Consider the following 55,421-nt stretch of genomic DNA (forward strand, 5'->3'; position numbering starts at 1 on the left):
GTCCACCCACCCGGCCGCGTCCCCGCCCGACCTCTCGGACGTCCCGAACCGCGCACGGCCGGAGCTGCCCCCGCGCAAGGCGGACTGAGGCCCGACCCAGTCCGGCGTCGACCGCCCCTCCGCGGGGCTGCCGGAGGCCCGCCCCGCAGCCGAGCCGCCCTGGGCGGGGGCTGCCCGGGACCCACCCCGTGGCCGAGCCGCCCTGCGCGGGGGCTGCCCGAGACCCGCCCCGCGACCCGCCCGCTCACGCCTCTCACCACCGCGCCCGGCCCGCCGCCGGGCGGACGCGCCGAAAGGGTGCCCTCCTCGCGGAGGGCACCCTTTTTCCGGCCAAGGCCGGGCGCAGCGATCAGGCGTCGTAGTCCTGGTCGAGGCGGTCCCGCGCGTCGCGCTGGGCGTGCTCGGCGCCCTGCTGGGCCCGCTCACGCTCCTGCGGGGAGCGCTCGCTCGCCTCGTCCTGCCGCTCGCCGAACTTCCTCTTCGCCTGCTGCTGCAGCTGCTCGGCCTTGTCCTGGAACTGGTCCTTCATGCCCATGGAATTCACTCCCGTTGTGGGTGAGGGGATCGGGGCTCGACCAGAGTTGCACGGGCGGACACGCCGCGCATGTCGACCGGTCACTCACCGTGAGGACCACGGACCGCTCACGGCGAAGTGCGGTGCCGTTCTCCCTCGTCGGCCGCCCCGCCCGCTCCCACCAGGCCCTTGGAGACACCGTTCAGCCGCGGCTCGAAGCGCCGCATCTCCCGCTGCCCCACGGTCCCGATGAGCGCCGGGAGATACCCGCGGATGCCCTGCATGCCCCGCAGCCACCACTGCGCGTACACATGGCTCGACCGCCGCTCGATGCCGGCGACGATCCGGTCGACCGCCGGACCCAGCGGGTAGGTCTTGTTCGACGGCCACGGCAGCCGCTTGCGCAACTCCCGCATCACGTCGTCCTGGTCGGCGCCCCGCACCATGTCCGTGTCGGTCCAGGAGAGGTAACCCACGCCGACGCGTACGCCCTTGTAGCCCACCTCGGCGCGCAGGCTGTGCGCGTACGCCTCCACGCCCGACTTCGACGCGCAGTACGCGGACATCATGGGCGCGGGCGTGATCGCGGCCAGCGACGCTATCTGGAGCAGGTAGCCGCGGCTCTCCATCAGCACCGGCAGGAAGGCCCGCGCCGTCACCGCCGAGCCGATCAGGTTGACCTCGATGACACGCCGCCAGGCGACGGGGTCGGAGTCCACGAACGGACCGCCGTTGGCGACACCGGCGTTGGCGACGACGATGTCGACCTTGCCGAAGCGCTGCTTGACCTCCTCGGCGACCCTCGCCATGGCCTCGTGGTCGGTGACGTCCGCGTACCAGTGGTCGCTCTCGCCGTGCAGCCGCTCCGAGACCTGCTTGAGCGCGTCCGCCTCCAGACCGACGAGTGCGATCTTCGCGCCGCGTGCGGAGAGCTTGCGCGCGAGGAGTTCCCCGACGCCCCGCGCGGCCCCCGTGACGACCGCGACCTGTCCCTCCAGGCTCACCCTGCTCATGCGCCCGCCTCCTTCAACTCGTCCTGATCACGCGACTGTTCCTGCTGCTGCGGCTGTACGTAGGTGGTGACGAGCTCCCGGATCCGGGCGGTCACCAGCTCGGGCGCCTCGATGGGCGTCATGTGCCCGAGCCCCGGCAGCTCCGTGACGCCGACGCACTCGGGCAGGGCCGCCACCAGGGCCCGTGCGTGCACGGCCGGCGTCAGCCGGTCCGCCGTACCGACCAGCACCTCGGTCGGTACCCGCAGCTCCCGCACACCGTGGTCGAGATCGAGCAGGTCGAGCACCTGCGACCAGGAGTACCGCACCCGGCGCGGACACGCGTGCACGATCCGCGCGCAGGCCTCGACCATCACCGGTGACGAACCGGGCCCCATGGTCCCGTACTTGAGGATCCGCCGGGCGATCGGCGAGACCGGCCCGAGCGGCGCCCGCGAGCCGAGCACCGACTTGGTGAGCCGGGTCCGCAGCCGCCCCGCACGCAACGGGATCACCAGTGACTCCGCCACCAGCCGCGAACTGCCCGTGCTGCACAGCAGCGCGGCGGCCGCGTGCTCCCGGAACGCGGCCCGCGCGGACGCGGCCATGAGCGTCATCCCGCCCATGGAGTGACCCACGAACACGGCCTTCTCGCCGGGTGCGAGCGTCGCCCGGATCACCGCCTCCAGGTCGTCGGCGAGCCCGTCGGTGCTGCACGCCGGGCTCGCCGGGCTGCGCCCGTGCCCGCGCTGGTCGTACGCGACGACCCGGTGGTCGACCGCGAGGTCGCGGATCTGCGCCGCCCAGAAGGCGGTCGAGCAGGTCCACCCGTGCGCGAGGACGACGGCCGGCGCCCCCTCGGGCCCGTGCACCTCGACGTGCAGCCGGGCACCGTCGGCGGAGTCCACGGTCAGCACCCGCTCGGGGACGGGAGGGGCGTAGGGGCCACTGGCCACGTGCATGATCCGGCTCACGCCTGCACCTCGGCCTTCCGCTCGTCGCGGGACGCGCCCGCGGCCCTCGGGGCCCGCAGCACCTCGTACTCGGCGAGGTCCACACGCCGGGTCGCGCCGCGGAACTCCGCGGTCGTGCCGGGCCAGATGGTGGTGTTGCGGCCGTTGGCGTCCAGGTACCAGCTGTTGCATCCGCCGGTGTTCCAGACGGTGCGCTTCATCCGCTCCTGGACCCGGTGGTTCCAGGCGTCGACCGCTGCGGGGCGGGCGTCGAGCGCCGCCCGGCCGCCGAGGACGTCCAACTGCCGTACGTAGTCGGCGAGGTAGTTCAGCTGCGACTCGATCATCAGGATCATGCTGGAATTCCCGAGGCCCGTGTTGGGACCGATGATCGTCATCCAGTTGGGGAAGCCGGCCGCGGTGGCGCCGCGCAGCGACTGCATGCCGTCCTTCCAGGTCTCGGCGAGCGTCCGGCCGTCCGCACCCACGACCCGCTCGGCGATCGGCATGTCCGTGACGTGGAAGCCGGTGCCGAACACGATCGCGTCGGCCTCGGTCTCGGTGCCGTCGGCCGCCACCAGGGTGGAGCCGTCGATGCGGGCCAGCCCGGAGGCCACCACGTCCACGTTGGGCCGGGCGAGCGCCGGATAGTAGGTGTTGGAGAGCAGGATGCGCTTGCAGCCGATGCGGTAGTCCGGAGTCAGCTTGGCGCGCAGCTCCGGGTCCTTGACGGCCCGGGCGATGTTCCGCTTGGCCAGCTTCTCGACCAGGCCCAGCTCCTCGGGCCGCTTGGTGAAGGCCTGGACCTGCAACTCCCTGATGCCCCAGAGCAGTCCGCGCCGGGCCTTCGTCGTGAACGGCAGCCGCCGGTGCAGCCAGCGCTCGGCTCCGCTGATGGCCCGGTCCATGCGGGGCATCACCCACGGCGGGGTGCGCTGGAAGAGGGTCAGCCGCTCCACCTCGGGCTGGATGGACGGCACGATCTGGATGGCGGAGGCGCCCGTGCCGATCATGGCGACCCGCTTGCCGCGCAGGTCGAAGTCGTGGTCCCAGCGGGCCGAGTGGAAGACCTTGCCGGGGAAGGTGCCGATGCCGGGCACGTCCGGGATCTTCGGGTCGGAGAGGGGCCCGGTGGCGGAGACGACGAGGTCGGCGGTGAGGGTGCCGCTCGCCGTCCGTATCTCCCAGTGCAGCTTCTCGTCGTCCCAGCGCATCAGCTCGACCTCGCTGTCGAAGCGCAGGTGCGGGCGCAGACCGAAGAGGTCGGTGACGTGCTCCAGGTAGGCGCGTATGTGCTCCTGGCCGGAGAAGGTGCGCGGCCAGTCGGGGTTGGGCGCGAAGGAGAACGAGTAGAGGTGGGACGGCACGTCGCAGGCGCACCCGGGATAGCTGTTGTCCCGCCAGGTGCCGCCCACGCTGCCCGACCGCTCCAGGACGACGAAGTCGGTCACGCCCTCACGGCGCAGCCGCACGGCGGCTCCGAGCCCTCCGAACCCGGAGCCGACCACCGCCACCCGTACATGCTCGTGCTCGGTCATCCCGACGCCTCCCTGCTCCGCACGACTCTGCCAGTGAACACTGGCGCAATGGGGAGCGTAGAGGAGCTTCGTACTCATGGGTAGGGGTCGGGACCGGGAAAGTTACCCCGGGTACGACGTAGGGTGCCGACGTGGCTGACGGAACAGGAGAACGCGACGCCGAGGCGGCGGCACGGGCCGGCGCGCCCGAGCCGGGCAGGCGCGAGTACCGCATGGAGGAACTGGCCAAGGAGGCCGGCATCACCGTGCGCACCCTGCGTTTCTACCGCGAGCGCAAACTGATCCCGCCCCCGCGCCGCGAGGGCCGCATCGCCTGGTACGACGACGGCCACCTGGCCCGGCTGCGGACGATCTCGGCACTGCTGGAACGCGGCCACACGCTGAACGGCATCGCGGAGCTGGCCGAGGCCTTCGACCACGGCAGGGACGTCGGCGAGCTGCTGGGCCTCGGCGAGCCCAGCGAGGAGACCCCGGTCCGCCTCTCCCCCGAGGAACTGGCCGACGTCTTCGAGGGCCAGGCCACCCCGGAGAACCTCGCCGCCGCACTCGACCTCGGCTATCTCGGCACCGACGGGACCGAGATCGTGCACATCAGCCGGCGGCTCCTCGACGTGTCCGCGGCCCTGGTCCGCGAGGGCATCCCGCTCGCGGACGTCCTCGGCGCCGCCCGCCGCGTACGCGAGCACACCGAAGCACTGGCCGCGCTCTTCACCGATCTCGTCCTCACCCGGGACCGCACACCGGAGGACCTCCAGCGCCTGCGCCCGCTGGCGAAGAGCGTGGTGGAGGCGGAACTGTCGATGGCCCTGGACCGCCGGCTGCGCCGCACGCCCTGAGGCGGCGCGCCCGGCCGGCGGGGCCTACAGGTCGTAGACGACCGTCACGGGCGCGTGGTCCGACCAGCGCTCCTCGTGCGTCGCCGCCCGCTCCACGAAGCCCTTCACGGCCTTGCCGGCGAGCCCCGGCGTGGACATCTGGTAGTCGATCCGCCAGCCGGTGTCGTTGTCGAAGGCCCGCCCCCGGTAGGACCACCACGTGTACGGACCCTCGACGTCGGGGTGCAGCGCACGGACGACGTCGACGTATCCGGCGCCTTCACCGAGGACCTGGCCGAGCCACTCCCGCTCCTCCGGCAGGAACCCGGAGTTCTTGCGGTTGCCGCGCCAGTTCTTGAGGTCAGCCTCCTGGTGGGCGATGTTCCAGTCGCCGCAGACGACGACCTCGCGCCCGTCGGCGGCGGCCCGCTCGCGCAGCACCTTCAGGTGGCCGAGGAACTCCCCCATGAACCGGATCTTCTCGTCCTGCCGCTCGGTCCCCACCTCACCCGAGGGCAGATAGAGGCTGGCGACGGTGACGCCGGGCAGATCGGCCTCGACGTACCGTCCGCTGGAGTCGAACTCCGCGGACCCGAACCCGATCCGGACCCGGTCGGGCTCACGGCGTGTGTAGAGGGACACACCGGCCCGCCCCTTCGCCGCGGCGGGCGCGTGCACCACGTGCCACCCCTCAGGCGCCCGCACGGCGTCCGGGAGCTGCGCCGGCTCGGCCCGCACCTCCTGCAGGCACAGGACGTCCGCGGAGGTCTCCGTCAGCCACTCCACGAAGCCCTTCCTGGCGGCGGCCCGGAGCCCGTTCACATTCACAGAGGTAACAGTCAGCACCCGCGCACGATACTTAATCCGGGGACCCGTTCCGGCGCATAGATGTACGATGCATCGCATGAATATCCGTCCGGTCCCCTACGACCACCCCGACGCCGTCAAGCTCAACGACCAGGTGCAGCTCGAATACGCCGAGCGCTACGGGGACGAGGGAGACGTCACACCGCTCGATCCGTCGATGTTCCAGCCGCCGTCGGGTCTGTACCTCGTCGCGTACGACGACCGGGAGCGGCCGGTGGCCACGGGCGGCTGGCGCACCCAGGACGAGAACCCCGAGGGCTACGCGGACGGCGACGCCGAGCTCAAGCGGATGTATGTGACCCCGGAGGCCCGCGGCCTCGGTCTGGCCCGGCGCATCCTGTCGGCCCTGGAGGACGACGCCCGCGCGGCAGGACGCTCCCGCATGGTCCTGGAGACCGGCACGAAGCAGCCGGAGGCCATCGCGCTGTACACCTCCAGCGGCTACGAGCCCTGCGCCAAGTTCGGCCTGTACCGCCACGAGCCCCTGAGCCGCTGCTTCGCGAAGCCGCTCTGACGCCCGGACACGCAAGAACCCCGCCGGACGAATCCGACGGGGTTCTGAATTGCAGTGGACCTGAGGGGATTTGAACCCCTGGCCCCCTCGATGCGAACGAGGTGCGCTACCGGACTGCGCCACAGGCCCTTGCAACGAGTGAAACTCTAGCATCCCCGTCCGGGTGCTTGGAAATCCGTTCCTGGCAGGTCACCAGGGCCCCGGACGGCCACCGCCCGTCACTCGTTGGCCGCCCGCGGCCGGTCGCCGTCCTCGTACTGGTCGAAGAGCGGGGTGCGCCCCCGCTCACGGGCCCGGCGGGCGGACGCGGCCCGGCGGGCGTCGCAGCGGTCGTCGCCGTCGGCGGCCTCGGGCCGCTCCTCGGCGACGGGCTCCGCCTCCGGCGCGCTCGGCTCCGCGGCACTGGAGCGTGCCGAGCTCCACGCGTCCGGCGCGCCGAGATCCACACTGGGCGTGGCCCGCGGGGCGACCGGAGCGGTGACGTACGTCGGCAGCGGGACGGGCACCGGGTCCCAGCTGTCCCCGTGACCGGGCCGCCGCTGCCGCTCGCGCTGCTGGTCGACCCACTCCGCGTGGTCGGTCTGCTCGACCAGGGCCCGGCGGTCGGCGGCGAGCGCGGACAGGCCGGAGTCGGCCTCGGGTTCGGGTGAGTCGTCGGGCTCGTCCGCGCCCGGGTCCACGGGCGGCCGCCGCCGGGGCTGCCGCTCACGCAGCCGCTGCGCCGCCGCCTCGGCCCGCTGCCGGTCCATCACGTAGGTGAAGCGCCGCCGCTCCTGGGCCCGCAGATAGGCGATGTACCCGCTCAGCAGGACCGCGGGCACGCCGGGCGCCCACAGGAAGGCCAGCCCGCCGACCGCCGCGACGATCGCGCCGAGCGTGAAGGCGATGAAGAGCATGACGGTCGTACGCCGTCGGCGCGCGAGCACCTTCGAGCGCCGGGCACGCGCTGCGGCCTCGGCCGAGGAGGCACGACGCGCGGCCGGTACGGAGTGCGCCGTCGGCTCCGCCGAAGCGGACGCCGCGGCGGCGGAGTTGGCGGACTGCGCGGAGTGGCCGACCCTGGCGGACGGGCCGGACTGCCGCGGCAGGGGTCTGTCGGCGGTCCGGGACGCGGGCCTGTCGGCCGCGCGGGGCGCCGGTCTGTCGCCGGACGGGGCCGGCGCCTCGCGCCGGTCCGCGGGCTCCGCCGGAACCTGTGCCTGTGCCTGGGGACGCTGTTGCGCCTGGGCGTGCGTCCGGGACCGCGGCTGCGCCGGAGCCTGCGGCTCGGTCGGCGGCATGGCGAAGGCCCGGACGTCCACCGAGTCGGTGACGCCGTCCGGATCGGCGCTGGGCTCCTCCTCGTCGGCGGAGCGCGCCTGCAGGTCCTTGGCGTACCGGCGCTCCATTCCCGCCCGTCCGGACAGCAGCCGGATGGCGGTGCTGAAGCGTTCCGTCGGACGGGCTTCGTTCAGCTCGTCCTGCCTACGGAGCCACATCGGCACCAAGTAGGCGGCCCAGGCCCCGACAATGACTGCGTAGATGAGGCCGCTGCTGCTCACGCCTCACACGGTAGAGGGGTTTGCGTGAGGCCATCTGCCAATTGCGCCGGTGTGTCGCACGATCTGGCTGATATTTCGAGCTTTTTTTGTGACCGATGCGATCAGCAGCCCGCCGACAGCGCCAAATTAACGCCCTCAGGTGATCGCCAGTCGATCAATTTCGAACATTTATTTCATTTCCCGGGTCGGTCGGGCTGTGAACCGGCCAACCGCGCATTCACAGCGTCACAGGGTGTTCCGCGGCGCGTTCGGGGACTGGTCCCCCGGGCTGTTCTCGCGGGAGTGGCGGGCGCGTCTGCGCTGCCAGCGGGCCAGCAGCCCCTCGGCCGCCTCCTCCGCGGTCAGTGCGAAGACGAGATGGTCGCGCCAGGCCCCGTCGATGTGGAGATAACGCGGGCGAAGCCCTTCCTCACGGAATCCGAGTTTCTCCACGACCCGGCGGCTCGGCCCGTTCTCGGGGCGAATACAGACTTCGATGCGGTGCAGTCCGACCGTGCGGAAGCAGTGGTCGGCCGCCAGTGCGACGGCCGTCGGCATCACGCCGCGCCCCGCGACCGCTTCGTCCACCCAGTAGCCCACATGCCCGGAGCACATCGATCCCCAGGTGATTCCGGCGACCGTCAGCTGCCCGACGAGCCGGCCCTGGTACTCGATCACGAAGGGCAGCATCCGGCCCGCGTTGGCCTCGGCGCGCAGGTGGCGGACCATCTGCCGGTACGTCGGCCGATGCGCTATGGGCCCGCTCGGCGTGGGCGGCGGGATCGTCGCCTCCCAGGGCCGCAGCCAGTCGCGGTTGCGCCGGTTCACCTCGCGCCAGGCCCGCTGGTCGCGCACCTTTATCGGCCGCAGGACGACGTCGCCCTCCCGCAGCTCGACGGGCCAGGATGGGCTGTTCAGCTCGCACCCCCACTGCCGCTCGGTCTCGGGTGGTCGCCGCCCCGGATCTGGTCGACGGCGTGGGTCAGCAGGGGCTCCAGCACGGCCAGGCCGTCCCGGACCCCGCCGGTGGAACCCGGCAGGTTGACGATCAGCGTCCGTCCCGCGACACCCGCGAGCCCCCGGGACAGCGCCGCCGTCGGCACCTTCTCCCTGCCGAACGCCCTGATGGCCTCCGGAATGCCCGGGACCTCGTGGTCGAGGACCCGCCGGGTGGCCTCGGGCGTCCGGTCGGTGGGCGAGATGCCGGTGCCGCCGGTGGTGACGATGACGTCGTACCCGGCTTCGACGCCGGTGCGCAGGGCGGCCTCCACGGGGTCCCCATCCGGGACGACCCTCGGGCCGTCCACCTGGAAGCCGTACGCGGCGAGCGCCTCGGCGATCAGCGGTCCGCCCCGGTCCTCGTAGACCCCCGCGGCGGCGCGGTTGGAGGCGGTGACGACGAGCGCACGGTAGGACGGAACGGTCATGCCCGGCTCCAGTCGCCCGACTTGCCGCCCGTCTTCGCCTCGACCCGCACGTCCGTGATGACCGCTCCCTTGTCGACCGCCTTGACCATGTCGATCACGGTGAGCGCCGCCACGCTGACCGCGGTCAGGGCCTCCATCTCGACCCCCGTGCGGTCCGTGGTCTTCACGGTGGCGAGGATCTCGACGGCGTCGTCCGCGACCGACAGATCCAGTTTCACACCCGACACCGACAACGGGTGGCAGAGCGGAATCAGGTCCGGGGTGCGTTTGGCACCCATGATGCCCGCGATGCGCGCGGTCGCGAGGGCGTCGCCCTTGGGGACCCCCTCGCCGCGCAGCAGCTCGACCACCCGGGGCGAGACCAGGACGCGGCCGCTGGCGCGGGCGGTGCGCGCGGTCACGTCCTTCCCGGATACGTCGACCATGCGGGCCGCGCCCGCCTCGTCGATGTGCGTCAGTCGGTCCTGCGTACTCATCTGCTGTGGCGCTCCCGGTCAGGGCCCCTCGCGGTGCGGCGCGTGGCCTGTTGTGCGCGACACGGTACCGCCAACTCGGGGTGCCGAGCGGAACAGGCCCCTCCCCGGCCCGCCGCCCGCGCGGACGGAACCGCTCCGGCCCGCCGCTCAGCCCAGCAGGACGACCTCGACGTCGGCACCGGGCTCGACCGAGGTGGCCTCCTCGGGGACCACGATCAGCGCGTCCGCATGCGCCAGGGCGGCGACCAGGTGGGATCCGGCGCCGCCGACGGGCTTCACCCTGCCGTCCGCGTACGTGCCGCGCAGGAACTGCCGGCGGCCCTCGGGGGAGGTCAGTGCCTTGTCCGTGTCCAGGGTTGCCCTGGTGGTCGGCCGGTGGACGTCCTCCAGGCCCATCAGGGTGCGGATCGCGGGGCGGGCGAACAGCTCGAAGGAGACGTACGACGACACGGGGTTGCCGGGGAGCGCGAGCAGCGGGGTGTGCTCGGGGCCGATGGAGCCGAATCCCTGGGGCTTGCCCGGCTGCATGGCGAGCTTGCGGAAGTCGATGCCGCCGCCCTCCTCGTCCTCGTCGCCGACGGAGGACAGGGCTTCCTTGACGACGTCGTACGCACCGACGCTGACGCCGCCCGTCGTGACGACGAGGTCCGCCCGGATGAGCTGGTCCTCGATCGTGGAGCGGAGCGTCTCGGCGTCGTCGGCGACCGCGCCCACGCGGTAGGCGATGGCCCCGGCGTCCCGCGCGGCGGCGCACAGGGCGAAGCTGTTGGAGTCGTAGATCTGGCCGTTGCCCAGCTGCTCGTCGGGCTGGACCAGTTCGCTGCCGGTGGACAGCACGACGACGCGCGGGCGCGGGCGCACCCGCACGGTGCCGCGCCCGATCGCGGCGAGCAGGGCGATCTGCGGCGGGCCCAGGATCGTGCCGGCCTCCAGCGCGCGGTCGCCGGCCTTCACGTCGCTGCCCTTGGCACGCACGTGGGCGCGCGCCGGGGCCGGGCGGTGCACGTGCACCCGGCCGGAGGCCCCCTCGGGGGCCGAACTGTGGGCGCGCATCCCGGAGACGGCTCCCTCGCCGAGGCCGCCGTCGGTCCACTCGACGGGGACGACCGTCTCGGCGCCGGGCGGCAGCGGGGCGCCGGTCATGATGCGGGCGGCCTCACCGGGACCCACGTACGGCTGGTCGGCCTGGCCCGCGGCCACGTCGCCGACCACCGTCAGCGCGGCCGGGAACTCCTCGCTCGCGCCCGCGACATCGGCGACCCTGACCGCGTACCCGTCCATCGAGCTGTTGTCGAACGGCGGCAGCGAGACCGGCACCGTGACGTCCTCGACCAGGACGCAGCCCTGGGCGTCGAGGAGTTGCAGCTCGATGGGTTCCAGGGGGCGGACGGTCGCGAGGATGTCCTCCAGGTGCTCGGTCACCGACCAGAGGTGGTCCTGGCCGGTGGCGCGGGTCGCGGCGCTGCTCACGTGTTACATCTCCTCGGCTACGTAACTGCGAAGCCAGGCCCGGAAGTCCGGTCCCAGGTCTTCACGTTCGCACGCGAGTCTGACAATGGCACGCAGATAGTCGCCTCGGTCGCCGGTGTCATAGCGGCGGCCCTCGAAGACCACGCCGTGCACCGGGCCGCCGACCTTCTCGTCCGTGGCGAGCTGCTGGAGGGCGTCGGTGAGCTGGATCTCGCCGCCGCGGCCCGGCTCGGTCTTGCGCAGTATGCCGAAGATGCTCGGGTCGAGTACGTAGCGGCCGATGATGGCGTAGTTGCTGGGGGCGTCCGCCGCGTCGGGCTTCTCGACCAGGCCCGTCACCTTGACGAGGTCGCCCTCGCCGGTGGCCTCGACGGCGGCGCAGCCGTAGAGGTGGATCTGCTCGGGCGCCACCTCCATGAGGGCGACGACGCTGCCGCCGTGCTGCTCCTGGACCTCGACCATGCGGGCGAGGAGCGGGTCGCGCGGGTCGATCAGGTCGTCGCCGAGCAGGACGGCGAAGGGTTCGTGGCCGACGTGCGGTGCCGCGCACAGGACGGCGTGGCCGAGCCCCTTGGGGTCGCCCTGACGCACGTAGTGCATCGTTGCGAGGTCGCTGGACTCCTGGACCTTGGCGAGCCGTCCGGCGTCGCCCTTCTTCTGGAGGGCCGACTCCAGTTCGTAGTTGCGGTCGAAGTGGTCCTCGAGGGGGCGTTTGTTGCGGCCCGTGATCATGAGGACGTCGTCCAGCCCCGCCGACACGGCCTCTTCGACCACGTACTGGATCGCCGGCTTGTCGACGACCGGCAGCATCTCCTTGGGAGTGGCCTTGGTGGCCGGCAGGAACCGGGTGCCGAGACCTGCTGCGGGGATGACAGCCTTGGTGATCCTGGGGTGCGACTCAGTCATGCCCGCAACCATATCCGGTGGCTATGTGCGGATTCTGTGGCTCCGGTTAATTCGTTCTCATATGAGCACATTACGAAGGATACGGAAGCCGCCTGTGAGTCACCTGGGACACGAAGCCGAGCCTGCCAAACGAACGTTGCGGCGAGAGCTCCTCGCGGTGAGAAGCCGGTTGACGGCGGATGACGTGCAGGAAACGGCCGAGGCCCTCGCGGTGCGGGCCCTGGAGCTGCCGGAGCTGGCGCACGCCGGCACGGTGGCGGCGTACGTCTCGGTGGGGAGTGAGCCGGGCACGCTCGCGCTCCTCGACGCGCTCCTCGCACGCCGGGTGCGGGTGCTCCTGCCGGTCCTGCTGCCGGACAACGACCTCGACTGGGGGGCGTACACCGGGGCGGACTCGCTCGTACGCGTCCAACACGGCGGGCGGATGGCCCTCTTGGAGCCGGCGGGCGAGCGCCTCGGACCGGCGGCCGTCCAGGAGGCGGAGGCCGTCCTGCTGCCCGGTCTGGCGGTGGACGGGCGCGGGATGCGCCTGGGCCGCGGCGGTGGCTCGTACGACCGCGTACTGGCCCGTCTGGAGCGCGCGGGGGCCGATCCCGCCCTGGTGGTGCTGCTCTACGACACGGAGGTCGTCGAGCGGGTCCCCGAGGAGCCCCACGACCGGCCGGTGCACGCCGTGGTCACGCCGTCGGCGGTACGGCGCTTCCGCTGACGTCCTGCGGCCCGGCGCCTGCCCGGAAAAAGCGGAACGGCCCTCCACGCGTGCGTGGAGGGCCGTTCCGCGATCCGCCGGCGTCAGGGCTTCAGCAGCAGTGTGTCGCTGGTGCTCCGGTCGACCGCCTTGTCCGAGAAGGACCAGGGCAGCAGCTCACCCTTGGCCCACTTGTCCGTCTGGTCGGTGTAGTGGGCGCTGTAGGCGTGCCCCGAGGCACCGGACAGGTTGATCCACTTGGACTTGTCCAGGTCGCCGAGGTTGACCACCATCCGCATCGACGGCACCCAGACGACGCCGTAGCCGCCGGCCGCGTTCCACCCGGTCGCGTTGACCGTCGCCTCGCCGCCGCTGAGCTTCCAGGGGCCGCGGTTGAGCATGTACTGCACGACGCGGGGCCCCTCGGTGCCGAGCGTCTGGTTCTTCAGGAACAGGCGGTGCAGCCGGCCCCAGCTCCAGGTGTCGATGTCCTTGCCGAGCTTGGCGGTCAGCTCCCACCGGGCGTCCTTCATGGCCCGCGCGAACAGCGCGTCCCGGGTGCTGCTCGCCTTGTCGAGGCGCGTCTTGGGCGCCTTCCACCAGTCGTTGTCCTCGTCGTCGATGATCTTGCGGACCACCTCGAACCAGCGGTCGCCGCCGTCCGGCTGCGCCTGGTCCGCGTCGCGCTGGCCGCACTCGCGCACCTTCTGGTCCTCGTCCGCGGGCCCGGTCGTGTCGACCCGGTCGACGTTCAGGCACTGGCCCTTGACCCGCAGCTCCTTGGGCAGCTTGTTGCCGAAGGCGAGCTTGAGGATGTTGCGCCAGGTGGCGTTGAAGTACGCGGCCGCCGCCGAGTCGGCGTCCTGGGTGTAGTCCCAGCCCTCCAGAAGCTTCTGGGCCTCGCGCACGCTCTTGTCCGACACGTCGATCTTGAGCAGCTTGGGCACCAGCAGCTTGGCGATCTCGCTGCTGTTGTCGAGCTGCATCTGCCGCATGTCGTCGGTCGAGACCTTGCCGCCGCCCTTGATCTTCGACTCGATCAGGTCGGTGATGCGCTGGCTGCGCGAGCCGTAGCCCCAGTCCGTGGTGAGTGTGTAGGGGTACTCGTCCTCGTCCACGACGGCCTGGTTCGCCGTCACGATGTAGCCCCGCTCGGGGTTGTACTCGTACGGCAGCTCCGACGGCTTCACGAAGCCCGTCCACCGGTACTTGCGCTCCCAGCCCGGCGCCGGGAGCGAACCGTCGCCCGAGCCCCTCGTGGGGATCTTGCCGGGCAGCTGGTAGCCGATGTTGCCCTCGGTGTCGGCGTAGATCAGGTTCTGCGAGGGCACGTCGAAGGACTGCGAGGCCTTGCGGAAGTCGCTCCAGTTCGCGGCCCTGTCCATCTCGAAGACGGCGTCCATGGAGGTGCCCGGCTGCAGCGCGGTCCAGCGCAGCGCGATGCCGTAGCCGTCACCGCGGTCGGGCGCCGCGCTGTCGACGGTGGCCTTCCTGCCGACCTTGACGAGCTCGTCGTTGCGGTCGGACAGCAGCGGGCCGTTGTTGGTCTCCCGGACGACGATCGTCTTGGCCCTGGCGCCCGCGACCTTGATCGTCTCCCTGCGGGTCTCGAAGGGCAGCACCTTGCCGTCGTACTGGTAGCCGTCCCCGGTGAGCTTCTCCAGGTAGAGGTCGGTGACGTCCACACCCGAGTTCGTCATGCCCCAGGCGATGTCCCGGTTGTGGCCGATGACGACACCGGGCATCCCCGCGAAGGTGTAGCCGGCGACGTCGTAGCGGCACTTGTCGCCGACGCTGCGGCAGTGCAGGCCCATCTGGTACCAGACGGACGGCAGCGACGCCGACAGGTGCGGGTCGTTGGCGAGCAGCGGCTTGCCGGTGATGGTGTGGCTCCCGGCGACGACCCACGAGTTGGAGCCGATGCCGTTGCCGTTCACCCCGACGGCCGTGGGCACGTCGTCGAGCACGTCGTAGAGACCCGACAGCTGGCTCTGCAGGCCGTCGGGGTCCGCGGTGCCCCCGGCCAGCCCGCTGCCCGCCGAGGCGCCGGGCGTCGTGCCCGTTCCGGTGCTCGTGCTCCCCTGCCCGTACGACTGGCCGACCTCGTCGTACCGGCCCTCCTGCACGATCGTCTTGTTCCGGCTGTACGGATAGTCCGGGTACAGGTCGGCGATCTGCTGGGGGCCGAGACGGCTGGTCATCAGGGAGCGGTCGATCTCCTCCTGCATGTTGCCGCGCAGGTCCCAGGCCATCGCCTTGAGCCAGGCCACCGAGTCGACCGGGGACCACTCCTGCGGCTTGTAGTCGTTGGCGAAGCCCAGCGCCGCGTACTCCAGGGAGAGGTCCTCGCCGTCCTTGCCCTTCAGGTAGGCGTTGACCCCCTTGGCGTAGGCCTGGAGGTACTTCTTCGTCGAGGCCGACAGCTTGGTGTCGTACTCCTTCTTCGCCACCCGGTCCCAGCCGAGCGTGCGCAGGAACTCGTCGTTCTCGACCTGGCCCTTGCCGAACATCTCGGACAGGCGCCCCGACGTCATGTGCCGGCGCACGTCCATCTCGTAGAACCGGTCCTGCGCCTGGACGTAGCCCTGCGCCATGAACAGGTCCTCGTCCGAGGAGGCGTAGACCTGCGGGATGCCGTAGCCGTCCCGCTTCACGTCCACGGGCCCTGACAGCCCGTCGAGTGTGATCGAACCCTTGGTCTGCGGGAAGGAGGCCCGGACGGTGCTGATGCTCCAGTACGCGCCGTAGGCGACGCCTCCGACGATGGCCAGAACCAGCACGATCACGATCAGACGGGCTCTGCGCCCCTTCTTCCTGCCGGACTTGCCGGGCTTTTGGCCGGAAGAGGCGGTGGTGTTGGGGGGCATCGCTGTCCTTGCTGTCCTAACGCGAGCGGCAGGGCGGGCTGTGCTTTTGACTGAGCGCAGGAGCAACCATAGGCGCAGGGCCCACCGCGCCTTGACGCGGAGTCGGGAACCCGAGAGCACGGGCGTTCGATCTTGCCTCCAAGAGTGTCAAGAAAAAGTCAAGACTTAGGTAAGGTAATGAAGTACTTGGGTCCGTAGTACGCGAGCCCGCGCCCGAAATGCGCGGGCCGAAGAAGGGAACGGCCGCTGACTGTCCACCACCTCAACCAGCTCCTGCTCGTCTGCTCGCTCGTTCTGCTCATCGCGGTGGCAGCGGTCCGCATCTCGTCGCGCAGCGGGCTTCCCAGCCTGCTCGTCTACCTCGGCATCGGCGTCGCCATGGGCCAGGACGGCATCGGCGACATCCACTTCAACAACGCCGAACTGACCCAGGTCATCGGATACGCGGCTCTCGTCGTGATCCTGGCCGAGGGCGGTCTCGGCACGAAGTGGAAGGAGATCAGACCGGTCCTTCCGGCGGCCTCCTCACTGGCCCTGGGCGGCGTAGCCGTGAGCGTGGGGGTCACGGCCACGGCCGCCCACTACCTGATCGGGCTGGAGTGGCGGCAGGCGCTCATCATCGGTGCGGTGGTGTCCTCCACGGACGCCGCGGCGGTCTTCTCGGTCCTGCGGAAGATCCCCCTCCCCGCGCGCGTGACGGGTGTGCTGGAGGCGGAGTCGGGATTCAACGACGCCCCGGTGGTGATCCTGGTCGTCGCCTTCTCCACGGCCGGCCCGGTGGAGCACTGGTACGCCCTGGTGGGCGAGATAGCCCTCGAACTGACCATCGGCGCCGCCGTCGGCCTCGCCGTCGGATGGCTGGGCGCCTGGGGGCTGCGGCACGTGGCCCTGCCCGCCTCCGGCCTCTACCCGATCGCGGTCATGGCGATCGCGGTGACGGCCTATGCGGCGGGCGCGCTCGCCCACGGCAGCGGCTTCCTCGCCGTCTACCTCGCGTCGATGCTGCTCGGCAACGCCAAGCTGCCGCACTGGCCCGCCACGCGCGGCTTCGCCGAGGGGCTCGGCTGGCTCGCCCAGATCGGCATGTTCGTCCTGCTCGGCCTGCTGGTCACCCCGCACGAGATGGGTGACGACATCTGGCCCGCGCTCGTCATAGGCCTGGTGCTGACCGTGGTGGCCCGGCCGCTGAGCGTCTTCGCGAGCCTGCTGCCCTTCCGCATGCCGTGGCAGGAGCAGACGCTGATCGCCTGGGCAGGGCTGCGCGGCGCCGTGCCCATCATCCTGGCGACCATCCCGATGGTGAGCGGCATCGAGGAGAGCCGCCGGATCTTCAACATCGTCTTCGTCCTGGTCGTCGTCTACACCCTCATCCAGGGCCCTACCCTGCCCTGGCTGGCCCGGAAGCTGCGCCTGGGCCGGTCCACCGAGGCCGCCGACCTCGGGATCGAGTCCGCCCCGCTGGAGCGCCTGCGCGGGCACCTGCTGTCCGTGGCGATCCCCGCGCGGTCCCGGATGCACGGCGTGGAGATCAACGAGCTCCGGCTGCCGCCGGGCGCCGCCGTCACCCTCGTGGTCCGGGAGGGCAGGTCCTTCGTACCGCTGCCCACGACCACCCTGCGGTACGGCGACGAACTGCTGGTGGTGGCGACCGACCCGGTGCGCGACGCGGCCGAGAGGCGGCTGCGCGCAGTGGCGCAGGGCGGCAAGCTGGCGGGCTGGCTGGGCACGGCCGCCGAGGGCACGGAGCACCGGGCGGGGCACTAGCAGGACGGACAGGGGACCGATACGGACATAGTCGCCCATAGCGGCAGTCACGCTTTCGCAGGCAGGTCCTGCGGTGGTGCTCGTTTTCACAGGCGCCACAGGCCTGCACCCCTGTACGATGAAGGCACACCTTTGATCGAACCAACTCTGCCTGACGCAGAGCTGGCGCGACCGTATGGCGGCCGTGACGTCCTCCGCCGAGGACGCCGGTATCTACCGCAGTTCCGCGCAAGAGGACAGCTCTCGGTGCCCCCGCACGGGCGCGCTACCAGGCGGCAGAAAGGCACGGGCCGTGGCATCCACGGTCACCTCCCGCCCGGGATACGGACAGCTGCTGCGCACCCGCGGCGCCTGGACGTTCCTGCTCCCCGGCTTCGCCGCGCGACAGCCGTTCGCGATGCTCACCATCTCCATCGTGCTCCTCGTCCAGCACACCACCGGCTCGTACGGTGCGGCGGGCGCCGTCGCGGCGGCCACCGGCGTCTCCATGGCGCTGTTCGCCCCCTACAGCGGGCGGCTCGCCGACCGCCACGGCCAGCGTGCCGTGCTGCTGCCCGGCGTCCTCGTGCACGCCCTGGCGGGCCTGTCCCTGACGGCCCTGGCGCTGACGGACGCCCCCCTGTGGGCACTGTTCGCCGCGGCCGTGCCGACCGGCGCCTCCGTGCCCCAGGTCGGCCCCATGGTGCGGGCCCGCTGGGGCGTGAAGCTGCAGGACTCGCCCCTGATGACGACAGCCGCGGCCTTCGAGTCCGTCACGGACGAGCTGACCTTCGTCCTCGGCCCGCTGCTCGCGACCGCCCTGTGCACCGTCGTGGACCCGGCCGCGGGTCTGCTGACCGAGGCCGCGCTGACCCTGATCGGCGGACTGCTGTTCGCCGCGCAGAAGAGCACTCAGCCCGCCGTCGCCGCGCTCGGCGAGGGCCACATGCGCGTGAAGCACGCCTCCGCGCTGACCATCCCCGGCGTGCGCGTCCTGATCGTGGCCTTCCTCGGCATCGGTTCCGTCTTCGGCGGCATGCAGGTCTCCCTCGCGGCGTTCAGCGAGTCGATCGGCGAACCCGGCCTCAACGGTGTGCTGTACGGGGTCTTCGCCGCGGGCAACATGCTCTCCGGGGTCGTCTGCGGCGCCGTCGCCTGGAAGATCGCCCCGCAGCGTCGTCTCGTCCTCGGCTACGCGGCGCTCGCGCTGACCGCGTCCGGCCTGTGGGCGGCCCAGTCCGTGGTCGTCCTCGCCGGGATCGGCCTGCTGGTCGGCATGTGCATCGCGCCCGCCCTGATCACCGGCTACACGCTGGTCGAGGGGCTGGTGCCGGCGGGCGCCCGCACCGAGGCGTTCACCTGGTTGACCGGTGCCGTCGCGCTCGGCCAGGCGGCCGCCGTCACGGTGGCCGGACAGCTTGAGGACCGCCTCTGGGACGGTGCCGGTTTCCTGGTGCCGATGGCCGGAACCGCACTGGCTCTGGTGACCCTCGTGGCCCTGCGTTCCCACCTCTCCCAGCGCCCCCGAAGCCGGACGGTCGCACGTGGCGTCGGTCACCGCACGCCGGTGACGGTGGACTGATGCCGAGGAATACGTCACTATGGACCGTCGTTAGCACTCATTGAGTGAGAGTGCCAGGAGGAAGACAAGTGCCGACCTACCAGTACCAGTGCACCGAGTGCGGCGAGGGCCTCGAGGCGGTGCAGAAGTTCACGGACGATGCCCTGACCGTGTGCCCGAACTGCGATGGCCGCCTGAAGAAGGTGTTCTCCGCGGTCGGCATTGTCTTCAAGGGCTCCGGGTTCTACCGCAATGACAGCCGCGGTTCCTCGTCGAGCAGCAGCCCTGCCTCGTCGACGAAGTCGGCGAGCTCGTCGTCCGACTCGAAGCCGGCGTCCTCGTCGGACTCGAAGTCGTCGGCCGGCTCCTCGTCGGGCAGCTCCTCGTCGAGCGGCTCCTCGTCGGCCGGAAGCACCGCCGCGTAAGGCTTTCCTACAAGACCCTGTCGTCCCCGACGGCAGGGTCTTCGGCGTGTCCGGGCCCGGTTAGGGTGCCGTCATGGCGAACACGGAGAACGCACAGAACCCGGCGGCGGCCGAGCGGGCCGCGTCGGCACAGCCGCGGGCCACCGCCGCGATCGGGGTCATCGGCGGCTCGGGGCTCTACTCGTTCCTCGACCACGTGACCGAGATACAGGTCGACACCCCCTACGGGCCGCCCAGCGACTCCCTCTTCCTCGGCGACGTGGCCGGCCGGCGGGTCGCGTTCCTCCCCCGCCACGGGCGCGGCCACCACCTGCCGCCCCACCGCATCAACTACCGCGCCAACCTCTGGGCCCTGCGCTCCGTGGGAGTGCGCCAGGTGCTCGCCCCCTGCGCGGTCGGCGGGCTGCGCCCCGAGTACGGCCCGGGGACCCTGCTCGTGCCGGACCAGCTGGTCGACCGTACGAAGGCCCGGACGCAGACGTACTTCGACGGACTGCCGCTGCCCGGCGGCGACGTGCCGAACGTCGTGCACGTGTCGCTGGCCGACCCGTACTGCCCCGCAGGGCGCAGGGCCGCGCTGGCCGCCGCCCGCGGACGGGACTGGGAGCCGGTGGACGGGGGCACGCTCGTGGTCGTCGAGGGCCCGCGGTTCTCGACCCGGGCCGAGTCCCTGTGGCACCGGGCGCAGGGCTGGTCGGTGGTGGGCATGACGGGCCATCCCGAGGCCGTGCTCGCCCGTGAACTGGAGCTCTGCTACACGTCGTTGACCCTGGTCACGGACCTCGACGCGGGTGCGGAGACCGGCGAAGGCGTCTCGCACGAAGAGGTGCTGAAGGTCTTCGCGGCCAATGTGGACCGGCTGCGCGGGGTGCTCTTCGACGCGGTCGCGGAACTGCCGTCGAGCGAGGCACGCGACTGCCTGTGCACGACGGCGCTGGGCGGGATGGACCCGGGGTTCGAGCTGCCCTGACCGAGGGGCGCCGAACTCACCGGCCGCGCAGGCGGAACTTCCCCTTCGGGTGACGGAGTTGTCCACAATCCGTCGGTCGTCCACGGGCTCCGGCGGGGTTCGCCACGAACCCTCATCGTGGGATCGCAAGCCGATCTCTCGTCGCAGGTGGTGGCACCCATGGCACAGCTCTCCTCTCCCCTCACGGGCCCGTCGAACACCGACGCACCGGGCCCCGCGGGCACCGACGCACCTCCCCGGTGCGAGGTGCCACTCTTCGCACCGGTGCGCGTGCGCGGCGCCCGCTGCCGGTTCCGGCGTCTGCTGCGGCACCGCCGAAGGGCCGTGGCGGCGGGTCTGGCGGTCACGGCCGCCGCGCTCGTGGCGGCCGGCCCCCGTGACGCGGGGCTCCCCCGCGGGCGTCCGACGGCCGCCGCCCGACCGGCGCCGGCCTCCGCTCCGGTGCGGGCGCGCCCCGCGGCGGAGCGGGTCACGGCCCCCGTGCGCATCGCCGACGCGGCCACCGTGAGGCTGCTGCGCCCCGGCGACCGGGTCGACGTCGTCGCGGCGGACGGCCGGGGCCGGGCGCGCGTGGTGGCCGCCGGGGCGCGCGTGACCGACGTGCCGGACGCCGTCGCGACCGGGGCCGGAGCGCTGGTCGTCCTCGCGGTGCCCCGGGCCACGGCGACGCGGCTGGCCGGTGCCGGCACCACCGCCCGGCTGGCGGTGACGCTGTGCTGACCGGCGATCCCACGTCAAGTCGCACGATCGAGCGGCCCAATTGGACAGGCCCGGGACTCCCTGACGTAGGTTGCGGAACTGTTTGTTCCGCAACTTGTGCAGAGGGGGCTCTCGGTGAGCGAGAAGAAGAAGCCGGGCGTACTGGAAGGCTTCAAGGCCTTCCTGATGCGTGGGAACGTCATCGACCTGGCCGTCGCCGTGGTCATCGGCGCCGCCTTCACCAACGTCGTGAACTCGGTGGTGAAGGGCATCATCAACCCGCTGGTGGGAGCCTTCGGCACCAAGGACCTCGACAAGTACCACTCGTGCCTGAAGTCGCCCTGCGCGATGGCCAAGGACGGCACGGTCACGATTGGCATCCCCATCATGTGGGGCACGGTGCTCAGCGCGACGCTCAGCTTCGTGATCACCGGCGCCGTCGTCTACTTCCTGATGGTCCTGCCCATGTCCAAGTACCTGGCCCGGCAGGAGGCCCGCCGCAAGGCGAAGGAGGACACGCACGAGATCATCGAGGTGACCGAGCTGGAGGTGCTCAAGGACATCCGCGACGCCCTGGTGGCGCAGCGCGGTTCGGGTCACGACCGGGTGTAGCGCCGAGGAGGCGTCGTGCGGCGGCGCCGAGGAGGCGTCGGGCGGCGGCTCAGATGTGGTGCGGGGGCTTCTCGTCGAGGAAGCGCTTCAGGTCGGCGGCGCTGTCGCCGTCGCCGCTCGGCCGCTCGCCCCAGCCGCGGTCCGTGTCGTCGGTGGACTGCCGGCTCAGCGGGTCGTCGAAGACCAGGGCGGCCTTGGGATCGCGCGGCTCGGGTTCGGGGACGGTACTCATACCTCCAGAGTACGTGCCACGAGGCGCTCAACCGTCCGCCCGTACGGTCCGGGGCGCCGACCCGCGCCGCGCTCGTGAACGCTTTCACAAGAATTCCCGGCGCATTTCTGCTGTGCTTGGCCGTATGACCACCAGTTCCGCTTCCGCATCCGACGGGCCCGCCCGCCCGGCCCCCCGCGGGCCGTTGCGCAGGATGACCGCCCGGGGCCGTGACGAGTCGCACCGGGTCGCGTCCCCGCTGGAGCTCTTCTTCGACCTGTGCTTCGTCGTGGCCATCGCCCAGGCCGGCATCCAGCTGGTGCACGCGGTCGCCGAGGGGCACGCGGGCGAGGGCATCCTGAACTACGCGATGATCTTCTTCGCGATCTGGTGGGCCTGGATGAACTTCACCTGGTTCGCCTCCGCCTACGACAACGACGACGTCCTCTACCGGATCGTGACGCTGATCCAGATCGCCGGCGTCCTGGTGCTCGCGGCGGGGGTGTCGCAGGCGTTCGAGGACCACGACTTCCTCCTCGTCTGGCTCGGATACGTGATCATGCGGTTCGCCATGATCGCGCAGTGGCTCCGGGCGGCGCGCTCCGCCGAGGGCCCGGAGAGAACGACGGCTCTGCGCTACGCGGGCGGTGTGCTGCTCTGCCAGGTCGGCTGGCTGGGACTGGTGGTCCTGCCCGAGCCGGCCCGGCCGTGGGTGTTCCTGGTGATGGTGGTCGCCGAGCTGTGCGTCCCGCTCTACGCGGAGAAGGACGCCACCACGTCCTGGCATCCGCACCACATCTCCGAGCGCTACGGGCTGTTCACGATCATCGTGCTGGGCGAGACGATCGCCGCGGCCACGGTGGCGGTGAAGTCGGCCGTCGACGAGCACGAGGCACTGGGCGAGCTGCTGCCGATCGCGGTGGGCGGGCTGCTGGTGGTGTTCGCCGCGTGGTGGATCTACTTCGTGGTGCCGATCCACGGGCACCTGCAGACCAGCCGCCAGGCGTTCGTGTGGGGATACGGGCACTACCTGATCTTCGCGTCGGCCGCGGCGATCGGCGCGGGTCTGGAGGTCGCCGTCGAGGAGGCGGTCGGCAAGGCGCACATCTCGACGCTGGCCGCGTCCGCGGCGGTGACACTGCCCACGGCCCTGTTCTTCCTGACCGTGTGGGCGCTGCACGCGCGCTACTTCAAAGTGGGCATCGCCCAGCAGCTCGTCCTTCCGACCTCCTCGCTGCTGGTCATCCTGTGCACCTTCCTGGGCGCGTGGGCGGTGCTCGCGGCGGGCATCGTGGCGGCGCTGACGGTGGCGGTCGGGGTGGCGCTGACGGCGCGGACGGCCGGCCGGGAGCGTGCGGCGGCCGGGGCGGAGCGGACGGAAGCCGGGGCGGCGGGGGAAGACTGGGGGGATGACACGTGACGCTCTGACGGATGTGGTGGGCCTGCGGGTGGGCCATGCCACGCTCACCGGCGACGGCCGGCTCAGTGGTACCACCGTGGTGCTGGCTCCCCCGGGTGGCGCGGTCGCGGCCGTGGACGTGCGGGGCGGTGGGCCCGGGACCAAGGAGACCGACGCGCTGGACCCGCGCAATCTGGTGCAGCGGGTCGAGGCGATCGTGCTGACCGGTGGCAGTGCGTACGGACTGGACGCCGCCTCGGGGGTGATGGCCTGGCTGGAGGAGCGAGGGCGAGGGGTGCGTGTCGGCCCCGACCCGGCGCACGTGGTGCCGGTCGTGCCCGCCGCCTGCGTCTTCGACCTGGGCCGCGGTGGCGACTTCCGGGCGCGGCCGGACGCGGCGACCGGTCGGGCCGCGGTCGAGGCGGCGGAGGCGAGCGGGCCGGGTGCCCCGGTGCGGGAGGGCTGCGTGGGCGCCGGGACGGGTGCGGCCGTCGGCCCGCTGAAGGGCGGGGTGGGGACCGCGAGCATCGCGCTCGGCTCCGGCATCACCGTGGCGGCGCTGGTGGTGGCCAACGCGGCGGGCTCGGCGGTGGAGCCGGAGACGGGCGCGCTGTACGGGGAGTTGCTGACCGGCCGCGCCGCATGTCCGCCGGCCGAGGTGCACCGCGCGGCGGAGCGGCGCCTCGCCGAGGCGGCCGCGAGGAACGCACCGCCCCCGCTGAACACGACCCTGGCCGTGGTGGCCACCGACGCCGAACTCACGCGCGCACAGGCCCAGAAGCTGGCGGGAACGGCGCACGACGGGATCGCCCGCGCGGTGCGGCCGGTGCATCTGCTCAATGACGGGGACACGGTCTTCGCGCTGGCCACCGGGGACCGGCCGCTCGCCGCCGGAGAGCCCCTCGCGCTCAACGAGGTGCTCGCGGCGGGCGCCGACGTGGTGACGCGGGCGATCGTGCGCGCCGTACGGGCGGCCGAGCCGGTGGACGGGCCGGGCGGGACGTGGCCGTCGTACGAGGAGCTCTACGGGGGCCGGTAACGGAGGTGCACGACGGGGGTGTTGAAGACGGGCGCGTGAGGGAGGGCGTGTAAGGGAGGCGGCCCCGGGGGCAGATGGGCGGCCGGTCGGGGCCTGACACCCCGTGGCCGGAGAGAGCCGGCGGTGGACGGCGTGTGCGGGGGTGATTGTCCCGGTTCTGTCACGCGATGGCGCCAGGCGCGCTCGGAGGGAACCCTTCACGGCGTGCGGCGCTCTTTCTCCTCGCAACGGAGCGGACCACCCACATCACACGAACCTGGAGCAGCCCGTGACAACGCCGGACATATCAATGCGGCGCGCACTGGGGGCCTGTGCCGCCCTGATGGTCGGCGCCCTCACCCTCACCGCCTGCGGCGGCGACGCCAGCGCGGACAACAAGGACGGCAGGAACGGCGGTTCGGCCAGGACGTCCGGCGCGAGGATCGTCATCTCGGCGAAGGACGGCTCGACGAGCGCGTCGATCAACGCGACCGGCGTCAAGGTCAGCGGCGGCCGGCTGACCGACGTGAAGATGACGGTGGCGGGGACGGGTGCTGCCGTACCCGGGGCGCTCCTCGGCAAGGGCACGGCCTGGAAGCCCAAGGAGCAGTTGGAGCGCGGGACGAAGTACCGGATCTCGGCGAAAGCGAAGGACGGCAACGGCCGGACGGCCGCCGCCGACTCCAGCTTCACCACGGTCTCCACGGACAACAGCTTCATCGGCACCTACACGCCGGACAACGGCGCCACCGTCGGTGCGGGCATGCCGGTCTCCTTCACCTTCGACAAGGCCATCGGGAAGAAGAAGGCCGTGCAGACGCACATCAAGGTGCGCTCCAGCAGCGGCCAGCGGGTCGTGGGCCACTGGTTCGGCGAGAGGCGGCTGGACTTCAGGCCCGAGAAGTACTGGAAGGCCGGCTCCAAGGTCACCGTGAAGATCGACCTGGACGGCGTGGAGGGGGCGGACGGCGTCTACGGCGTGCAGGACAAGACCGTCACCTTCACCGTGGGCCGCTCGCAGGTCTCCACGGTGGACGTGGCGACGCAGACGATGACGGTGGTGCGCGACGGGAAGACCCTCAAGTCGATCCCGATCTCGTCGGGCAGCGCACAGAGCAGCACGTACAACGGCCAGATGGTGATCTCCGAGAAGTTCACGCAGACGCGGATGAACGGGTCGACGGTCGGCTTCGGCGGCGAGTACGACATCGGGGACGTGCCGCACGCGATGCGACTGACCACGTCGGGGACGTTCATCCACGGCAACTACTGGTACAACCGCGGCAATCCGCCCTTCGGTCGGGAGGGCACGAGTCACGGCTGCGTGGGGCTCGCCGACGTGCAGGGGGCGCAGGGCGACACGACCGCCAAGTGGTTCTTCGACAACTCGCTCGTCGGGGACGTCGTGACGGTCAAGAACTCCCCCGACAAGACGGTCTCGCCGGACAACGGACTCAACGGCTGGAACATGTCGTGGAGCGCGTGGACCGCCGGAAGTGCCGTCTGACGAGGGCTTTTTGAGGGATTCGGGGGCCGCGCGGGAACACCTCGCGCGGCCCGCGCGTTTTCCCTCCGTAGGTTTTCTCGGTTCGCGGACATGATGTCCGACCGAGGGGCTACGGTATGCACCCACAAGGTGACATGCAGCGACGCCGGGAGAAGCCTTGAGCGTTCCGTACGAGACAGCAGCGTACGAGCCAGCCGAGTCGCCCGAGTCTCCGGAGGAGCATCTCGCGCGACTGCTCGGCCGTGCCCTGAACTCCTTCGAGCTGCCGGACGAGACGATACGGCTGCTCGACTGCGCGCTGGCGCACGACAGTTCCCTGCACTCCGCGCACCACAGCGCGGGACTGCACCGCGAGACGTACCGGCACACGTGGCTGCTGGCCGACGGCTCGGCGGTCACCCTGTGGGAGCTCGTCCACAACACCGCACCGGGCAGCGAGTCCCAGCACGAGGTGTACGTGGACGAGGAGGAGCTGCGGGAGGCGACGGCGCGCTTACCCCTGCCGGCGGACGCGCCGGACTTCGAACTGCCCGTGACGGTGCAGCTGTCCCCCATCCCCGAGCCGCAGCACGTCTACGTGCCCGACGACTCGGCGGACCACGTGCGCCGGCTGCTGCGGCGCGCGGAGAACACGGACGGCCCGGACTCCGAGCTGACCGCGCTGCTGCTGCGCGAGGCGTTCGCCCACCAGATCACCCAGGCCTTCGGCCGTCCCGGCCGGGCGGGCCGCACGTCCGGACTGCCCTACTCGCTCTACGAGCACGCGTTCCTGCTGCGCGACGGACGCGAGATCTCGCTCTGGGAGGTCGAGCACACGGCGACGCCGGACCGGCGGCACATGTGCGAGGTGTACGCGACGGAGGGCGCCGCCCGCGAGGCGATGGAGCGCCGGGCGGCCCGCCTCGGCTGACCCTCCGGACGCGTCCCACGGGCTCAGGGGCGGCTGTCGCTGAACTGCCGTACGAGGCGGGCGAAAGCGGCGTGCTCCTCCGGGGTCAGTTCCACGCATTCCGTGCCCGGCGCCGCCCGGCTCTGGCGGGGCATGGCCCGAAGCGTCTCCCCCCGGCGCCCGGGCATCGCCTCGGGGCGGCTCCGGCGCAACAGGCGCACCAGACCGACGACCCAGACCGCGGTCGCCAGGGCGAGAACGCTCGCGCCGGTCAGCTGAAGGATCGACACATGCTCAGGCATGCGTTCCAGTAGACACCACGGTCCGGGACTTTGGCCCCGGACCGTGACGCATCTCCCAGATGCGGTGAACGACTCACAGCAGCCCTAAAGGGGCAACCGAGCCGTGCTGTCGGCGGGCTCAGGCCGCGACCGGCGCCTTGCTCCCGGTCGCGGCCGGCGCCGCGGGGTCCGCCGTCCCCGTCCCCGTGCCCTCGGGCATCCGCCTGCGCATGCCCTTGAGGACGACCACCAGGGCCGTGGTGACCCCGACACCCGCGGCGATGGCGACCAGGTAGAGGAACGGGCTGCCGATCAGCGGGACCACGAAGATGCCGCCGTGCGGGGCGCGCAGCGTGGCGCCGAAGCTCATCGACAGAGCGCCGGTCACCGCCCCGCCCGCCATCGCGGAGGGGATGACGCGCAGGGGGTCGGCGGCGGCGAACGGGATGGCGCCCTCGGTGATGAAGGAGGCGCCCAGCACCCAGGCGGCCTTGCCGTTCTCCCGCTCGGTCGGCGTGAACAGCCGCCCGCGCACGGTCGTCGCCAGCGCCATCGCCAGCGGCGGGACCATGCCCGCCGCCATCACGGCCGCCATGATCTTCATGGCCGAGTCGCCGGGGCTCGCGACGGCGATTCCGGCGGTGGCGAAGGTGTACGCGACCTTGTTGACGGGACCGCCGAGGTCGAAGCACATCATCAGGCCGAGCAGGGCGCCGAGCAGGACGGCGTTCGCGCCGGTGAGGCCGTTCAGCCAGTCGGTCATGCCCTTCTGGGCGGACGCGATGGGCTTGCCGATGACCACGAACATCAGGAAGCCGACGACCGCCGAGGAGATCAGCGGGATCACCACCACCGGCATGATGCCGCGCACCGCCGCCGGGATGCGGACCTTCTGGATCGCCATGACCACGCCGCCGGCGATCAGGCCCGCCGCGAGGCCGCCGAGGAAGCCCGCGTTGATGGTGAGGGCGATCGAGCCGCCGACGAAGCCGGGTACGAGGCCGGGCCGGTCCGCCATGCCGTAGGCGATGTAGCCGGCCAGGACCGGGATCAGGAAGTTGAAGGCGACGCCGCCGATCTGGAAGAGCAGCGCACCCCAGCTGTCCGCCTGGGTCCACATGAAGTGGTCCATGACCGAGGGTGCCTTGTTGACCTGCCAGCCGCCGATCGCGAAACCGAGGGCGATGAGCAGGCCGCCCGCGGCGACGAACGGGACCATGTAACTCACGCCGCTCATCAGCCACTTGCGCAGTCTGGTGCCGTATCCCTCGCCGGGCTCGCCCGCCCGGTCCACGGGTGCACCGGGCGCGGAGCCCGCGGTGACCTCTCCGCGCCGGGCCTTGCCGCGGACCTCGGAGATCAGCTCGGCGGGGCGGTTGATGCCCGCCTTCACCCCGACGTCGACGGTCGGCTTTCCGGCGAAGCGTTCCTTCTCCCGTACGGGCACGTCGTGCGCGAAGATCACCCCGTCCGCCGCCGCGACGACCGCCGGGTCGAGCCGGGTGAACCCGGCCGAGCCCTGGGTCTCCACGACGAGCTCGACGTCACCGGCCGCGCGTCCCGCGTTCTCCAGCGATTCGGCCGCCATGTACGTGTGCGCGATGCCGGTCGGGCAGGAGGTGACGGCGACGATGCGGAACGGCCTGGACTCCTCGCGCCGTGCGGTGTCCTCGCCGCCGGTGGCACCCGGCGCGGGGGCGGGACCGTCCTGGAGGGGCCCGCCGGGCGCCGGGGCCGGACCGTCCGCGGCGGCGTCGGCGGAGGCCGCCGCGTGCGACGCCGCCGCGGAGTCGTGGGGATCGGCCGCAGCCGATGAGGAGGCCGAAGCCGTGGCGGGGGAAGCGGCCGCGGCGGGCGCCTGGGGCTCGTCGCCGCGGATGAGCGCGGCGGTGGTGTCCGGATCGCCTGCGGCCCGCAGCGCGGACGTGAACTCCTCGTTCATCAACTGCCGGGCGAGCGAGGACAGGATGGTGAGGTGGGCGTCGTCCGCGCCCGCCGGGGCGGCGATGAGGAAGATCAGGTCCGCGGGCCCGTCCGGGGCGCCGAAGTCGATCCCGGCAGTGCTGCGCCCGAAGGCCAGGGTCGGCTCGGTGACGTGGGCGCTGCGGCAGTGCGGGATGCCGATACCGCCGTCGAGGCCGGTCGGCATCTGCGCCTCGCGTGCCGCCACGTCGGCGAGGAAGCCGTCGAGGTCGGTGACCCGGCCCAGGGCCACCATGCGCTCGGCGAGGGCACGGGCCGCCGCCTCCTTGGTACCGGCGGACAGGTCGAGGTCGACCAGGTCCGCGGTGATCATCTCGCTCATCGCGGGCTCCTTCGCACGCGTATCGCCCGCGGGGACCGCCGGGCAGGGGTGGGGACGGGGGTGCCGCTCTCGGGGAGGGCGGGATGCGCGGGGGCGGCTGCGGCGGGGAAGGGGAAGCCCCGCCGGGTCGGTGCCTGTCCCGGGGTGGCCGCGCGGGCGGGCGTCATGAGGCCGGCTCCCTCAGGACGCGGTCCACGGGGACGTCCGGCGTGACGGTCACGGCGGAGGGGCCGAGGCCGGGCGGGCGTCATGAGGCCGGCTCCGTCAGGACGCGGTCCACGGGGACGTCCGGCGTGACGGTCACGGCGGAGGGGTCGAGGTCGGCCGGGCCGGGCATGACGCTCCCCGGCAGCCGGACGGCGGCGGCGCCGTGGGCGACGGCGGAGGCCAGGGCCTCGGGTCCGCTGCCGCCGGCGATCAGGAATCCGGCGAGGGAGGAGTCGCCGGCGCCCACGTTGCTGCGTACGGCGTCGACGCGCGCGCTGCCGAACCAGGCGCCCGCCGCGGTCACGAGCAGTTGCCCGTCCGCGCCGAGGCTCGCCAGGACGGCGACGGCGCCGAGGCCGCGCAGTTCCTCGGCGGCCTTGAGCGCGTCACCGACGGTGGCCAGGGGGCGCCCGACAGCCTCGGCGAGCTCCTCGGCGTTCGGCTTCACGACGTCGGGCCGCTCGCGCAGGGCCGCGAGCAGCGCGGGCCCCGAGGTGTCCAGGGCGATCCGGGCGCCGGCCGCGTGGGCGCGGGCGACGAGGTCGGCGTACCAGGAGGGCGGAAGTCCGCGGGGCAGGCTGCCGCAGCAGGTGATCCAGTCCGTCTCGCCGGATCGGTACCGGCGGCGGACGGTGTCCAGGAGCGACTCGGCCTCGCGGGGGGAGAGTTCGGGACCGGGCGCGTTGATCTTCGTCAGGGTGCCGTCGGGCTCGGCGATCGAGATGTTGGAGCGGGTCGCGCCGGCCACCGGCACGGGTGCGACCTCGATGCCCTGCGCGGCGAGCAGTTCGGCGACGAGGGCGCCCGGCGCTCCGCCCAGCGGCAGCACGGCCACCGTGCGCTGCCCGGCCGCGGCGACGGCCCGCGACACGTTGACGCCTTTGCCGCCGGGGTCCATGCGCTCGCCGGTGGCCCGGACGACCTCACCGCGGCCGAGGGCGGGGACCTCGTAGGTGCGGTCGAGGGACGGATTGGGGGTGACGGTGAGGATCATGCGCGCTCGTTCCTAGACACACTGCACTTCGGTGCCGCCGCGCTCGATGGCGGTGGCGGCCTCCGGGCTCAGCCCGCTGTCGGTGATCAGCAGGTCCACGTCGCCGAGGTCGCCGAAGCGGGCGAAGTGCTCCTGGCCGTGCTTGGAGGAGTCGGCGAGCAGCACCACACGGCGGGCGGCGCGGACGGCCGCCCGCTTGACGGCGGCCTCGGCGAGGTCGGGGGTGGTGAGTCCGTGCTCGGGCGAGAAGCCGTTGGCCGCGATGAAGACGACGTCCGCGCGGATCTCCCCGTACGCCCGCAGCGCCCAGGCGTCGACGGCGGCGCGCGTACGGTGCCGTACGCGGCCTCCGACGAGGTGGAGCTGGATGCCGGGGTGGTCCGCGAGCCGGGCCGCGATCGGCAGGCTGTGGGTGACGGCGGTGAGCGTCGACTCCAGCGGGAGGCTGCCGGCGAGGCGGGCGACCGTGCTGCCCGCATCGAGGATCATCGTCCCTTCGACCGGCAGCTCGGCCAGGGCGGCCCGGGCGATGCGGTCCTTCTCGTCGGCCGCGGTGGACTCGCGTTCGGCGAGGTCGGGCTCGAAGTCCAGGCGGCCCGCCGGGATCGCTCCCCCGTGGACCCGGCGCAGGAGCCCCGCGCGGTCGAGGGCCTTCAGGTCCCGGCGGATGGTCTCCGCGGTGACCTGGAACTCCTCGGCCAACGACGGCACGTCGACCCGGCCGCCGTCACGGGCGAGGCGGAGGATCTCCTGCTGCCGCTCCGGTGCGTACATGTCCGTTCGCCTCCGCTTGATGCCCGAGTCTGTGGTTCTTCAGGGAGGCTACGACCCGATGTCCCGGAAGTAAACAGGTTCGGGCGTGATTCGGGCATGAACGGACCCGCGGGGAGTGGGGAAGAAGCCGGGCAACGCGAAGGGGCCCGGCACTGTCGGCGCCGGGCCCCTTCGTCGACTCATCCGCGGTTCACGGGACGAGTACCGAGTCCTTCGCCGTCCCGGTCTCCGCCTCCACCGCCGCGGTCACGCCGGCAGCACCCTCCACATGCTGTGCGGGACGCTTCGGCAGCGCGAACATCAGCAGGAAGATGACGACCATCACCGCGGCGACCCAGCCGAGCGCGTGCTCGAAACCGTTCACGAAGGCCGGCCCCACCTCGGCCGGGGCGAGCCGGTCGCTCATGGTGCCGAAGAAGACCACGGACACCAGCCCGAGGCCGAGCGCGTTGCCCATCTGCTGCACGGTGTTGATGAGCCCGGACGCCGATCCGGAGTGCTCGCGCGGGACCTGCGAGAGGACCGCGTCCGTCAGCGGGGCCACGATGAAGCCCATGCCCGCTCCCATCACCACGAGCGGCAGCGCCATCTGCCAGGAGGCGATGGAGGCGCCGTACCGGTCGGACTCCCAGATGTAGAGCAGCACGCCGAGCGCCATGATCAGCGCGCCCGCCTGGAGCACCTTGCGTCCGAAGCGCGGGACCAGCAGCTGCACCGACATGCCGGCCGCCGCCGACACCGCGATGGAGAAGGGCACCCCGGTCAGACCCGCCTTGAGCGCGCTCCAGCCCAGCCCGGTCTGCATGTACAGCGTCCACACCAGGAAGAAGATGCCGAGGCCGATCCCGAAGACCGTCTGCACGGCGATGCCCGCGGCGAAGCTCTTCACCTTGAACAGCGACAGCTCCACCAGCGGCGAACCGTCCCGCTCCGCCTTGCGCCTCTCGTACGCCACGAGCGCCGCGAAGACACCGAGCGCGCCCGCCATCGAGACGTACCCCCACAGCGGCCAGCCCAGCTCACGGCCGCGGGTGAGCGGGTACAGCAGCATCAGCAGACCCAGGGTGACCAGCGCGACGCCGACGAGGTCGAGCCGGAGCGCCCGCGGCGCCTTGGACTCGGTGATGAACTTCCGCCCGAGGATCAGCCCGGCGATGCCCACGGGCAGGTTGATGAGGAAGATCGGCCGCCATTCCAGACCGAACAGGTTCCACTCGGTGAGCAGCGCGCCGAGGAGCGGACCGGACACGGCACCCAGACCCACGATCGCACCGAAGAGCCCGAACACCTTGCCCCGCTCGTGGGCCGGGAAGGTCGCGTGCACGATCGACAGCACCTGGGGCACCATCAGCGCGGCCATCGCGCCCTGGAGGATGCGCGAGGCGACGAGCATCTCCGGGTTCACGGCGAAGCCGCAGAGCGCGGAGGCCAGGGTGAATCCGCCGATGCCGATCAGGAAGAGCCGCTTCCGGCCGTGGATGTCGCCGAGCCGCCCACCGGTGATGAGTCCCGCGGCGAACGCCAGCGCGTAGCCCGCGGTGATCCACTGGATCTGGCTGAAGGTCGCGCCGGCCTCCCGCTGGATCGACGGGATCGCGATGTTGACGATCGTGACGTCGACCAGGTCCATGAAGGCCGCGGTCATCACGATGGCGAGGGCGAACCAGCGCCGCCGGTCGGCCGCGGGAGCCGGGCTGCTGAGAGGGGTCTCGGTGGAGGTCATACGAACAAGCTATGACCTCATTAGGTCAGATCGTGTCCTAGATGTGCGGCAGTCTGGAGACCCTGCCGACCAGGACCGAGGAGACACCATGACGACCGACACCCCGGCGCGCCTGCTCCAGCTCCTCTCGCTCCTGCAGACCCCGCGCGAGTGGCCGGGCGGGGAGCTCTCCGACCGGCTGGGGGTGTCCCGCCGCACCGTCCGCCGCGACATCGACCGACTCCGGGAGCTGGGCTACCCGGTCCAGGCCACCAAGGGGGCCGACGGCGGGTACCGGCTGGTCGCGGGGAAGGCGATGCCCCCGCTCGTGCTCGACGACGAGGAGGCGGTGGCCATCGCGGTCGGCCTGCGGGCCGGTGCCGGGCACGCCGTCGAGGGGGTGGACGAGGCGTCGGTACGCGCCCTGGCCAAGCTGGAGCAGGTGCTGCCGTCGCGGCTGCGGCACCGGGTGTCCACGCTGCAGGCGGCCACCACGCCGCTGACCAGCGGAGACGGCGCCAGTATCGCGCCGGAGACGCTGACCGTGATGGCGTCGACGGTGGCGGGCGGCGAGCGGCTGCGGTTCGCCTACCGCTCCGGGGACGGGACGCCGTCGCGGCGCCTGACCGAGCCGTACCGGCTCGTCTCGACCGGCCGCCGCTGGTACCTCGTCGCCTACGACCTCGACCGCGAGGACTGGCGCACCTTCCGCGTCGACCGGGTCGCCGAGCCCTTCGCCACCGGGGTCCGGTTCACCCCGCGCGAGCTGCCGACCGGGAGCGCCGCGGAGTATCTGCGGCAGTCCATGTTCCGGCGGCAGGAGACGTACGCGTTCGAGGTCGCCTTCGCCGCACCGGCCGAGTTCGTCGCCGCGCGTCTGCCGGCCTGGCTGGGTGCGCCGGAGCCGGTCGACGACCGCAGCTGCCTGCTGCGCGCCTCCTCGGGCGACTCCGTCGAGTGGCTCGCGGTCCGCCTGGCGATGGTCGACTGCGAGTTCACCGTGCGGGAACCGGCCGAACTGGTCGGTTACCTGCGGGACCTGGGGAGCCGGCTCACCCGCGCGGCGGGCGGCGCCCAGGGCGAGGGCCTCCCCGCGGTCTGACATCGGCCCGCTCCCCGTACGTCGGGGCCGGCCGCCCGGTGATGCGTCCGGCCCGTTTCCCCGCAGGTCAGGGCCGTACCCCGCCCCAGGGGAAGTCGCGCAGCGCCGCGAGGTTGCGGAGGGCGAGCGCGGGGGGTCCGGCGGGGCCGTCCGCGCTGTCGTCCCCGGCGGCCCAGACCTCGACGGCCACCCGCACGGCCGCACCGGCGACGGCCGCACCGAGCCGCAGCCCGGCCGAGACTCGGGGGCCATCGTCCGGCGCCGGGAACTCCCCGCTCACGCCGGCCGCGTCCCCACCGGGGGACGGGAGCGCACCGGTGACGCCGGATGCAGCCGAAGGCACGTCGCCGGCCCGAGCCGGACCGACTGTCGAAGGCACGCCGCCGGCCCGAGCCGGACCGGCAACCGAAGGCGAGTCGGCGGCCCGGGCCCGGTCGGGCGGCGGAGTCCCGGTGGCCGGGCGGAGTGCGTCGAGTGCCGTACGGGTGGCCAGCGCCTCCGCCAGCAGGTGCTCCGCGTTCTGGCAGGCCTCGCCCCAGACGCGGCGCAGGGCCGGGTTGCCGTCGGTCAGCCGGAGCAGCGTGCGGACCCACTCCAGCGACTCGGCGCGCACGCCGACGCCCGGCGTCAGGGTGCCGACGACCGCGTGGTGGAGGGCCTCGGGCACGGACAGCCCGGCGGGGGCGTCCCGTACGGCCTCGGCCCACTTCTGGGCGCCCGCGGCGAAGAGCGGGCCGAGGGCCTCCTCCTTGGTGGCGAAGTACCGGTAGAAGGTGCGCGGGGCGACCCCGGCGGCGCGGGCGATGTCCTCGGCCCGGGTGGCCCGCAGCCCGTGTGTCATGAAGAGCCCGGCGGCGGCCCGGGCGATGTCCATCCGGGTAGCCGCTTTCCGCCGCTCGACGAGCGAGGGGGCGCCGGCGCGGTCGGCCGGGGCGCGGGACGCGCGCTGCGCGGAGCCCCGCGCAGAGTGCCCGGCGGAGACCCGGGCACCGCCTCCGGCCGGGTCGGGGAGCTCGCCGAGAGGAGGGGTACCGGTCACGGCAGGCAGGTTATGCCTCTGTGGCACAATCTGCCATTCCGGGCCACCCCGGGGTTCAGGTCCGGGGTGGCCCGGACAGCTGTGTCCCGGCCCCGGCGGTGCGGGCGCCTCGCCGGTCCCGGACGGGCACGCACCCGGTCCGGGCGGCGCAGAGGTACGAAAAAGAGCCGAGCCCCGGCGCCAGGGGGGGGAGGCGCCGGAGCTCGGCCCGGGCGAGTCCCGGCGCCGGGGGGGAGTGCGTCGGGACTCGGATCTGGGGTGGTGGACGAACCGGCGGACCGACCGCTCCGCGGCTCGGGCCCGGGGACCCGGGCCTCGCGGCCCGGGCCCGATGTCCGGGCCCTGAGTTCTTGTGCCCCGCCGCCGACGGTTTGAAGCGGCCTTACCTGGCCATGTACGCCGGACGGGCGTGCTTCGTTACGCGGCGGCGTCGAAACCGGTGTCGCGCGCCAGCTTCTTCAGCTCCATCAGGGCGTGCTTCTCGATCTGCCGGATCCGCTCGCGGGTCAGGCCGTGCTCCTTGCCGACCTCCGTCAGCGTGCGCTCCCGGCCGTCCTCGATGCCGTAGCGCATCTTGATGATGGAGGCCGTGCGCTGGTCGAGGCGGCCGATCAGGTCGTCCAGCTCCTCGCTGCGCAGCAGCGTGAGGACGGACTGCTCCGGCGAGACCGCCGAGGTGTCCTCCAGCAGGTCGCCGAACTGGGTCTCGCCCGCGTCGTCCACCGCCATGTTCAGCGAGACCGGGTCGCGCGCCCAGTCCAGGACGTCGATGACGCGCTCCGGGTTCGAGCCGAGCTCGGCGGCGATCTCGGTGGGCTCCGGGTCGCGGCCGTGCTCGCGGTTGAACTCGCGCTGCACGCGGCGGATCCGGCCCAGCTCCTCGACCAGGTGGACGGGGAGGCGGATCGTGCGCGACTGGTCCGCGATGGAGCGGGTGATCGCCTGGCGGATCCACCAGGTGGCGTACGTCGAGAACTTGAAGCCCTTGCGGTAGTCGAACTTCTCGACGGCGCGGACCAGGCCCGCGTTGCCCTCCTGGATCAGGTCGAGCAGGGGGAGGCCGCTGCGCGGATAGCGCCGGGCCACGGCGACGACCAGCCGGAGATTCGAGCGGATGAAGATGTCCTTCGCGCGCTCGGAGTCGGCGACCAGCGCCTCCAGCTCCTCACGGGTCGCGTCCGCCCGGGCGTCGTCGACCTCGCCATCGAGGATCTGCTGTGCGAACACACCGGCTTCGATGACCTGGGACAGCTCGACTTCCTTGGCGGCGTCGAGCAGCGGTGTACGCGCGATCTCGTCGAGATACATGCCGACCAGGTCGCGATCGGCGATCTCGCCGCCTACGGCGCGAACACTGCGTGCCGCGTCGGTCTCGCCGGCGGCGGACTTACGACGGGCGACGGCACGGGTTGCCATGCGTGCTCCCTTGCGGTGGTGGGCTGGCGGTCGTCCTGGACACTCGATTCACCCTCCCGGGTGCCCTGCATCCGATGGAAACAACGACTGGAATCCGGACAGAATTCCCAAGCCGAACCCTTATTTTTGTGATCATGCAGTACCCTGTGCCGCCACAAGGGGAGGCAACATGGGGCCGGTGGGCACGGAGGTGCAGGTCAGACCGGGAGTCGCCGATGACCTCGGCGCCCTCACGGACATCTACAACCACTACGTGCGTGAGACGCCGATCACCTTCGACACCGTCCCCTTCACCCCGGAAGAGCGCCGCCCCTGGCTGCTCTCCCACCCGGAAGACGGCCCGCACCGCCTGATGGTTGCCACGGCCGCCGACTCACAGCGGATTCTGGGGTACGCCACGTCCAGCCCCTTCCGCCCCAAGCCGGCGTACGCCACCTCCGTGGAGGTGACCGTGTACCTCGCCCCCGGCGCCGGAGGCCGCGGGGTCGGCACCCTCCTGTATCGGGCACTCTTCGAGTCCCTCGCCGGCGAGGATCTGCACCGCGCCTACGCCGGCATCGCGCTGCCCAACGAGCCGTCCGCGCGGCTGCACGAGCGCTTCGGGTTCCGGCACGTCGGCACCTACCGGGAGGTGGGCCGCAAGTTCGGCCGCTACTGGGACGTGGCCTGGTACGAGAAGGAGCTCTGACTCCCCCGGGCGGTTCCGGCGGCGCCCGGCGGGTCAGCCGATCTGCAGCGAGCGCTTGGCGAGTCCCAGCCAGAAGCCGTCGATCACCGTGCGCTGCGAGGCCAGTTCCTCGTGAGCCGCGCCCAGGGTGACGAACAGGGGTGCGAAGTGCTCCGTACGGGGGTGTGCCAGGCGGCCCGCCGGGGCCTTGTTCTCGAAGTCGAGCAGGGCGTCCAGGTCCTGGGCGTCCAGGGCGCGCCGCCCCCAGTCGTCGAACTCGGCCATCACCGAGGAGACCCGGCCCTCCTGACTGAGCGCCCGCAGGTTGTGGGTGAAGAAGCCGGAGCCCACGATGAGCACGCCCTCGTCGCGCAGCGGCGCCAGCTTGCGGCCGATCTCCATGAGCGCGACCGGGTCGAGCGTCGGCATGGAGATCTGCAGGACCGGGATGTCGGCGCCGGGGAACATCTCCACCAGCGGCACGTAGGCACCGTGGTCCAGGCCCCGGTCGGGGATGTCCTGCACGGGCGTACCGGGGGCGCGCAGCAGCTTGCGTACGGACTCGGCGAGAGCGGGGGCGCCCGGGGCGGCGTACCGGACCCGGTAGTAGTGCTCCGGGAAGCCCCAGAAGTCGTAGACCAGGGGGACCGTCTCCACCGCGCCGAGGGCGAGCGGGGCCTCCTCCCAGTGGGCGGAGACCATCAGGATCGCCGTGGGGCGGGGCAGGTCGGCGGACCAGGCGGCCAGCTGGCCCGGCCAGACCGGGTCGTCGGCGAGCGGCGGGGCGCCGTGGCTCAGGTAGAGGGCGGGCATGCGCTCCGTGGTGCGCTCCTCGGCGGTGGTGGCGGGCATGACGGCGGCTCCCTCACTGGTACTTGAACTCTAAAGCTCTACATCGAGCGTACTCCCCACTTGTTTAACCTTCAAGGAGAGGCCTCGTACAGTGGGGTGCATGAACACGGCACCCGCGGAAGAGCCGCGCTGGCTCAGTGACGAGGAACAGCGCATCTGGCGCGCGTACATGCACGCCACGACCCTGCTCGAGGACCACCTCGACCGTCAGCTGCAGCGTGACGCGGGCATGCCGCACATCTACTACGGCCTGCTCGTGCAGCTCGCGGAGGCGCCGCGCAGGCGGCTGCGGATGACCGAGCTGGCCATGAACGCGAAGATCACCCGCTCCCGCCTCTCGCACGCCGTGGCCCGGCTGGAGAAGAGCGGCTGGGTGCGGCGCGAGGACTGCCCCTCGGACAGGCGGGGGCAGTTCGCGGTGCTGACGGACGAGGGCCGGGAGGTGCTGCGGCGTACGGCACCCGGCCATGTCGCCGCCGTCCGCCAGGCCCTCTTCGACCGGCTCACCCCCGATCAGCAGAAGTCCCTCGGCGAGATCATGCGGATCATCGCCGAAGGGCTCCAGCCGGAGGACGTGGGCGCGGACCTGCCCTGGCTGCGCTAGGACGCCGGTCCGCGCCGCTCCCCGCAGAAACCATGCGGACGCGGGTCCGCCCTGCTCCGGGGTCCGCCAAGACGCGGGTCCGCCCCGGTTCCGCTGAGCTCGGAACCGGGGCGGACCCTGGGACGCGTACGGGCGGGGCGTCCCCACCCCCCGTCCCGTACGCGAAGCACCTTCGGCCCCCGGGGCGGGGTACCGGGTGTCAGTGGGCGATCACCGGGACCTTGAGCTCGTCCTCGATGCCGTCGCCCACGCCCTCGCCGGACGCCGGGGCGATGTTCGGACGCCCCGTGTTGATGAAGGTCACGGCCACCGTGGCGGCGACCACCAGGATGCCGACGGCGAACCAGATGGCGTTGGTGTAGCCGTGCACCTGGCCCTGCAGCTGGACCAGCTGCTGCTGGGACTGCGAGGTGGCACCCGCGATGTGGTCCTTGATGTACGAGGTCGTCGCCGAGGCGGCGATCGTGTTCAGCAGGGCCGTGCCGATCGCACCGCCCACCTGCTGCGAGGTGTTGACCATCGCGGAGGCGACACCGGCGTCACGCGGCTCGACACCGTGCGTGGACAGCGACATGGCGGGCATGAACGCGGTACCCATGCCGAGACCGAGCAGGACCATCGCCGGCAGGATCGTGCTGGCGTAGGAGGAGCCGATCTCCAGCCGGGTCAGCAGCAGCATGCCGAGTGCGGCGACCAGGAAGCCCGGGCCCATCAGCAGGCGCGGTGCGACCCGCGTCATCAGGCGGGTGCCGATCTGCGTGGAGCCCACCATCATGCCGCCGATCATCGGCAGGAAGGCGAAGCCGGTCTTGACCGGCGAGTAGCCCTTCACGATCTGCAGGTAGTAGGTCAGGAAGAGGAACAGGCCGAACATCGCGATGATCGCCAGGCCGAGCGAGAGGTAGACGCCTCCGCGGTTGCGCTCGGTGATGACGCGCAGCGGCAGCAGCGGTGCCTTGACCCGGGACTCGACGAACACGAACGCGGCGAGCAGGACCACCGACGCCACGAACAGGCCGACGGTCACGGAGTCGCCCCAGCCGTCGGACTCGGCGCGGGTGAAGGCGTAGACGAGCGTGACCAGGCCGAGGATGGAGAGGATGACGCCGGGGATGTCGAGCGGCGAGCGGTTGCGGCCGCCGGCCGGCTCACGGATGACGTAGTACGCGCCGGCGGCGGCGATGATCGCGAACGGGATGTTCACGAAGAACGTCCAGCGCCAGTCCAGGTACTCGGTGAGGACACCGCCGAGGATGAAGCCCACGGCGCCGCCGCCACCGGCGATCGCGCCGTAGATGCCGAACGCCTTGGCGCGCTCCTTGGGCTCGGTGAACATCACCGCGAGCAGGGAGAGCGCGGCGGGCGCGAGCAGCGCGCCGAAGGCACCCTGCAGGGCGCGGGCGCCGAGCATCATCGCCTCGTTCGTGGCCGCGCCGCCGAGGGCGGACGCGCCGGCGAAACCGATCAGGCCGGCGACGAAGGTGCGCTTGCGGCCCCACAGGTCGGCGATCCGTCCGCCGAAGAGCAGCAGTCCGCCGAAGGCCAGCGCGTAGGCCGTGATGACCCACTGCCGGTTGCCGTCCGAGATCCCCAGGTCCTGCTGGGCGGAGGGCAGGGCGATGTTCACGATGGTGGCGTCGAGGACGACCATCAGCTGGGCGAGCGCGATGAAGCTGAGCGCCTTCCAGCGGTTGGAATGGGCGTCGGCCAGATCCGCCTTGGCGGTGGCCCGGACTGTTTCAGACATGGGGGTACCCACTTCGGTACTTCGTAGCGAAAAAAGGGATCAGAAAGCGAAGGTGAGGAGACGGCTCGTCGACGGTGACGGCCGGTGATGTCGTCGGGAGGGACGGCGCGTCGTCGGTGACGGCCGGAAGCGTGGTGCGAACAGTGACCGGCGCCGGGCGCCGGACTCATCGGTCAGGCTCGTCGCAGGTCCTCCACGGTGGCGGCCACTCCGGGCAGTACGGAACGGGCCGGCGCCCGCATACCGTCCAGGAACAGCTGCAGATGGCGGTGTACGAACCGGTCGATCCCCTGGCACGCGGTGCCGGGCAGCGGCCGGGTGAGCTGGGTCAGGGCGATCATCATGTCGCCGAACGCGATGTCGGGGCGCAGCTGGCCGGCCCGGCGAGCGCGCTCCATGAGCAGCTCGACCAGTTCCGTGATGCGGTCCCGGGCGGCGACCAGATCCGGGTGGTTCTGGTCGAAGCCCTCGGAGAGCATCGGGCACAGGGCGCCGATGCGCTCGTCGGCGGCGGCGTGCACGAAGCGGCTCAGTGCCTCGAACGCGTCACCGCCCTCGGCGAGGGCGGTCTCGATCTGTTCCGACGTGCGGTCCATGACCGAGCAGACGACCTCCCGCGCCAGTGCGTCGCGGTCGGGAAAGTTGCGGTACACCGTGGCGTTGCCGACACCGGCCCGGCGGGCGATCTCGTCGAACGGCACGTCGGGGCCGAACTCGACGAACATCTCGCGGGCCGCGCTGACGATCCGCTCCCTGTTGCGCAGGGCATCGGCGCGCGGCCGGGACGCTCGGCGCTGCGTGGGGGTGGCGGTCTCCACGGCGTACTCCTCCAGTAGGTCGGCCGGATCGGACGGTCCGGCGGGGCTCCGGAGGCGACTCCGGAGGTGGTGCGGCCCGGAGGCGACTCCGGGGTGCTGCGTCCGGAGGCGACTCCGGGGTCGTGCGCCCGGATGCGCTCCGGGGTCCTGCGGTCCGGTGCGGCGGGCTCCGTCGCGGTCCGGGTACCCGGTGCGGCGGGGTCTCCGTCGCGGTCCGGTCGCCCTGGCGGCGATCCGGGGACCGTTTCCCCGTTTCGCTCGGACACCTGGCTAAACGGGGAAACGATCCCCGGTTATTTCCCGGGCTCCATGTGACCTGCGTCACACTCTTTTCGGGAAAGAAACCCACGTTCGGTCTCCTCCAGCGAGCGCCCCCGCACCCCGCGGCCGAGGGTGATCGCAAGGGTGCAGCCGGAAACCGGCGGCTGCCGGGGAGCGAAGGGCCCATGCATGCAGCCGACCAGCCGTCGGATACGCCCGCGCCGTGTGGCCGCCTTCGCGTCGGTGACCGCCCTCACGCTGGCGGTCAGCACCTCCGCCGGCACCGGGCACCTCACGGCGGGCTCGACCACGTCGGGCTCCATCGCGCTGGCCCGCTCCACGGCGCTCGGCTCCTGCATGATCAGCGGCGCCGTGAACGTGCAGATGTCGGAGGGCATCCCCACCCCGCCCGGCTACGCCCGCTCCACCGGCACCGTCCGGGCCCTCAACCTGATGGTCGACTTCTCCGACGCGCCCGGCGAGGGCAGCGCGCTCGACCGCCTCGCGGAGTTCTTCCCCAAGACCAGGGAATGGTTCCGCACCAGCTCCTACGGCCGCCTCGACTACCGCCCGGAAGCACCCATCCGGGACTGGCTGCGGATGCCGCGGTCCTTCAAGCAGTACGGCATAGAACGCGGCGCCCCCTTCGAGCCCGGCTACCGGGACCTGGTCCAGGACATCGTGGCCGCCGCCGACCCCAAGGTGGACTTCCGCGCGTACGACATCCTGAACGTGCTGGTCACCCCGAACGCGGGACCCTCCGCCCTGGACACCGTCCTGTCGGTGACCTTCGCGGGCAACCCGGATGCCCCGGTCGCGGACGGCGTCCCGGTCGCCAACGCGTCCTTCGTCTACAGCCGCCAGGACGACGGCTCGGGCTCCTACGGGGACACCGGCTACCGCGTCCTGCCGCACGAGAACGGGCACACCTTCGGCCTCCCCGACCTCTACACCCAGGACGGCGGCGGCGCGGTCGGCCACTGGGACATCATGAGCGAGGACTGGGGCGCCGACAACGACCTGCTCGGCTGGCACAAGTGGAAGCTCGGCTGGCTCGACGAGTCCCAGGTCCGCTGCGCCGCCGCCCCCGGCACCAGCGAGTACACCCTGAGCCCGCTCGCCAGGAGCGGCGGCACCAAGCTGGTCTTCGTCCCGCTCGACACCAAGACCGGGTACGCGCTGGAGCTGCGCACCCGCGCCGGCAACGACGAGACCGTCTGCCGTCCCGGCATCCTCATCTACAAGGTCGACGCCGACATCGACACCGGGAACGGCCCCGTCAGCGTCCTCGACTCCCAGCGCGACAGCGGCGGCTGCACCCGCAGCCCCAACGTCCACGCGGAACTCTCCGACGCGCCCTTCACGCCCGGCGAGTCCTTCCAGGACCCGAAGACGGGGGTCCGCGTCACGGTCGCGGGGGCGGATCTGGCGGGGAACTACCGGGTGTTCGTGACGCGACGGTGAGGGGCGGCGGTCCCCCCGGGGCCCGGTGCCGCGCTCCTGCTGGGGCGGCCCGCCAAGCATTACGGTGTCTCACCTGAGATCCGCAACGGAGAGCTCCCCATGCCATCGAACGTCTCGCCGGCACTCGACACCCCCGTACCCGCCGAAGCGGTCGCCCCCCTGATGCGCGGCATCGCCGTCCTGCGGCGGCTGACCGACGCCGACGGGGCCTCCAGCCTGAGCGGCCTGGAGCGGGCCACCGGGCTCGCACGGTCCACCGTCGACCGGATCACGGCCACGCTCGCCCGCATGGGATACGTACGCCTGGACGGCCGCGACGCCGTGCTCGCGCCGCGCCTCATGGAGCTCGGCAACGCCTACCTCGCCGCGCTGCGCCTCCCCCGGCTCCTCGCCGCGCACGCCGACGCCCTCGCCGACGAGCTCGACGAATCCGTGTCCCTGGCCGTCTGCGACCTCGACGGCATCCGGTTCATCCACCAGGCCACCCGTCGGCGCGCGATGTCCCTCAGCTTCCGTATCGGCGACCTGCTCCCGGCCGAACGCACCGCCCCGGGGCCGCTCTTCGCGACCGAGTGGGGGGCCGCCGAGTGGGCGCGCTGGCACGCCCGCCGGGCCGCCGATCCGGAGGACCGCGGTTTCCCGGCGGTGCCCGCCAGGAGCCGGCCGCTGGACATCGACGAGGACGAGGACGAGGCCCCGGGGGCGCGGACCGGCGCGGCGGGCGCGGGCCCCGGAGCGGGCACGACGGGCGCCGGGCGTACGGGGGAGCGGTCGCCGTCCACGGACGCACCGGCGCAGGGTGCCGAACCGCCCCGGTGCCGGCCGGCCCTCGGGGACGACTTCGAGCGGCGTACGGCCGAGGCCCGGGAGACCGGCTGGGCCCTCGACGACCAGCTCATCGAGCAGGGGCTGGTCGCCCTCTCCGTGCCGGTGCGCGACCACGGCTCCGGCCGGATCGCCTGCGTCGTCAGCGTGGTCAGCCACACCAGCCGGCACACGGCCGCTGATCTGCGGGACACGCTGCTGCCCCGGCTGCGGAGGGCCGTGGACGCCATGGAGGAGGAACTGCGGCGGACACCGCCCGCCGAGCCCGCCGCACGGTCCGGGCTCGCCGGGTGGACGGGGGCCTCCAAGCAGGAACTGGGCCGCGAGTTCATCGAGTCGCTGGCCCGCGGCCTGACGGTGTTCACGGCGTTCGGCGAGGGCCGCGCCGAACTGACGCTCTCGGAGGTCGCGCAGGCCACCGGGCTCGCCCGGGCCACGGCCCGGCGCGCCCTGATCACCCTTGAGCACCTCGGGTACGTCACCGCCCGCGACCGGGTCTTCGGGCTGACCCCGCGCGTCCTGGGCCTCGGCTATCCGCCGCTGTCCCGGCTCACCCTCTCGCAGATCGCGACACCGCACCTGACCACGCTCTCCCAGCAGCTCCAGGACTCGGCGTCGCTGGCGGTCCTGGCCGGCGACGACATCCAGTACACGGCGCGCGTCGCCACCCGGCGGGTGATGAGCGTCAACGTCACGGTCGGCACCCGGCTGCCCGCGTACGCGACCTCGCTCGGCCGGGCCATGCTGGCGGGCCTCCCGGACCCGCAGCTGCCCGAGGCGGCCGCGCTGACCCCTCGTACGGTCACCGACCCCGAGCAGCTGAGAGCCGTCCTGGACCGGGTACGGGAGCAGGGGTACGCCCTGGTCGACGAGGAACTGGAGGAGGGCCTGCGCTCCATCGCCGTACCGGTGCGCGACGTCGCGGGCCGGGTCGTGGCCGCGGTGAACGTCGCGATGCACAGCAGCCGCCGGACGCCGGAGCAGTGCGTGTCGGAGGTCCTTCCGGAACTGCATGCGGCGGCGACGCGGATCGAGACGGATCTGCGGGAGGCGGGGAGGTTCGGGCGGGTACCGAGCGCGTGACGGGGGGGTGCCCGCCTACACGCCGGTGCCGTTCCTGGCCTGTGCTGCCTGCGCTCCGGGGGTGACGGCGGCGTCCGCCGAGGGCCGCCCGGCGGCGATCAGCCCGCCGACGACGGTCGCGGCGGCGAGGCGCGGGAGCAGCAGCGTCCAGAACCGGGTGAGGGTGGTCCGCGAGAGCCACCGCTCGTCCCGCGCCCCGAGGGTCTCGAAGCCGACGACGGTGGCGACGATGGTGTTGGCCGCGTCCCGCGCGGACACGTCCCTGGCCAGGAGGCCCTCGCGGTCGGCGCGGCCGAGTATGTCGATCACGTACTCGTGCCACCGGCGATGCAGCTGATCACCGGCCGTGACGGAATCCGCCCCTCCGGTCAGCGCGAACCCGGCACGGAGGACGACGTCGTGACTCAGCCCGTGCAGGAGGGCGTGGGAGGCGTCGACGAGGACCTGGAGGGAACCGCCTGCCGGTGCGTTCGCGCCCTCCGGTGGAGGTACGGCCACGGACGGGCCCCCTCCTCCCCCCGACCCCTCCCCCACTCCGGTGATCCATTCGAGCCGCTCGGCCGCGGCCCGGCCGACCGCCTCGGCGAGGGCGGCCTTGCTCGCGAAATGGAAGTGCAGCGCCCCGTTGCTGACCCCGGCGCGGGCGCTGATGGCCGCCAGGGTGACCACCTCGAAGCCCTCCTGGTCGAAAAGCTGGGCGGCGGACTCGATCAACGCGTTGCGGGTACGGACCGCGCGCTCCTGCTTGGCCATCGGGGGCTCCCATTCCGGCTGGAGAGACTCCGAATGAGGGTAACAAACCGTCCATGCGGTTTAGGGTCTGGGTGCTCGATCTCCACTCGAAGGTCGATGGGCCTCCACTCGACCCCCGCAGAAATCGGCGGGGTAGGCGCCGGTCCGCACGGACGGGCGCCGACGCACGGGCGGGCGCCGACGCGCGGGCGGGCGCCGCTCGGAACCTCGGACGCGGATGCCCGCACGGGCATCCGCCTCGGACTGCGGACCAGCACCACCGGAGGATCACCCCCGGATGATCATCCCCGGGCGATCACCGCCGCCCCGCCCCCCAGCTCACGACGCACCGGGCACCGCGCCCCGCCCCAAGTCGCGCCCCGCGCCGCACCCTTGACGGCCCGAGCCCCCACGCCCCCCACTGACCCCTTCGACCCGTGCGGCCATCCGCTACGCTAGTCGCCGGGTCTCCACCGAGATCCGCACGCCTTCGTAGCTCAGGGGATAGAGCACCGCTCTCCTAAAGCGGGTGTCGCAGGTTCGAATCCTGCCGGGGGCACCAGCCAAAAGGCCCCGGACCGATCATGGTCCGGGGCCTTTGACGGCAGAGCTTGACGGCAGCGACTCCCTACGCCTACTCGTCGGCACCCTTCTTGTCTGTAGTAGCCGGATCAATGCCGCGCACGCGGCGGAGCCAGTGCGCCAGAGCGAAGAGTGCCGCCCCAGCGAGGGCGCAGGGATGCCACACCTCGGTCACAAGGGCTGTCAACCCATCGTGGCGAACGATGTAGATCGCCTGCATGCCCACCACGGCCGTGATGAACGCGTTCGTACGCGACGAAGTACTCAGCAACCAGTCCACCGGCCACCAGAGCAGACGGGCGAGATCATTCATGCGCATACGCAGCGCTGCGCACAGGAAGCCCAGCGCCAGTACGAACTGGCGCCCTGAAGAGAACGTAACGCCATCCTCCGGTGAGCCAGCCAGCAAAGCCACCCAATCCCGATACAGGTGGGAACGGCGCCGCCCAGCCAACAGAGCAGCAAAACCTGTCGTCCTCAGAGCCGAGCGCGGCGGGGAGTCGATCGCGTCTGCGCGACGCAGCGTGATTTGCTCAACGTCGATGGCAACCGAGTACGCACCCCGTGGCGAGTTCTGGGGCTTCGAACCACTGTTGGTTGCGGTTGCAGCGATCGTCAATCCGCCTCCAAGGTCGATCGCATCGGAGTGAGCTGGGCCGCCCCTGGCGAGGATCGAGGGCATGAGGAGCACGTGCCCCTTCGCTACTGACCTGAGGCGGTCAGCCACATCCCGGCGCTCCTTGTCGCTCAGTTCCATGAGAGATGCGCGGGCCTGTGGCGAGAGCCTCACCACATCGACCGTTGGGTGATGAATTCGGCGGCTCATGCAGTACCCCCAGCCAAGCCAAGACCGAAGCGACGAGCCTTTCGGGCTTCCAGGGACTGACTAGCCTGCTGGCGGCCGGTTCCTGTGAGTTCGTAGAACCGGCGGGCCGGCCGGCCCGGGTGGGGACCAGACTCCTCATGGCTGGTGACCCAGCCGCGCTCGGCAAGTCGGTCGAGGATCGGATAGACGGTGCCGGGACCGAGGTCGGCATCACGGCAGATGCTGAGGCCCCAGGCTGGAGTGTCACTCGTCGCGGAGAGCAGCGCCTCCAGGACGGCGATCGTCGGCTTGGTGAGCCGGATGTTCGTCATGACACGAGTGGAGCATGTATCGAGTACGAAAATCAAGCATGTATCGAGAACGAACGTTGCTCGGGTACATCAAGTACCCGAGCAACGCCGTTCCCTTTGTGGCTAGGCGGCAGGCAGACGCCGCTTGAGCAGCCGGTCCATGTGGCTGATCGCCTCACGCTGGGTGTCGTGCACGACATGCGTGTACACGTCCATCGTGATGCTGATCTGACTGTGCCCCAGGATCTCCATGATGACGCGGGGCGCGACGCCCGCCGCCGTCAGCAGCGTGGCGCAACCGTGCCGGGCGTCGTGCAGCCGGACCACGCGCAGCCCGGCATCGGCGGCGACTCGCGTGAACGACCGATAGACGTTGCGCGGCTCGACCGGCCGGCCGTTCCGCGTGGCAAAGACGTAGCCGCTCTCCGACCATTCGACACCCGTGCGTGTGTAGGTCTCACGCTGCCGCAATCGGTGCCAGCGCAGCGGCGCGATGCACAGTGCGGGCATCGGAACCACGCGGCTGCGGCGACTCTTCGGGTCGTCGTCGTACAGCGTTGTCTGCTGACGCACGTGCAACACCCGGTTGTCCAGGTCCACATCCGACCAGCGCAGCCCCACAAGCTCACCGCGTCGCAGCCCCATGGCGATGGCCAGGACGAAGGCGGCGTACAGCGGGTCCTTCCGCGCCGCTTCCAGGAAGGCCAACGTCTCTTCCAGGGACCAAGGCCAAATCTCGCGCTGTTTGACGCGCGGTGGCTCCACCAGCGAGGCAACGTTCCGAGTGATCAGTTCCTCCCGTACGGCCGCCGTGAGCGCGGTACGGAGCACGCGGTGCGCCTCCTTGGCAGTGGCGGCCGTGTGCGTCGTCTGCATGCGCGTGATGAAGCGGCGCACATCGGCGACACTCAGCGACTCCAGCCGCTTGGTACCGAGCACGGGCACCAGGTAGAGCCGAACGTGCGTCTCCGGGACGGGGAGTTCGTCGGCGTTCCAGCCCTTGGCCTGAGCGTCCTCGCCGAGGACCACGCGGGCTTCGGCCGGCGTGCGGACCGCGAGGCAGATGGAGACGCCGATCTGCGGGGCGATCTGCTTGGGGATGCCGTCGTTGATGCTGGGCTTCTGCGTCATCCACCACAGGTCGATGCACGCAGCGCGGCCCATCCGTGCGATGGACTCCAGGCCCGGTAGGGCGGAACGGTTGACGGTGCGAGTCTTGCCGTCGCCGCTCTCGGTCTCGCACGGAACCTTGTCGGCGGCCGTCATGACCTCGGCGCCCTCGTCCACGACGACCGTGATGCGCGGCCGCTCGGCGGTGGGGGTCCAGGTGTCCTGTCCCTTGGGCAGGATGGCGAGCCGTTCCAGCATCTCCGTCTCCAGCTCGTCGACCAGGTCGACGACTTCGCGCGGGGTGGAGGCGACGCGGGCGCGGTGGTCCCACAGGCGGCCTTCCACGCGCTTGAGGTCGATGATGACGAGGGCGTTGGTGGCGCCTTCGGACGCGTCGAACAGCAGCGGCCAGGAGGCGACCGACTTACCGGCACCGGAGCGGCTGGCGATGAGTAGCCGTTCCCCGAGCGGCACGCTCACCTGCTCGCCGGTGACGGTGTCGATGCCGAGGGAGCGTCGCTCGGGCGTCCACGTCAGGTCGTCGCCGTCGGCCGCGCTGCGGGTGCGCAAGGTGAGTTCGGCCCAGCCGCCCTGCTTGCCCGCCTTGATCTGCATGCGCAGGCTCGTGCGGGCCCCGAGCAGGTTGCGAACGTGCTCCTCGGCACCACGGAACTTGGTCGCCGTCCACGTGCCGTCGAGCCGAACGGCGCACACGATCCCGGCATCGGTCAGCTTGGGCCGCCCGGTCAGCGTCCCGGCGAGGCCGCGCTGTTCGGCATGCTCCTTCCAGTGCTGCGGCTGAAGACGCTTGAGCAGCGCGGACTCCTCGGCGGTGGACTTCAGTCCGCTGGTGTCGCGCTCGCGCACCGCGATCCACACCGACAGGGCGGTGACCGCAGCGACGACGGCCACGGCCGACCACACCCATGCGCGGGCGGAGACCTGCGGCAGCCACACGTACCCGGCGGCCCCGAGCGCGGCGGCGGTCTTGGTGGCGAACAGCCACATCGGGTCCGGCACACGCCGCTTGGCCGTGCGCAACTCCCGCTCCGCGCGGTGGCGGATGGGGGTGACGCCCTCGGGGTCGATGGCGCGTGCGGTGGCCAGAGCGCGGCGGGCGTCTCGCACGAGTGGCTTGCGTTCGGCGCGCAGGGCGCGGCGGCGCTCGGCTTCCTTGCGCCAGTGGTCGGCGGTCCAGCGGGCGGCAGTGGCGGCGTACTGGCGGTGGGTGCGCCAGACTTGTCCGTGGCTCACGGGTGTCCTCATTTCCGGGCTCAGTGAGTTGGTGGTGACGGGCCATGCGACGGCCCGTCACCACACGTGCTTGTTACGCGGAGTGAGCGTGTTTCCGGTTTCCTGGTTTCCGAGGCGGGCCCTACGCGTGCGCGCGCGAGGACAGAAACTTCCGTCGCCCTGCGTTGCTACGGGGTCTCTGGCGGCCGAACGGCCGTCCGGGGGTCAAACCCCACCCGGAAGGGGGCTCGGACGCCCTGCGGGGCGCCTACGGCTTCGGGGTGGTTCAGCGGCCCTTGCGGCCGCGCCTGCCGGTGCTCTTGCTGCTGTCGCCGACGGCGCGGACGACCGTGACGACGGACCAGCCCAGCACGAGCGCGATGAAGGCGAGCATGGCCAGGTTTGCGGCGATGGCGGTCAACGCGCCGACGAGCAGCGGGCCGAAGTAGACGCCGGTCGCCACCGCACCGGCACCCACCCCGGAGCCGAGGGCGACGCGCTGCACCGTGCGGTCCGGCGGGGCCTGGTGGATGTGGACCACCTGCGGCCCGGCGGGCTGTTGTGCGGGCAGGGCGGTGGGGTCGGCGTAGACGTGGCTGCCGTCGGGGAGCTGAACGACGGTCAGGGGGCGCTGTGCGGGGAGCTGTTCCATGACGCAGCCTCCGGGGCGTTGTCGGGAAAGGCGCAGGCAGGACACATGCCGAGCGAGGGCGGGATGACGTATCCCGCATCACGTCGGCACTCGGGGCAGATGCGGCGGGCGGCGTTGGCCTTGGCCAGGGCCGCCCACCGGGCCGACGTCATCGGCCGGACCGGCTTCGCCCGGTCGATGCGGTACAGGTAGGCGACCAGCGGGCCCCGGCGCCGCCGGGGGCGTTCCACCTGCGCCGCCACCCCTTGACCGCCGGGTCGTAGTCCGAGGGCGCGGAGCTGGCGGTAGGTGGCGTAGCCGTCCGGGGCGAGCCGCCACCGGTAGACCGGCAGCGTGGCCATCAGGCGACCTGGAGGCCGCGTTCGGCGCGCAGGGTGTCGCGCAGCGTGCGGGCGTTCGCCGGGGAGGTGCGGACCTCACGGCGGATGCCCTCGGCGGTCAGCCTGGCGTCCGGCCAATCGGCCGTCGCCTTCCGCGCCTCGTCCAGCAGCTCATCCGGGCTGCGCTTCGGGCGCGGGGTGCGGGCGACCTCGGAGAGCTTGTGGCGGAGTTGGCGGCCTCTGGATTGACGGATGTGCAGGTCTTCGGGATCGAGGGGCCCGCGTGGTCGCTCGTGAAGGCTGCCGAGCAGCAGCCGGGTGAGGGGCCCACGGACGAGCTGATCGCCTCCGCCATGGAGGCGGCGCGCATGGCAGAGCCGTACCCGGAATTGCTTGCTGCCAGTTCACACCTCCTGGCCGTGGGCAGGGCTCGCGCTTAGGCGCTGATCGCTGACGTACCCCCCGTGAGGCAGGCGAGGGGAAGCAGTGGAGTGACGCCAGTCTTTGACGGCAATACCAGTGCACGTTGCCGTACTGGGAGGACCGACCGCACACCATTCACGAGAGACCAACACGGCTCACCGCTGACCAGTAGGGCGCCCGGATGATCTCGCGTTTCAGGGCGGTCCACGCAGCGGCATCGCCAGCGGACCACCTCCCAGCGCCTACCGGGCTATCTGTACAAAGACACTCGCGCTACCCAATGAAGCTCTTCACGATCTCTGCGAGAGACTCCGGCGGGGAGACCTTAGCGGCAAGGATTGGACCGTCACTCACTTTGTCATACGAAACCCCTAGATATTCACGATAGAGAGCATGAAGCAATTCGAATCCAGGTGTCAGGATCTTCCATTCACTATCCCAACAATCTAGAACCGCAACCTCATTGCAATCCCAGCGAGATCGGACATGTTCGGCGTAGGTATCCCTCTCCGGGATCCTTGACACGACTGCCTCGACGATTTGCTCTTTTCCTGCATTCCTCCGCGAAAGCCTGTCGCGTAGCTTATTATCCACAAACCGCAGCGGCTCCAAATCCCACGCGGTCCGCTTCATCACTACCGTCTGACGAAGCCCGTCGGCGACATTTCTTGCATATTCACCAATCTCAATTGGATCAAACGCTTTTCCCGCACGGTCAGCAAAATAGGCAGAAAGCGCATCGAAGTCGAGTAGTAGATTCTCGATCTCCCGACAGGGAAGAAGGAAGGCAGTTTCCTTCGCCTCAAGCTTCTCCAGCAACCTTTGAGGAAGCTCATCTCGATCACGCACGTACAGGATCTTCCTCAGCCCAATCTGATCGGCCTGCTCCAGCCACTTGGCTAGAATATCCACGTGGCGAGCACTGTCCCCTCCTTCCCCCCTAATGATTGCTACCGCCGGATTGCCGATCAGTTCGGGAAACCACTGTTGCATAATCAGCTCGTCAGACTTTCCCTCCAGAACAAGGAGCCTCTCCGCCGAGAGAGCGTCACTAAGGCGCACCCCGAGAGCGTGAAGGACTTCCGCACGGTTATTCGATACAGCATTAACCCGTGCGCCATCCACATCTCGACTAACCGACAAAATGTCCGATGAAGACCAGTCGAGAAATACGGTCGAGTGAGTCGAGATGAAGAAGTTACGTTTCGTTCGGGCCCAATCCTGAATGACGTTCAACAGCGCTCGCTGCGCAGCTGGATGCAGGCCCGTCTCAGGCTCTTCAAGCACCACGGTCTGTGCCGATGAGGTCAAGCCCGCGACGAGGGTGAGAAGAACCTGCTCTACTCCAGTGCCTACGTCCTTGAGGTTATGAAAGAAAGCCCGTCCGTCATGCATCTCTCGAAAGGCGACATGAAACATACCTTGCGAAGTAGGTGTCATCAGCTCACCAACGTTAGGAACTATCCTTTCCAAAAGGCTGCTGAGGCGTTTCCAGGATTCTGGGTCATTGTGCTGAAGATGGATCAGCACCTCAGCAAGGTTTTGACCATCGCGCTCAAGCCGCTCATGAGAGGCTAGCGGCACTTCCCGTGCACGCGAGCGGCGAAGAGGATCGAAATGAAAATATCCTCGCTGCCAGTCAGTGAAGAGCTTCAATATGCCTCCCAGGGAAGGGATTCCCCCAGGGCGACTGAGCACCATTTCAGCCGAATCAACATCGTAACCGACATGGATATTTGGCGTACCATTCCAATCCCTGATAGCCTGCCCCGGAGCATCAATTTTGTAATTTCCACCATCGCGGTAAACCTTCGCGAGCGGAACTGGCGCTTGCCGGAGCGGGGCAGAAATCTCAACCGGCCGCATTTTTCCCTCAAGCTCGGCGAATTTCCACTCTACCCATTTAAGGTCTCCTCTAGTAATGAGGCCTTCATCGGGATCACTGCCACGGCCGAGGATCTCTCTCCGCTCCTCAGCAGAGAGTGAAAAACACGCACGTACAACAGGTGATGCACCATACCTTCCGAACGGCGTCTCGGAAGGCAGCATGGCTACTACGTCAAGCGCATTTAGCAAAGAACTCTTGCCCGAGTTATTGGGTCCAGTCACGAGAGTGAGACCCGCACTGCTAGCATCCAGTGTGAATTCCTCGTACGCTCGGAAGTTCTTTGCGTTCAGAGTCAAGAATTCCATGCCCACCAGTCAGCTTTCTATCCGCTAAGTTGCTGCATCATCGCATGAGCCGGCTACAGAGGGTTGCCATTTTCTCTGTCTTCGTCATGCAGCGGTGAGGACTCCGAGAAACGTGGGCATCGGGAGCGCCCGGCATCGGGTAGTCAGACGCCGTTCATCGTTCGATGCCGAAGGTCGGGCATTGCCCGGCCTCCCCGCCGTACGGGCCGCGTCGTCAGCTCTGCCTAGTGCGTCCGCCACCACCACGAACGCTGGCGTCTGTAGGCCATGGCCGGGCAAGCGAGGCGGCAGACGCAGATGACTGACGGCAGTCTTTGACGGCAACGTCGGCGCACCTAGCCGTACTCGGAGGACCGACTGCACGCCACTGCATGTGGGCGGGCATGTCTCGCTGCTGACCAGCGGATCGCCCGAATGATCTCCTAAAGCGGGTGTCGCAGGTTCGAATCCTGCCGGGGGCACCACTTCAGAAGGGGGCCACCTACCGACTTCGGCAGGTGGCCCCCTTCTGACATCCAGATTTGACATCAGCCGCGACGGTCACCGGCGACCGGGCCCCATTCTGAGCAGCCGGTCCATGCGACTCCTGGCCTAGCGCCGGGTGTCCTGCACGACGTGCGTGTACACGTCCCTGGTGATGCCGATCTGCGAGAGCGTACGCAGCTCCAGGAACCCGGCCAGATCAGTTGCCGCACCTGCCTTGCATGCGGCGATACTCCGCCATGAGCAGATTCGCCGAGGTCGTCGTGCTGACCAAGGACACAGAGATCATGGAGTCGCTGACGCGACCTGACGACTCTCGCCCGTGGACCGGCTGCTTCACACCGATCGGCAACGGCATCGACGGCTGGGGGATCGAGTTTGTGCGTCGGAGCTGGTGGATCGGGTTGCTGACACACCTGGAATCACTGCCCTGGACGGCACCGCACACCCTGCAAGTGCTGATCCATGACGAGGAGGACGACTGCTTCGGTCTTTGGATGATGCATGGCGGACAACTGGCCGAGGTGCCACTGCCGCGTACCCGCCGGGCCTTCCGGCCAAGTCCGTACACGGGTGCGGTTGATCCGAATTCCCCGGGCATCCTCGTTCACGATGAAGGCGGGTGGCCCGCAGGCGGCTGACCCCTTGCAGTCGTGCCGCCGGGCAGTCGGAGGGCACTCGAAGACAGTCGACATCAGCCGCCGACACCTACTCGGGCAACCAGTGCCGTACGTGCGCCACCGTGACCGCGTGCCGGGCGACCAGGACCGGCTCGCCCCGCACTTCCGGCACCGGCCGGGCCTGGACGGCACCGCGTTCAGGACCGTCGGCCGGCTGCGTCCGGGCGCAGGTCCGCCGGCAGGTGGGCCACCACCAGGCTGATGGCGTCCTCGGGCGTCGCCGCCTCTCCGAGGCGGGTCGCGTGACCGGCCGCGTGGACGCTGTACGGCGGCTCTCCCAGCACGACGAACGGCAGATCATCGACCGGTGGCTCGTGCCAGGGGGGAGCAGCGCGGATGAACTTGAGCGTGCCGTGGGTGTGGAACGGGAAGAGGGTGCGGAGCACGGGCTCCGCGTAGGCGGCAGCCGCGACGGGCGGCAACGTGTCGTCGAAGCAGCCCCGGGTCATGGGCCGACGCTCCAACAGCCATGCCCACGCGGTCTCCACATCAGGGGCTTCTGCCATGGACGTACCTTCTTGCACACGGGAGGCGATCGGCAAGGCCCCTGTCCCTGCTGGTCATCCGGCGTCCGCGGCCGACCGGGACACCGGGCCGCCCCGGGTTCCGCCTCGATGTAGTCCGGTTCGCACCGAGGGTCGGGGGCCCGGCGCCGTACCGGGTCCCCCAGGTGCAATCCGCTACTTGCCGGCTTCGTAGAGCTTGATGTTGTTGTTGACGAAGAGGTGGACGTATCCGCATCGCCAGCAGATGAGGCCCGAGGCGCTCTCGTCGGCCCAGGCCAGCTTCATGAACTCCATGCCGGTGCTGTTGAGCAGAACGCTTCGCTCCCGGAACAGGTCTCCCTTGCAGACCTGACAAGTGATCCACATCTCGCCCAGTGCCGCACGTACCGGCTTCGCCATCTCGCTGACGCCCCCCGTTGTCGCCTCATGGACGATCGAGACTACCGGCCGGTACGAACGCCTGCGGCATGCTGGATCGTGCGTGCGACGGCCGGCACCCGCGCAGAGCTCGGCAAGCCCGACAGCCGTCCTCAGCGCAGCTGCTCGGCCAGGCCGACGATGATGCCCTCCGGGCCGCGGAGGTAGCAGAGGAGGTAGATGTCCTCGAACCGGGCGATCTCGCCGACGAGTTCGGCGCCGTGCGGGCGCACACGGGCGACGGTGTCCTCG

General features: G+C 71.1%; 52 protein-coding genes, 2 tRNA genes and 3 pseudogenes (2 of these 57 only partly in view). 22 read left to right on the forward strand and 35 right to left on the reverse strand.

Translation table 11 applies throughout. From position 1 onward, the window contains the following. Positions 1–88: the 3' end of a S41 family peptidase gene (locus tag ACZ4NT_RS25690; protein WP_467727835.1), read on the forward strand. 3,224 nt of this gene lie to the left of the window's left edge; 88 of the gene's 3,312 nt are visible here — the last part of the coding sequence; the start codon falls outside the window, past its left edge; the stop codon is at positions 86–88. Positions 89–349: 261 nt separating this feature from the next. On the opposite strand, the gene ACZ4NT_RS25695 is transcribed toward ACZ4NT_RS25690, so the two are convergent. The 4 genes from ACZ4NT_RS25695 to ACZ4NT_RS25710 form a co-directional block, all read right to left on the reverse strand. Next, entirely contained in the window at positions 350–535 is a 186-nt protein-coding gene (locus ACZ4NT_RS25695) for a hypothetical protein (protein WP_121402419.1), read from the reverse strand. 107 nt (positions 536–642) lie between these two features. Further along, positions 643–1,527 carry an SDR family oxidoreductase gene (locus ACZ4NT_RS25700; protein ID WP_121402418.1) on the reverse strand — a complete coding sequence of 295 codons (885 nt, stop codon included), beginning with the start codon at positions 1,525–1,527 and terminating at the stop codon, positions 643–645. Beyond that, on the reverse strand, positions 1,524–2,480 hold the full coding sequence (locus ACZ4NT_RS25705) for an alpha/beta fold hydrolase (protein ID WP_467727838.1): 957 nt from the start codon (positions 2,478–2,480) through the stop codon (positions 1,524–1,526). Before ACZ4NT_RS25705 ends, ACZ4NT_RS25700 begins: the two co-directional genes overlap by 4 nt. Next, positions 2,477–3,997 carry a flavin-containing monooxygenase gene (locus ACZ4NT_RS25710; RefSeq protein ID WP_121402416.1) on the reverse strand — a complete coding sequence of 507 codons (1,521 nt, stop codon included), beginning with the start codon at positions 3,995–3,997 and terminating at the stop codon, positions 2,477–2,479. Before ACZ4NT_RS25710 ends, ACZ4NT_RS25705 begins: the two co-directional genes overlap by 4 nt. Before the next feature lie 212 nt (positions 3,998–4,209). On the opposite strand from ACZ4NT_RS25710, the gene ACZ4NT_RS25715 reads away from it, so the two are divergent. Next, complete coding sequence (locus ACZ4NT_RS25715; RefSeq protein WP_121404687.1) at positions 4,210–4,833, forward strand: MerR family transcriptional regulator; 624 nt, start codon at positions 4,210–4,212, stop codon at positions 4,831–4,833. Between the two features lie 24 nt (positions 4,834–4,857). Here ACZ4NT_RS25715 and ACZ4NT_RS25720 read toward each other — a convergent pair whose 3' ends face one another. Continuing rightward, on the reverse strand, positions 4,858–5,658 hold the full coding sequence (locus ACZ4NT_RS25720) for an exodeoxyribonuclease III (RefSeq protein ID WP_121402415.1): 801 nt from the start codon (positions 5,656–5,658) through the stop codon (positions 4,858–4,860). Between the two features lie 58 nt (positions 5,659–5,716). On the opposite strand from ACZ4NT_RS25720, the gene ACZ4NT_RS25725 reads away from it, so the two are divergent. Further along, positions 5,717–6,193, forward strand: coding sequence for a GNAT family N-acetyltransferase (locus ACZ4NT_RS25725; protein ID WP_121402414.1), 477 nt, complete (start codon positions 5,717–5,719; stop codon positions 6,191–6,193). Positions 6,194–6,248: 55 nt separating this feature from the next. On the opposite strand, the gene ACZ4NT_RS25730 is transcribed toward ACZ4NT_RS25725, so the two are convergent. The 7 genes from ACZ4NT_RS25730 to galU all read right to left on the reverse strand — a co-directional run bounded on the left by ACZ4NT_RS25730 (position 6,249) and on the right by galU (position 11,992). After that, positions 6,249–6,322: transfer RNA gene (locus ACZ4NT_RS25730), tRNA-Ala, on the reverse strand. A gap of 89 nt (positions 6,323–6,411) precedes the next feature. Next, on the reverse strand, positions 6,412–7,734 hold the full coding sequence (gene sepX, locus ACZ4NT_RS25735; RefSeq protein ID WP_467727840.1) for a divisome protein SepX/GlpR: 1,323 nt from the start codon (positions 7,732–7,734) through the stop codon (positions 6,412–6,414). A gap of 225 nt (positions 7,735–7,959) precedes the next feature. Beyond that, positions 7,960–8,631, reverse strand: a complete 672-nt coding sequence (locus tag ACZ4NT_RS25740; protein ID WP_121402412.1) for a GNAT family N-acetyltransferase — start codon at positions 8,629–8,631, stop codon at positions 7,960–7,962. Then, entirely contained in the window at positions 8,628–9,140 is a 513-nt protein-coding gene (locus tag ACZ4NT_RS25745) for a MogA/MoaB family molybdenum cofactor biosynthesis protein (RefSeq protein WP_121402411.1), read from the reverse strand. The genes ACZ4NT_RS25740 and ACZ4NT_RS25745 overlap by 4 nt, the downstream gene beginning before the upstream one ends. Then, entirely contained in the window at positions 9,137–9,616 is a 480-nt protein-coding gene (gene moaC, locus ACZ4NT_RS25750) for a cyclic pyranopterin monophosphate synthase MoaC (protein ID WP_121402410.1), read from the reverse strand. The genes ACZ4NT_RS25745 and moaC overlap by 4 nt, the downstream gene beginning before the upstream one ends. A 147-nt stretch (positions 9,617–9,763) precedes the next feature. Then, a complete protein-coding gene (gene glp, locus ACZ4NT_RS25755) occupies positions 9,764–11,086 on the reverse strand; it encodes a molybdotransferase-like divisome protein Glp (protein ID WP_121402409.1) in 1,323 nt (440 codons plus the stop codon). Positions 11,087–11,089: 3 nt separating this feature from the next. Next, entirely contained in the window at positions 11,090–11,992 is a 903-nt protein-coding gene (galU, locus tag ACZ4NT_RS25760; RefSeq protein WP_121402408.1) for a UTP--glucose-1-phosphate uridylyltransferase GalU, read from the reverse strand. A 61-nt stretch (positions 11,993–12,053) separates the two neighbouring features. Between galU and ACZ4NT_RS25765 the strand changes: the two genes are divergently transcribed. Continuing rightward, positions 12,054–12,701, forward strand: a complete 648-nt coding sequence (locus ACZ4NT_RS25765; protein WP_467727845.1) for a 5-formyltetrahydrofolate cyclo-ligase — start codon at positions 12,054–12,056, stop codon at positions 12,699–12,701. An 83-nt stretch (positions 12,702–12,784) separates the two neighbouring features. Here the strand turns inward: ACZ4NT_RS25765 and ACZ4NT_RS25770 are convergent, their stop codons facing one another. Then, positions 12,785–15,547 carry a penicillin acylase family protein gene (locus tag ACZ4NT_RS25770; protein ID WP_467727847.1) on the reverse strand — a complete coding sequence of 921 codons (2,763 nt, stop codon included), beginning with the start codon at positions 15,545–15,547 and terminating at the stop codon, positions 12,785–12,787. A gap of 246 nt (positions 15,548–15,793) precedes the next feature. Here ACZ4NT_RS25770 and ACZ4NT_RS25775 point away from each other — a divergent pair, with 246 nt between their 5' ends. The 6 genes from ACZ4NT_RS25775 (at position 15,794) to ACZ4NT_RS25800 (ending at position 21,557) form a co-directional block, all read left to right on the forward strand. Then, positions 15,794–17,311 (forward strand): potassium/proton antiporter, encoded by a 1,518-nt coding sequence (locus tag ACZ4NT_RS25775; protein ID WP_121402405.1) that lies wholly within the window; start codon positions 15,794–15,796, stop codon positions 17,309–17,311. 292 nt (positions 17,312–17,603) lie between these two features. Continuing rightward, positions 17,604–18,872: an MFS transporter gene (locus tag ACZ4NT_RS25780; protein WP_467727849.1), complete on the forward strand. Its 1,269-nt coding sequence runs from the start codon at positions 17,604–17,606 to the stop codon at positions 18,870–18,872. 68 nt (positions 18,873–18,940) lie between these two features. After that, positions 18,941–19,276 carry an FmdB family zinc ribbon protein gene (locus tag ACZ4NT_RS25785; protein ID WP_121402403.1) on the forward strand — a complete coding sequence of 112 codons (336 nt, stop codon included), beginning with the start codon at positions 18,941–18,943 and terminating at the stop codon, positions 19,274–19,276. Between the two features lie 73 nt (positions 19,277–19,349). Further along, entirely contained in the window at positions 19,350–20,246 is an 897-nt protein-coding gene (locus ACZ4NT_RS25790; protein ID WP_467727851.1) for an S-methyl-5'-thioadenosine phosphorylase, read from the forward strand. 159 nt (positions 20,247–20,405) lie between these two features. Beyond that, positions 20,406–20,966, forward strand: coding sequence for a hypothetical protein (locus ACZ4NT_RS25795; protein WP_467727852.1), 561 nt, complete (start codon positions 20,406–20,408; stop codon positions 20,964–20,966). A gap of 114 nt (positions 20,967–21,080) precedes the next feature. Next, a complete protein-coding gene (locus tag ACZ4NT_RS25800; RefSeq protein WP_467727854.1) occupies positions 21,081–21,557 on the forward strand; it encodes a large conductance mechanosensitive channel protein MscL in 477 nt (158 codons plus the stop codon). A 49-nt stretch (positions 21,558–21,606) separates the two neighbouring features. Here ACZ4NT_RS25800 and ACZ4NT_RS25805 read toward each other — a convergent pair whose 3' ends face one another. After that, a complete protein-coding gene (locus tag ACZ4NT_RS25805) occupies positions 21,607–21,789 on the reverse strand; it encodes a hypothetical protein (protein WP_121402401.1) in 183 nt (60 codons plus the stop codon). Positions 21,790–21,913: 124 nt separating this feature from the next. Between ACZ4NT_RS25805 and ACZ4NT_RS25810 the strand changes: the two genes are divergently transcribed. From ACZ4NT_RS25810 to ACZ4NT_RS25825, 4 genes are all read left to right on the forward strand, one after another. After that, positions 21,914–23,188: a low temperature requirement protein A gene (locus ACZ4NT_RS25810; RefSeq protein WP_121402400.1), complete on the forward strand. Its 1,275-nt coding sequence runs from the start codon at positions 21,914–21,916 to the stop codon at positions 23,186–23,188. Then, positions 23,178–24,206: a P1 family peptidase gene (locus tag ACZ4NT_RS25815; protein WP_467727855.1), complete on the forward strand. Its 1,029-nt coding sequence runs from the start codon at positions 23,178–23,180 to the stop codon at positions 24,204–24,206. Before ACZ4NT_RS25810 ends, ACZ4NT_RS25815 begins: the two co-directional genes overlap by 11 nt. Positions 24,207–24,474: 268 nt before the next feature. Further along, entirely contained in the window at positions 24,475–25,692 is a 1,218-nt protein-coding gene (locus tag ACZ4NT_RS25820; RefSeq protein ID WP_121402398.1) for an Ig-like domain-containing protein, read from the forward strand. A gap of 157 nt (positions 25,693–25,849) precedes the next feature. After that, positions 25,850–26,602, forward strand: coding sequence for a DUF6227 family protein (locus ACZ4NT_RS25825; protein ID WP_121402397.1), 753 nt, complete (start codon positions 25,850–25,852; stop codon positions 26,600–26,602). Between the two features lie 23 nt (positions 26,603–26,625). Here ACZ4NT_RS25825 and ACZ4NT_RS25830 read toward each other — a convergent pair whose 3' ends face one another. The 5 genes from ACZ4NT_RS25830 to ACZ4NT_RS25850 form a co-directional block, all read right to left on the reverse strand. After that, on the reverse strand, positions 26,626–26,883 hold the full coding sequence (locus tag ACZ4NT_RS25830) for a hypothetical protein (RefSeq protein ID WP_121402396.1): 258 nt from the start codon (positions 26,881–26,883) through the stop codon (positions 26,626–26,628). 118 nt (positions 26,884–27,001) lie between these two features. Continuing rightward, on the reverse strand, positions 27,002–29,167 hold the full coding sequence (locus ACZ4NT_RS25835; protein WP_467727857.1) for a PTS fructose transporter subunit IIABC: 2,166 nt from the start codon (positions 29,165–29,167) through the stop codon (positions 27,002–27,004). Between the two features lie 247 nt (positions 29,168–29,414). After that, entirely contained in the window at positions 29,415–30,368 is a 954-nt protein-coding gene (gene pfkB / locus ACZ4NT_RS25840; RefSeq protein ID WP_467727858.1) for a 1-phosphofructokinase, read from the reverse strand. A gap of 12 nt (positions 30,369–30,380) precedes the next feature. Next, positions 30,381–31,142, reverse strand: a complete 762-nt coding sequence (locus tag ACZ4NT_RS25845; protein WP_121402393.1) for a DeoR/GlpR family DNA-binding transcription regulator — start codon at positions 31,140–31,142, stop codon at positions 30,381–30,383. Between the two features lie 190 nt (positions 31,143–31,332). Further along, positions 31,333–32,865, reverse strand: coding sequence for an MFS transporter (locus tag ACZ4NT_RS25850; RefSeq protein WP_467727860.1), 1,533 nt, complete (start codon positions 32,863–32,865; stop codon positions 31,333–31,335). 88 nt (positions 32,866–32,953) lie between these two features. Here ACZ4NT_RS25850 and ACZ4NT_RS25855 point away from each other — a divergent pair, with 88 nt between their 5' ends. Then, a complete protein-coding gene (locus ACZ4NT_RS25855) occupies positions 32,954–33,946 on the forward strand; it encodes a helix-turn-helix transcriptional regulator (protein ID WP_121402391.1) in 993 nt (330 codons plus the stop codon). Positions 33,947–34,013: 67 nt separating this feature from the next. Here the strand turns inward: ACZ4NT_RS25855 and ACZ4NT_RS25860 are convergent, their stop codons facing one another. Further along, positions 34,014–34,985, reverse strand: coding sequence for a TetR/AcrR family transcriptional regulator (locus tag ACZ4NT_RS25860; RefSeq protein WP_467727862.1), 972 nt, complete (start codon positions 34,983–34,985; stop codon positions 34,014–34,016). A 417-nt stretch (positions 34,986–35,402) separates the two neighbouring features. Continuing rightward, positions 35,403–36,401: a sigma-70 family RNA polymerase sigma factor gene (locus ACZ4NT_RS25865; protein WP_121402389.1), complete on the reverse strand. Its 999-nt coding sequence runs from the start codon at positions 36,399–36,401 to the stop codon at positions 35,403–35,405. 169 nt (positions 36,402–36,570) lie between these two features. Here ACZ4NT_RS25865 and ACZ4NT_RS25870 point away from each other — a divergent pair, with 169 nt between their 5' ends. Further along, positions 36,571–37,089: a GNAT family N-acetyltransferase gene (locus tag ACZ4NT_RS25870; protein WP_467727864.1), complete on the forward strand. Its 519-nt coding sequence runs from the start codon at positions 36,571–36,573 to the stop codon at positions 37,087–37,089. Positions 37,090–37,122: 33 nt separating this feature from the next. Here ACZ4NT_RS25870 and ACZ4NT_RS25875 read toward each other — a convergent pair whose 3' ends face one another. Further along, positions 37,123–37,920, reverse strand: a complete 798-nt coding sequence (locus tag ACZ4NT_RS25875) for a DODA-type extradiol aromatic ring-opening family dioxygenase (RefSeq protein WP_121402387.1) — start codon at positions 37,918–37,920, stop codon at positions 37,123–37,125. A 100-nt stretch (positions 37,921–38,020) separates the two neighbouring features. Between ACZ4NT_RS25875 and ACZ4NT_RS25880 the strand changes: the two genes are divergently transcribed. Beyond that, entirely contained in the window at positions 38,021–38,524 is a 504-nt protein-coding gene (locus tag ACZ4NT_RS25880; protein WP_467727867.1) for a MarR family winged helix-turn-helix transcriptional regulator, read from the forward strand. A gap of 199 nt (positions 38,525–38,723) precedes the next feature. Here the strand turns inward: ACZ4NT_RS25880 and ACZ4NT_RS25885 are convergent, their stop codons facing one another. Next, positions 38,724–40,271 carry an MFS transporter gene (locus ACZ4NT_RS25885; RefSeq protein WP_121402385.1) on the reverse strand — a complete coding sequence of 516 codons (1,548 nt, stop codon included), beginning with the start codon at positions 40,269–40,271 and terminating at the stop codon, positions 38,724–38,726. Between the two features lie 173 nt (positions 40,272–40,444). After that, positions 40,445–41,089 carry a TetR/AcrR family transcriptional regulator gene (locus ACZ4NT_RS25890; RefSeq protein ID WP_121402384.1) on the reverse strand — a complete coding sequence of 215 codons (645 nt, stop codon included), beginning with the start codon at positions 41,087–41,089 and terminating at the stop codon, positions 40,445–40,447. 450 nt (positions 41,090–41,539) lie between these two features. Between ACZ4NT_RS25890 and ACZ4NT_RS25895 the strand changes: the two genes are divergently transcribed. Together ACZ4NT_RS25895 and ACZ4NT_RS25900 are read left to right on the forward strand one after the other, a co-directional pair. Next, positions 41,540–42,814 (forward strand): M6 family metalloprotease domain-containing protein, encoded by a 1,275-nt coding sequence (locus ACZ4NT_RS25895; RefSeq protein WP_121402383.1) that lies wholly within the window; start codon positions 41,540–41,542, stop codon positions 42,812–42,814. A 99-nt stretch (positions 42,815–42,913) separates the two neighbouring features. Next, positions 42,914–44,722: an IclR family transcriptional regulator domain-containing protein gene (locus tag ACZ4NT_RS25900; protein ID WP_467727869.1), complete on the forward strand. Its 1,809-nt coding sequence runs from the start codon at positions 42,914–42,916 to the stop codon at positions 44,720–44,722. 15 nt (positions 44,723–44,737) lie between these two features. Here ACZ4NT_RS25900 and ACZ4NT_RS25905 read toward each other — a convergent pair whose 3' ends face one another. Further along, a complete protein-coding gene (locus ACZ4NT_RS25905; protein WP_467727870.1) occupies positions 44,738–45,475 on the reverse strand; it encodes a TetR family transcriptional regulator in 738 nt (245 codons plus the stop codon). 465 nt (positions 45,476–45,940) lie between these two features. On the opposite strand from ACZ4NT_RS25905, the gene ACZ4NT_RS25910 reads away from it, so the two are divergent. Further along, positions 45,941–46,016 (forward strand) — tRNA-Arg (locus ACZ4NT_RS25910). Positions 46,017–46,088: 72 nt separating this feature from the next. Here ACZ4NT_RS25910 and ACZ4NT_RS25915 read toward each other — a convergent pair. From ACZ4NT_RS25915 to ACZ4NT_RS25940, 6 genes and pseudogenes are all read right to left on the reverse strand, one after another. After that, the gene (locus ACZ4NT_RS25915) at positions 46,089–46,793 is read right to left on the reverse strand and encodes a hypothetical protein (RefSeq protein ID WP_467727871.1); all 705 of its coding nucleotides are present in this window, start codon (positions 46,791–46,793) and stop codon (positions 46,089–46,091) included. Between the two features lie 65 nt (positions 46,794–46,858). Beyond that, complete coding sequence (locus tag ACZ4NT_RS25920; RefSeq protein ID WP_467727873.1) at positions 46,859–47,173, reverse strand: PadR family transcriptional regulator; 315 nt, start codon at positions 47,171–47,173, stop codon at positions 46,859–46,861. 102 nt (positions 47,174–47,275) lie between these two features. Further along, positions 47,276–48,121, reverse strand: a pseudogene (locus tag ACZ4NT_RS25925) (tyrosine-type recombinase/integrase); the annotation flags it as partial. A gap of 1,660 nt (positions 48,122–49,781) precedes the next feature. Further along, on the reverse strand, positions 49,782–50,147 hold the full coding sequence (locus tag ACZ4NT_RS25930) for a DUF6251 family protein (RefSeq protein WP_467727874.1): 366 nt from the start codon (positions 50,145–50,147) through the stop codon (positions 49,782–49,784). After that, complete coding sequence (locus ACZ4NT_RS25935; RefSeq protein ID WP_467727876.1) at positions 50,117–50,488, reverse strand: RRQRL motif-containing zinc-binding protein; 372 nt, start codon at positions 50,486–50,488, stop codon at positions 50,117–50,119. Before ACZ4NT_RS25935 ends, ACZ4NT_RS25930 begins: the two co-directional genes overlap by 31 nt. Beyond that, positions 50,488–50,679 (reverse strand): annotated as a pseudogene (locus ACZ4NT_RS25940) (DUF2637 domain-containing protein); the annotation flags it as partial. The pseudogene ACZ4NT_RS25940 and the gene ACZ4NT_RS25935, both read right to left, overlap by 1 nt. Positions 50,680–50,682: 3 nt before the next feature. Between ACZ4NT_RS25940 and ACZ4NT_RS25945 the strand changes: the two are divergent. After that, a pseudogene (locus tag ACZ4NT_RS25945) lies at positions 50,683–50,907 on the forward strand (methyltransferase); the annotation flags it as partial. Between the two features lie 256 nt (positions 50,908–51,163). Here the strand turns inward: ACZ4NT_RS25945 and ACZ4NT_RS25950 are convergent. After that, on the reverse strand, positions 51,164–53,083 hold the full coding sequence (locus tag ACZ4NT_RS25950) for an AAA family ATPase (protein ID WP_467727878.1): 1,920 nt from the start codon (positions 53,081–53,083) through the stop codon (positions 51,164–51,166). A gap of 722 nt (positions 53,084–53,805) precedes the next feature. Here ACZ4NT_RS25950 and ACZ4NT_RS25955 point away from each other — a divergent pair. After that, a complete protein-coding gene (locus ACZ4NT_RS25955) occupies positions 53,806–54,207 on the forward strand; it encodes a hypothetical protein (RefSeq protein ID WP_147464350.1) in 402 nt (133 codons plus the stop codon). 176 nt (positions 54,208–54,383) lie between these two features. Here ACZ4NT_RS25955 and ACZ4NT_RS25960 read toward each other — a convergent pair whose 3' ends face one another. From ACZ4NT_RS25960 to ACZ4NT_RS25970, 3 genes are all read right to left on the reverse strand, one after another. Beyond that, positions 54,384–54,752 (reverse strand): DUF6193 family natural product biosynthesis protein, encoded by a 369-nt coding sequence (locus ACZ4NT_RS25960; RefSeq protein ID WP_467727880.1) that lies wholly within the window; start codon positions 54,750–54,752, stop codon positions 54,384–54,386. 174 nt (positions 54,753–54,926) lie between these two features. Further along, positions 54,927–55,151: a hypothetical protein gene (locus ACZ4NT_RS25965; RefSeq protein ID WP_121402377.1), complete on the reverse strand. Its 225-nt coding sequence runs from the start codon at positions 55,149–55,151 to the stop codon at positions 54,927–54,929. 131 nt (positions 55,152–55,282) lie between these two features. Further along, on the reverse strand, positions 55,283–55,421 hold the 3' portion of the coding sequence (locus tag ACZ4NT_RS25970; RefSeq protein WP_121402376.1) for a VOC family protein. Its footprint extends 302 nt past the window's final position; 139 of the gene's 441 nt are visible here — the last part of the coding sequence; its start codon lies off the right edge, out of view; its stop codon occupies positions 55,283–55,285.

It is taken from the genome of Streptomyces sp. NPDC026417, assembly GCF_055567695.1.

Bases quoted from the DNA above. Each gene is read 5' to 3' on its own strand.
- ACZ4NT_RS25695 (WP_121402419.1), bottom strand. From the start codon at position 535: ATGGGCATGAAGGACCAGTTCCAGGACAAGGCCGAGCAGCTGCAGCAG.
- ACZ4NT_RS25700 (WP_121402418.1), bottom strand. From the start codon at position 1,527: ATGAGCAGGGTGAGCCTGGAGGGACAGGTCGCGGTCGTCACGGGGGCC.
- ACZ4NT_RS25710 (WP_121402416.1), bottom strand. From the start codon at position 3,997: ATGACCGAGCACGAGCATGTACGGGTGGCGGTGGTCGGCTCCGGGTTC.
- ACZ4NT_RS25715 (WP_121404687.1), top strand. From the start codon at position 4,210: ATGGAGGAACTGGCCAAGGAGGCCGGCATCACCGTGCGCACCCTGCGT.
- ACZ4NT_RS25725 (WP_121402414.1), top strand. From the start codon at position 5,717: ATGAATATCCGTCCGGTCCCCTACGACCACCCCGACGCCGTCAAGCTC.
- ACZ4NT_RS25745 (WP_121402411.1), bottom strand. From the start codon at position 9,140: ATGACCGTTCCGTCCTACCGTGCGCTCGTCGTCACCGCCTCCAACCGC.
- moaC (WP_121402410.1), bottom strand. From the start codon at position 9,616: ATGAGTACGCAGGACCGACTGACGCACATCGACGAGGCGGGCGCGGCC.
- galU (WP_121402408.1), bottom strand. From the start codon at position 11,992: ATGACTGAGTCGCACCCCAGGATCACCAAGGCTGTCATCCCCGCAGCA.
- ACZ4NT_RS25765 (WP_467727845.1), top strand. From the start codon at position 12,054: ATGAGCACATTACGAAGGATACGGAAGCCGCCTGTGAGTCACCTGGGA.
- ACZ4NT_RS25770 (WP_467727847.1), bottom strand. From the start codon at position 15,547: ATGCCCCCCAACACCACCGCCTCTTCCGGCCAAAAGCCCGGCAAGTCC.
- ACZ4NT_RS25790 (WP_467727851.1), top strand. From the start codon at position 19,350: ATGGCGAACACGGAGAACGCACAGAACCCGGCGGCGGCCGAGCGGGCC.
- ACZ4NT_RS25795 (WP_467727852.1), top strand. From the start codon at position 20,406: ATGGCACAGCTCTCCTCTCCCCTCACGGGCCCGTCGAACACCGACGCA.
- ACZ4NT_RS25805 (WP_121402401.1), bottom strand. From the start codon at position 21,789: ATGAGTACCGTCCCCGAACCCGAGCCGCGCGATCCCAAGGCCGCCCTG.
- ACZ4NT_RS25810 (WP_121402400.1), top strand. From the start codon at position 21,914: ATGACCACCAGTTCCGCTTCCGCATCCGACGGGCCCGCCCGCCCGGCC.
- ACZ4NT_RS25815 (WP_467727855.1), top strand. From the start codon at position 23,178: ATGACACGTGACGCTCTGACGGATGTGGTGGGCCTGCGGGTGGGCCAT.
- ACZ4NT_RS25830 (WP_121402396.1), bottom strand. From the start codon at position 26,883: ATGCCTGAGCATGTGTCGATCCTTCAGCTGACCGGCGCGAGCGTTCTC.
- ACZ4NT_RS25835 (WP_467727857.1), bottom strand. From the start codon at position 29,167: ATGAGCGAGATGATCACCGCGGACCTGGTCGACCTCGACCTGTCCGCC.
- pfkB (WP_467727858.1), bottom strand. From the start codon at position 30,368: ATGATCCTCACCGTCACCCCCAATCCGTCCCTCGACCGCACCTACGAG.
- ACZ4NT_RS25845 (WP_121402393.1), bottom strand. From the start codon at position 31,142: ATGTACGCACCGGAGCGGCAGCAGGAGATCCTCCGCCTCGCCCGTGAC.
- ACZ4NT_RS25850 (WP_467727860.1), bottom strand. From the start codon at position 32,865: ATGACCTCCACCGAGACCCCTCTCAGCAGCCCGGCTCCCGCGGCCGAC.
- ACZ4NT_RS25855 (WP_121402391.1), top strand. From the start codon at position 32,954: ATGACGACCGACACCCCGGCGCGCCTGCTCCAGCTCCTCTCGCTCCTG.
- ACZ4NT_RS25865 (WP_121402389.1), bottom strand. From the start codon at position 36,401: ATGGCAACCCGTGCCGTCGCCCGTCGTAAGTCCGCCGCCGGCGAGACC.
- ACZ4NT_RS25870 (WP_467727864.1), top strand. From the start codon at position 36,571: ATGGGGCCGGTGGGCACGGAGGTGCAGGTCAGACCGGGAGTCGCCGAT.
- ACZ4NT_RS25875 (WP_121402387.1), bottom strand. From the start codon at position 37,920: ATGCCCGCCACCACCGCCGAGGAGCGCACCACGGAGCGCATGCCCGCC.
- ACZ4NT_RS25880 (WP_467727867.1), top strand. From the start codon at position 38,021: ATGAACACGGCACCCGCGGAAGAGCCGCGCTGGCTCAGTGACGAGGAA.
- ACZ4NT_RS25885 (WP_121402385.1), bottom strand. From the start codon at position 40,271: ATGTCTGAAACAGTCCGGGCCACCGCCAAGGCGGATCTGGCCGACGCC.
- ACZ4NT_RS25895 (WP_121402383.1), top strand. From the start codon at position 41,540: ATGCAGCCGACCAGCCGTCGGATACGCCCGCGCCGTGTGGCCGCCTTC.
- ACZ4NT_RS25900 (WP_467727869.1), top strand. From the start codon at position 42,914: ATGCCATCGAACGTCTCGCCGGCACTCGACACCCCCGTACCCGCCGAA.
- ACZ4NT_RS25905 (WP_467727870.1), bottom strand. From the start codon at position 45,475: ATGGCCAAGCAGGAGCGCGCGGTCCGTACCCGCAACGCGTTGATCGAG.
- ACZ4NT_RS25915 (WP_467727871.1), bottom strand. From the start codon at position 46,793: ATGGAACTGAGCGACAAGGAGCGCCGGGATGTGGCTGACCGCCTCAGG.
- ACZ4NT_RS25920 (WP_467727873.1), bottom strand. From the start codon at position 47,173: ATGACGAACATCCGGCTCACCAAGCCGACGATCGCCGTCCTGGAGGCG.
- ACZ4NT_RS25930 (WP_467727874.1), bottom strand. From the start codon at position 50,147: ATGGAACAGCTCCCCGCACAGCGCCCCCTGACCGTCGTTCAGCTCCCC.
- ACZ4NT_RS25935 (WP_467727876.1), bottom strand. From the start codon at position 50,488: ATGGCCACGCTGCCGGTCTACCGGTGGCGGCTCGCCCCGGACGGCTAC.
- ACZ4NT_RS25950 (WP_467727878.1), bottom strand. From the start codon at position 53,083: ATGGAATTCTTGACTCTGAACGCAAAGAACTTCCGAGCGTACGAGGAA.
- ACZ4NT_RS25955 (WP_147464350.1), top strand. From the start codon at position 53,806: ATGAGCAGATTCGCCGAGGTCGTCGTGCTGACCAAGGACACAGAGATC.
- ACZ4NT_RS25960 (WP_467727880.1), bottom strand. From the start codon at position 54,752: ATGGCAGAAGCCCCTGATGTGGAGACCGCGTGGGCATGGCTGTTGGAG.
- ACZ4NT_RS25965 (WP_121402377.1), bottom strand. From the start codon at position 55,151: ATGGCGAAGCCGGTACGTGCGGCACTGGGCGAGATGTGGATCACTTGT.